This is a genomic window from Marinomonas maritima (genome assembly GCF_024435075.2).
Lineage (GTDB): Bacteria > Pseudomonadota > Gammaproteobacteria > Pseudomonadales > Marinomonadaceae > Marinomonas > Marinomonas maritima.
This window is the reverse complement of sequence record NZ_JAMZEG020000001.1, coordinates 806,109-863,779: the sequence shown is the minus strand read 5'-3', so window position 1 is coordinate 863,779 and position 57,671 is coordinate 806,109. Positions and strand designations below refer to the sequence as shown.

54 protein-coding genes and 3 rRNA genes (2 of these 57 cut by a window edge) are annotated in these 57,671 nt (G+C 43.0%); 14 read left to right on the top strand and 43 right to left on the bottom strand.

From position 1 onward, the window contains the following. The 18 genes from der to iscR all read right to left on the bottom strand — a co-directional run. Positions 1 to 902, bottom strand: the 5' portion of a protein-coding gene (der, locus tag M3I01_RS04200; protein WP_112137411.1) for a ribosome biogenesis GTPase Der. Its footprint begins 436 nt before the window's first position; 902 of the gene's 1,338 nt are visible here — the first part of the coding sequence; its start codon is at positions 900 to 902; its stop codon lies off the left edge, out of view. Between the two features lie 92 nt (positions 903 to 994). After that, positions 995 to 2,128 (bottom strand): outer membrane protein assembly factor BamB, encoded by a 1,134-nt coding sequence (gene bamB / locus M3I01_RS04195; protein ID WP_255894330.1) that lies wholly within the window; start codon positions 2,126 to 2,128, stop codon positions 995 to 997. A gap of 2 nt (positions 2,129 to 2,130) precedes the next feature. Further along, positions 2,131 to 2,772, bottom strand: coding sequence for a YfgM family protein (locus M3I01_RS04190; RefSeq protein ID WP_255894329.1), 642 nt, complete (start codon positions 2,770 to 2,772; stop codon positions 2,131 to 2,133). A 63-nt stretch (positions 2,773 to 2,835) separates the two neighbouring features. Further along, positions 2,836 to 4,110, bottom strand: coding sequence for a histidine--tRNA ligase (gene hisS / locus M3I01_RS04185; protein WP_255894328.1), 1,275 nt, complete (start codon positions 4,108 to 4,110; stop codon positions 2,836 to 2,838). Between the two features lie 9 nt (positions 4,111 to 4,119). Next, on the bottom strand, positions 4,120 to 5,232 hold the full coding sequence (ispG, locus tag M3I01_RS04180; RefSeq protein ID WP_255894327.1) for a flavodoxin-dependent (E)-4-hydroxy-3-methylbut-2-enyl-diphosphate synthase: 1,113 nt from the start codon (positions 5,230 to 5,232) through the stop codon (positions 4,120 to 4,122). An 8-nt stretch (positions 5,233 to 5,240) separates the two neighbouring features. Continuing rightward, complete coding sequence (locus M3I01_RS04175; protein ID WP_255894326.1) at positions 5,241 to 6,245, bottom strand: RodZ domain-containing protein; 1,005 nt, start codon at positions 6,243 to 6,245, stop codon at positions 5,241 to 5,243. A 1-nt stretch (position 6,246) separates the two neighbouring features. Beyond that, on the bottom strand, positions 6,247 to 6,972 hold the full coding sequence (locus tag M3I01_RS04170; RefSeq protein ID WP_255894325.1) for a tetratricopeptide repeat protein: 726 nt from the start codon (positions 6,970 to 6,972) through the stop codon (positions 6,247 to 6,249). A gap of 42 nt (positions 6,973 to 7,014) precedes the next feature. Next, positions 7,015 to 8,130: a 23S rRNA (adenine(2503)-C(2))-methyltransferase RlmN gene (rlmN, locus tag M3I01_RS04165; RefSeq protein WP_112137399.1), complete on the bottom strand. Its 1,116-nt coding sequence runs from the start codon at positions 8,128 to 8,130 to the stop codon at positions 7,015 to 7,017. Between the two features lie 145 nt (positions 8,131 to 8,275). Beyond that, on the bottom strand, positions 8,276 to 8,683 hold the full coding sequence (gene ndk / locus M3I01_RS04160) for a nucleoside-diphosphate kinase (RefSeq protein WP_112137398.1): 408 nt from the start codon (positions 8,681 to 8,683) through the stop codon (positions 8,276 to 8,278). Between the two features lie 152 nt (positions 8,684 to 8,835). Continuing rightward, complete coding sequence (locus M3I01_RS04155; protein ID WP_255894324.1) at positions 8,836 to 9,990, bottom strand: IscS subfamily cysteine desulfurase; 1,155 nt, start codon at positions 9,988 to 9,990, stop codon at positions 8,836 to 8,838. A gap of 30 nt (positions 9,991 to 10,020) precedes the next feature. Beyond that, on the bottom strand, positions 10,021 to 10,446 hold the full coding sequence (locus M3I01_RS04150; protein WP_255894323.1) for a SufE family protein: 426 nt from the start codon (positions 10,444 to 10,446) through the stop codon (positions 10,021 to 10,023). A gap of 160 nt (positions 10,447 to 10,606) precedes the next feature. Continuing rightward, the gene (gene sufT / locus M3I01_RS04145; RefSeq protein WP_255894322.1) at positions 10,607 to 11,137 is read right to left on the bottom strand and encodes a putative Fe-S cluster assembly protein SufT; all 531 of its coding nucleotides are present in this window, start codon (positions 11,135 to 11,137) and stop codon (positions 10,607 to 10,609) included. Between the two features lie 4 nt (positions 11,138 to 11,141). Continuing rightward, a complete protein-coding gene (locus M3I01_RS04140) occupies positions 11,142 to 11,492 on the bottom strand; it encodes a HesB/IscA family protein (protein WP_112137391.1) in 351 nt (116 codons plus the stop codon). A gap of 9 nt (positions 11,493 to 11,501) precedes the next feature. Further along, a complete protein-coding gene (locus M3I01_RS04135) occupies positions 11,502 to 12,719 on the bottom strand; it encodes an aminotransferase class V-fold PLP-dependent enzyme (RefSeq protein ID WP_255894320.1) in 1,218 nt (405 codons plus the stop codon). 11 nt (positions 12,720 to 12,730) lie between these two features. After that, positions 12,731 to 13,990, bottom strand: a complete 1,260-nt coding sequence (gene sufD, locus M3I01_RS04130) for a Fe-S cluster assembly protein SufD (protein ID WP_255894319.1) — start codon at positions 13,988 to 13,990, stop codon at positions 12,731 to 12,733. 3 nt (positions 13,991 to 13,993) lie between these two features. After that, positions 13,994 to 14,779 (bottom strand): Fe-S cluster assembly ATPase SufC, encoded by a 786-nt coding sequence (gene sufC, locus M3I01_RS04125; RefSeq protein ID WP_255894317.1) that lies wholly within the window; start codon positions 14,777 to 14,779, stop codon positions 13,994 to 13,996. Positions 14,780 to 14,792: 13 nt separating this feature from the next. After that, a complete protein-coding gene (gene sufB / locus M3I01_RS04120; protein WP_255894316.1) occupies positions 14,793 to 16,229 on the bottom strand; it encodes a Fe-S cluster assembly protein SufB in 1,437 nt (478 codons plus the stop codon). A gap of 73 nt (positions 16,230 to 16,302) precedes the next feature. Further along, positions 16,303 to 16,791 (bottom strand): Fe-S cluster assembly transcriptional regulator IscR, encoded by a 489-nt coding sequence (gene iscR / locus M3I01_RS04115; protein ID WP_255894315.1) that lies wholly within the window; start codon positions 16,789 to 16,791, stop codon positions 16,303 to 16,305. A gap of 308 nt (positions 16,792 to 17,099) precedes the next feature. Here iscR and M3I01_RS04110 point away from each other — a divergent pair, with 308 nt between their 5' ends. Next, complete coding sequence (locus M3I01_RS04110) at positions 17,100 to 17,618, top strand: hypothetical protein (RefSeq protein ID WP_255894314.1); 519 nt, start codon at positions 17,100 to 17,102, stop codon at positions 17,616 to 17,618. Between the two features lie 54 nt (positions 17,619 to 17,672). After that, positions 17,673 to 19,049 carry a DUF2254 domain-containing protein gene (locus M3I01_RS04105; RefSeq protein ID WP_317133897.1) on the top strand — a complete coding sequence of 459 codons (1,377 nt, stop codon included), beginning with the start codon at positions 17,673 to 17,675 and terminating at the stop codon, positions 19,047 to 19,049. A gap of 78 nt (positions 19,050 to 19,127) precedes the next feature. On the opposite strand, the gene M3I01_RS04100 is transcribed toward M3I01_RS04105, so the two are convergent. Further along, positions 19,128 to 21,149, bottom strand: coding sequence for an oxidoreductase (locus tag M3I01_RS04100; protein WP_255894313.1), 2,022 nt, complete (start codon positions 21,147 to 21,149; stop codon positions 19,128 to 19,130). Positions 21,150 to 21,266: 117 nt separating this feature from the next. On the opposite strand from M3I01_RS04100, the gene M3I01_RS04095 reads away from it, so the two are divergent. Continuing rightward, a complete protein-coding gene (locus tag M3I01_RS04095; protein WP_255894311.1) occupies positions 21,267 to 21,878 on the top strand; it encodes a TetR/AcrR family transcriptional regulator in 612 nt (203 codons plus the stop codon). Here M3I01_RS04095 and M3I01_RS04090 read toward each other — a convergent pair. Further along, a complete protein-coding gene (locus M3I01_RS04090; RefSeq protein ID WP_255894310.1) occupies positions 21,864 to 22,772 on the bottom strand; it encodes a DMT family transporter in 909 nt (302 codons plus the stop codon). The genes M3I01_RS04095 and M3I01_RS04090 overlap by 15 nt on opposite strands. 106 nt (positions 22,773 to 22,878) lie before the next feature. On the opposite strand from M3I01_RS04090, the gene M3I01_RS04085 reads away from it, so the two are divergent. Next, entirely contained in the window at positions 22,879 to 23,820 is a 942-nt protein-coding gene (locus M3I01_RS04085; protein ID WP_255894309.1) for a LysR family transcriptional regulator, read from the top strand. A gap of 239 nt (positions 23,821 to 24,059) precedes the next feature. On the opposite strand, the gene rrf is transcribed toward M3I01_RS04085, so the two are convergent. The 9 genes from rrf to M3I01_RS04040 all read right to left on the bottom strand — a co-directional run bounded on the left by rrf (position 24,060) and on the right by M3I01_RS04040 (position 35,685). Continuing rightward, positions 24,060 to 24,174 (bottom strand): 5S ribosomal RNA (gene rrf, locus M3I01_RS04080). Between the two features lie 217 nt (positions 24,175 to 24,391). After that, positions 24,392 to 27,289: ribosomal RNA gene (locus M3I01_RS04075) — 23S ribosomal RNA — on the bottom strand. 360 nt (positions 27,290 to 27,649) lie between these two features. Continuing rightward, positions 27,650 to 29,188: ribosomal RNA gene (locus M3I01_RS04070) — 16S ribosomal RNA — on the bottom strand. Together the 16S, 23S and 5S rRNA genes form the textbook arrangement of a ribosomal RNA operon. A 315-nt stretch (positions 29,189 to 29,503) precedes the next feature. Further along, positions 29,504 to 30,115, bottom strand: a complete 612-nt coding sequence (locus tag M3I01_RS04065; protein ID WP_255894308.1) for a protein-methionine-sulfoxide reductase heme-binding subunit MsrQ — start codon at positions 30,113 to 30,115, stop codon at positions 29,504 to 29,506. A 1-nt stretch (position 30,116) separates the two neighbouring features. Then, positions 30,117 to 31,109, bottom strand: coding sequence for a protein-methionine-sulfoxide reductase catalytic subunit MsrP (gene msrP / locus M3I01_RS04060; protein ID WP_255894307.1), 993 nt, complete (start codon positions 31,107 to 31,109; stop codon positions 30,117 to 30,119). A gap of 100 nt (positions 31,110 to 31,209) precedes the next feature. After that, positions 31,210 to 31,971: a CDP-diacylglycerol--serine O-phosphatidyltransferase gene (gene pssA / locus M3I01_RS04055; protein WP_255894306.1), complete on the bottom strand. Its 762-nt coding sequence runs from the start codon at positions 31,969 to 31,971 to the stop codon at positions 31,210 to 31,212. Positions 31,972 to 32,001: 30 nt separating this feature from the next. Next, a complete protein-coding gene (gene hemL / locus M3I01_RS04050) occupies positions 32,002 to 33,285 on the bottom strand; it encodes a glutamate-1-semialdehyde 2,1-aminomutase (RefSeq protein WP_255894305.1) in 1,284 nt (427 codons plus the stop codon). A gap of 142 nt (positions 33,286 to 33,427) precedes the next feature. Then, positions 33,428 to 35,092 (bottom strand): chloride channel protein, encoded by a 1,665-nt coding sequence (locus M3I01_RS04045; RefSeq protein ID WP_255894304.1) that lies wholly within the window; start codon positions 35,090 to 35,092, stop codon positions 33,428 to 33,430. 164 nt (positions 35,093 to 35,256) lie between these two features. Beyond that, a complete protein-coding gene (locus M3I01_RS04040) occupies positions 35,257 to 35,685 on the bottom strand; it encodes an Lrp/AsnC family transcriptional regulator (protein ID WP_112137358.1) in 429 nt (142 codons plus the stop codon). Positions 35,686 to 35,832: 147 nt separating this feature from the next. On the opposite strand from M3I01_RS04040, the gene yjeH reads away from it, so the two are divergent. Both yjeH and luxS read left to right on the top strand, forming a co-directional pair. Then, the gene (yjeH, locus tag M3I01_RS04035; protein ID WP_255894303.1) at positions 35,833 to 37,110 is read left to right on the top strand and encodes an L-methionine/branched-chain amino acid transporter; all 1,278 of its coding nucleotides are present in this window, start codon (positions 35,833 to 35,835) and stop codon (positions 37,108 to 37,110) included. A 73-nt stretch (positions 37,111 to 37,183) separates the two neighbouring features. After that, a complete protein-coding gene (gene luxS / locus M3I01_RS04030) occupies positions 37,184 to 37,696 on the top strand; it encodes an S-ribosylhomocysteine lyase (protein ID WP_255894302.1) in 513 nt (170 codons plus the stop codon). Between the two features lie 77 nt (positions 37,697 to 37,773). On the opposite strand, the gene M3I01_RS04025 is transcribed toward luxS, so the two are convergent. Further along, complete coding sequence (locus tag M3I01_RS04025) at positions 37,774 to 38,409, bottom strand: LysE family translocator (RefSeq protein WP_255894301.1); 636 nt, start codon at positions 38,407 to 38,409, stop codon at positions 37,774 to 37,776. A 296-nt stretch (positions 38,410 to 38,705) separates the two neighbouring features. On the opposite strand from M3I01_RS04025, the gene M3I01_RS04020 reads away from it, so the two are divergent. Beyond that, complete coding sequence (locus tag M3I01_RS04020; protein WP_255894300.1) at positions 38,706 to 39,578, top strand: DMT family transporter; 873 nt, start codon at positions 38,706 to 38,708, stop codon at positions 39,576 to 39,578. Positions 39,579 to 39,585: 7 nt separating this feature from the next. Here the strand turns inward: M3I01_RS04020 and M3I01_RS04015 are convergent, their stop codons facing one another. The 3 genes from M3I01_RS04015 to M3I01_RS04005 all read right to left on the bottom strand — a co-directional run bounded on the left by M3I01_RS04015 (position 39,586) and on the right by M3I01_RS04005 (position 42,332). Next, the gene (locus M3I01_RS04015; RefSeq protein ID WP_255894299.1) at positions 39,586 to 40,047 is read right to left on the bottom strand and encodes an Lrp/AsnC family transcriptional regulator; all 462 of its coding nucleotides are present in this window, start codon (positions 40,045 to 40,047) and stop codon (positions 39,586 to 39,588) included. Between the two features lie 78 nt (positions 40,048 to 40,125). After that, positions 40,126 to 40,617, bottom strand: coding sequence for an acetolactate synthase small subunit (ilvN, locus tag M3I01_RS04010; protein WP_112137347.1), 492 nt, complete (start codon positions 40,615 to 40,617; stop codon positions 40,126 to 40,128). A 2-nt stretch (positions 40,618 to 40,619) separates the two neighbouring features. Then, a complete protein-coding gene (locus M3I01_RS04005; protein ID WP_255894298.1) occupies positions 40,620 to 42,332 on the bottom strand; it encodes an acetolactate synthase 3 large subunit in 1,713 nt (570 codons plus the stop codon). A gap of 443 nt (positions 42,333 to 42,775) precedes the next feature. Here M3I01_RS04005 and M3I01_RS04000 point away from each other — a divergent pair, with 443 nt between their 5' ends. Beyond that, the gene (locus tag M3I01_RS04000) at positions 42,776 to 43,036 is read left to right on the top strand and encodes a hypothetical protein (protein ID WP_255894297.1); all 261 of its coding nucleotides are present in this window, start codon (positions 42,776 to 42,778) and stop codon (positions 43,034 to 43,036) included. 63 nt (positions 43,037 to 43,099) lie between these two features. Further along, positions 43,100 to 44,173, top strand: coding sequence for a tRNA epoxyqueuosine(34) reductase QueG (gene queG / locus M3I01_RS03995; protein WP_275564925.1), 1,074 nt, complete (start codon positions 43,100 to 43,102; stop codon positions 44,171 to 44,173). Positions 44,174 to 44,192: 19 nt separating this feature from the next. On the opposite strand, the gene M3I01_RS03990 is transcribed toward queG, so the two are convergent. Beyond that, positions 44,193 to 45,050 (bottom strand): acyl-CoA thioesterase, encoded by an 858-nt coding sequence (locus tag M3I01_RS03990; RefSeq protein WP_255894296.1) that lies wholly within the window; start codon positions 45,048 to 45,050, stop codon positions 44,193 to 44,195. Between the two features lie 176 nt (positions 45,051 to 45,226). On the opposite strand from M3I01_RS03990, the gene moaA reads away from it, so the two are divergent. The 4 genes from moaA to M3I01_RS03970 all read left to right on the top strand — a co-directional run bounded on the left by moaA (position 45,227) and on the right by M3I01_RS03970 (position 48,487). Further along, complete coding sequence (gene moaA, locus M3I01_RS03985) at positions 45,227 to 46,222, top strand: GTP 3',8-cyclase MoaA (protein WP_255894295.1); 996 nt, start codon at positions 45,227 to 45,229, stop codon at positions 46,220 to 46,222. Between the two features lie 11 nt (positions 46,223 to 46,233). Beyond that, the gene (gene moaB, locus M3I01_RS03980; protein ID WP_255894294.1) at positions 46,234 to 46,773 is read left to right on the top strand and encodes a molybdenum cofactor biosynthesis protein B; all 540 of its coding nucleotides are present in this window, start codon (positions 46,234 to 46,236) and stop codon (positions 46,771 to 46,773) included. Between the two features lie 5 nt (positions 46,774 to 46,778). After that, complete coding sequence (locus M3I01_RS03975; RefSeq protein ID WP_255894292.1) at positions 46,779 to 47,972, top strand: molybdopterin molybdotransferase MoeA; 1,194 nt, start codon at positions 46,779 to 46,781, stop codon at positions 47,970 to 47,972. An 89-nt stretch (positions 47,973 to 48,061) separates the two neighbouring features. After that, positions 48,062 to 48,487: a hypothetical protein gene (locus M3I01_RS03970; RefSeq protein ID WP_255894291.1), complete on the top strand. Its 426-nt coding sequence runs from the start codon at positions 48,062 to 48,064 to the stop codon at positions 48,485 to 48,487. A 19-nt stretch (positions 48,488 to 48,506) separates the two neighbouring features. Here the strand turns inward: M3I01_RS03970 and M3I01_RS03965 are convergent, their stop codons facing one another. After that, on the bottom strand, positions 48,507 to 49,427 hold the full coding sequence (locus M3I01_RS03965) for a LysR family transcriptional regulator (RefSeq protein WP_255894290.1): 921 nt from the start codon (positions 49,425 to 49,427) through the stop codon (positions 48,507 to 48,509). A 141-nt stretch (positions 49,428 to 49,568) separates the two neighbouring features. Next, a complete protein-coding gene (gene serB / locus M3I01_RS03960) occupies positions 49,569 to 50,480 on the bottom strand; it encodes a phosphoserine phosphatase SerB (protein ID WP_255894289.1) in 912 nt (303 codons plus the stop codon). Positions 50,481 to 50,625: 145 nt separating this feature from the next. Here serB and M3I01_RS03955 point away from each other — a divergent pair, with 145 nt between their 5' ends. Next, positions 50,626 to 52,071 (top strand): AhpA/YtjB family protein, encoded by a 1,446-nt coding sequence (locus M3I01_RS03955; RefSeq protein ID WP_255894288.1) that lies wholly within the window; start codon positions 50,626 to 50,628, stop codon positions 52,069 to 52,071. A gap of 78 nt (positions 52,072 to 52,149) precedes the next feature. Here M3I01_RS03955 and rpoS read toward each other — a convergent pair whose 3' ends face one another. The 7 genes in view from rpoS to ispF are tightly spaced (at most 27 nt apart) and all read right to left on the bottom strand, a layout consistent with a single transcriptional unit that may run on beyond the window. Continuing rightward, the gene (gene rpoS, locus M3I01_RS03950; RefSeq protein WP_255894287.1) at positions 52,150 to 53,139 is read right to left on the bottom strand and encodes an RNA polymerase sigma factor RpoS; all 990 of its coding nucleotides are present in this window, start codon (positions 53,137 to 53,139) and stop codon (positions 52,150 to 52,152) included. A gap of 27 nt (positions 53,140 to 53,166) precedes the next feature. Further along, the gene (locus M3I01_RS03945; protein WP_255894285.1) at positions 53,167 to 54,024 is read right to left on the bottom strand and encodes a peptidoglycan DD-metalloendopeptidase family protein; all 858 of its coding nucleotides are present in this window, start codon (positions 54,022 to 54,024) and stop codon (positions 53,167 to 53,169) included. A gap of 6 nt (positions 54,025 to 54,030) precedes the next feature. Continuing rightward, a complete protein-coding gene (locus M3I01_RS03940; protein WP_255894284.1) occupies positions 54,031 to 54,960 on the bottom strand; it encodes a DUF368 domain-containing protein in 930 nt (309 codons plus the stop codon). Then, the gene (locus M3I01_RS03935; protein WP_255894283.1) at positions 54,953 to 55,618 is read right to left on the bottom strand and encodes a protein-L-isoaspartate(D-aspartate) O-methyltransferase; all 666 of its coding nucleotides are present in this window, start codon (positions 55,616 to 55,618) and stop codon (positions 54,953 to 54,955) included. The genes M3I01_RS03940 and M3I01_RS03935 overlap by 8 nt, the downstream gene beginning before the upstream one ends. After that, positions 55,615 to 56,361, bottom strand: coding sequence for a 5'/3'-nucleotidase SurE (surE, locus tag M3I01_RS03930; protein WP_255894282.1), 747 nt, complete (start codon positions 56,359 to 56,361; stop codon positions 55,615 to 55,617). Before surE ends, M3I01_RS03935 begins: the two co-directional genes overlap by 4 nt. After that, positions 56,339 to 57,433: a tRNA pseudouridine(13) synthase TruD gene (truD, locus tag M3I01_RS03925; RefSeq protein ID WP_255894281.1), complete on the bottom strand. Its 1,095-nt coding sequence runs from the start codon at positions 57,431 to 57,433 to the stop codon at positions 56,339 to 56,341. Before truD ends, surE begins: the two co-directional genes overlap by 23 nt. After that, on the bottom strand, positions 57,430 to 57,671 hold the end of the coding sequence (gene ispF / locus M3I01_RS03920; protein ID WP_255894279.1) for a 2-C-methyl-D-erythritol 2,4-cyclodiphosphate synthase. The gene runs 265 nt beyond the window's last position; 242 of the gene's 507 nt are visible here — the last part of the coding sequence; its start codon lies off the right edge, out of view; the stop codon is at positions 57,430 to 57,432. Before ispF ends, truD begins: the two co-directional genes overlap by 4 nt.

Here is a 57,671-nt window from a genome sequence, read left to right as displayed (position 1 = left end):
TCCCATTTGTTAATGGCAAGCACCACACCACGACCAGCATCCAATACATAGCCAATCATATGAAGATCTTGCTCTACCAAATCTTCATGGGAATCGATAACCACAATCACAACATTAGCGTCTTGGATAGCCTGTAAAGTCTTAACAATCGAAAATTTTTCAACCGCCTCTTTGACATGCTTACGGCGACGTACGCCCGCTGTATCAATTAAAGTGTATTCTTTATCATGACGTGTATAAGGAATATAAACACTGTCACGGGTTGTACCTGGTAAATCAAACACAACTACACGGTCTTCACCTAACATGCGGTTAACCAGTGTTGATTTACCAACATTTGGGCGCCCCACCACACCGATACGAATACCACGAGACTCTAGGTTAATTTGGTTTTTGGCTTCCTCAACTCTTTCTGCAAATGGCAACATCACCTTATCAATTAAGATGTGCACACCTTTGCCATGAGAGGCTGCTATCGGATGTAAATCACCAAAGCCTAACGAATAAAAATCAGCCAAGGCTATGTCTTCGTTAATACCATCAGTTTTATTGACAACAAGAGAGACTACTTTATTCGAACGACGTAAATGGTTGGCGATCATTTCATCTGCAGGGTTTAAACCATGACGACCATCGACAAGAAACAAGACAGCGTCAGCTTCTTCTATCGCCAACAAAGACTGGCGCGCCATTTTTTCGTCAATACCTTGCTCATCGCCACTGATACCACCAGTATCAATTACAATAAATTCGTGCTCACCAAGCTTACCATCACCGTATTTACGGTCACGAGTTAAGCCTGGATAATCAGCAACTAAAGCATCACGAGATCTCGTCAATTGATTGAAGAGCGTTGATTTGCCAACATTGGGTCTACCTACCAATGCAATAACTGGAATCATTTTTTTACCTATAAAAATACAAAGCGGCCACCACTCCTATTAAAGGAATGGCAGCCTCTTAAAAAATCGCTAAAAAGAAATCAAAATTGATATCAATAGCTCAATGCCGTCACATTAGAGTTCGGCGTAAGAATAAATAATCGTTTGTCGTTCGCTACCATGCGACTACCCGGTGGAAGATCATTATCGGCTACTATATGAACAGCCACTTCGCCGGTTATGAGATCAAGTAAATGAACATAACCACCACGATCCATCACAGAGACATAATCTCGGAAAAATTCAGGTGTAATCAAATCTCGGTCTATAAGATCCGTATTTTCCCATACTTCAGTACCATTTTTAGCATTCAGAGCAATCACCTTACTCTTCATGTCAACAGCAACCAACAGCTCTCCCCTTACAGCGACACCAACTGAACTAGGGATACTGCGCTGCCACAATGGACGGCCGCTTTCAATTGAAAGTGCGGCAAGCGTACCATTATAAGCAACAGCATAAACAACGCCGTTTTTTGCTACTAAGCGACCATCAATGTCACTTAATCGCTCTATCTCATAACGCCCCTCTGGCTTCCCCACTTCATAAGACCAAAGTAAATCACCACCCTGCAGAGAAAACGCCTTCAACTTACCATTAGAAAAGCCAGCAATGACTTTACCATCAACAATAATGGGTGCGCTTGTACCACGTACTGTCAACGATGGCAAGTCTTCCTTTGTTCGCCACAAAGTATCGCCTGTTTCTGCATCAAGGACGCTTAACCAACCATCAGCAGTTTGAACCGCTAATTTACCTGCGGCATAAGAAGCTTCAGACAACACCTCTGAGCTCAATACTTTTTCCCACAATACAGATTGACTTACTAATGAAACCGCAACGAACTGGGCATCGTATGTTCCAAAATACAAAACATCACCATGACGTGTAACGCCTGCGCTTGGTTTATAGTCGGTAGAAAAAGAACCTTTCTTCTTTCCATTTTTTTGCCCAAGCTCGTAAACCGTCCCCTTCTTCGTTACAAAAAATAAAGAACCATCTTCTGCGACAAGATTAAAGCGCTCGCTAGACTCACCAAAATTACTATCTACACCTGCTCGCCATGCCGTTTTGAGTTTGACCTTACTTTCTACAGATGGAAGACCTGGTAAAGCCGGACGTGAATTTGAGCAACCCTGAATAATTAAAGTGGCAAACAATACAATGAAAAAAAGTGACTTGCTCATAGTTAGCCTTTCACCAAATCCTTAAGTTTAATATCAAGCAAAGGGTGGTTTACACCAGCACCTAATGCTTCACTCGCTTTCTGGTAAGCGACACGCGCTTCATCGCGTTTACCTTGGGCTATCAAAATGTCGCCCATTAATTCTTGTTGCTGTGTAGCAAACTCTTCTTCAGACACCTTTTCTACACGAGCCAGAGCCCCTGTATAATCTTCTTTTTGAAGCATTAAGCGAGCCACCCGTAGATTCGCAATTGCAACAAAAGAGACATCTTGTGTTTTAGTAATGGCAATATCTAAAGCATTAATTGCTTCATCATATTTGCCATTCTCAGCGTCTACGCGAGCCAAAAATAACTGTCCAAACATGGCATAACCAGTATCACCATAATCATCAGTAAGTTGCTGAGCGATAAATTTGACTGTTTTTTGATTATTTTCATCACTCAAATCTGCGGCGGCCTGAACTAAGTTTTGATAAAGCGCAGAGGCTTCGCTGGTGTAGTTTGCTTGGCCATTTTTCCAAGCTTGCCATCCAAAATAACCACCAGCAGCAACCGCTACAGCAATGATCAACATCACACCATTTTTCTTCCACCAAGCCTTAAACGCTTCGATTTGCTCTTCTTCAGTTTTTAATTCAGCCACTTATTAGTTCCTCGTTCAAAATGGCGCTTAATCGTATAAAAAGCGACATTGTGTTAAATCAAATTATAATCTGTTATCAATGTATGTTGGGACGTCAACAAGTGAACAAGCATGCTGCTCACCTGTTGACATGTCCTTGATCAGACACACACCTTGATCAATTTCATCTTGCCCTAAAATAATCGTGAAACGAGCCTCTGATTTATCCGCTTTTTTCATTTGATTCTTAAAGCTACCACCGCCACAGTGACGTAATACGACTCGACTTGAATCTATTTCACGGATACTTTCCGCTAAAACAAAAGACGCTATTTCGGCATCATCGCCCATGCTAGTAACAAACACATCGATCGAAAATTTGGCGGAATCTGGAATTAATTCCAAAGTGTCAAGAAGAAGAACTAAGCGTTCTATTCCCATCGCGAAACCCACCGCTGGCGTTGACTTACCACCTAACTGCTCAACCAATCCATCATAACGCCCACCAGCACAAATTGTGGCTTGCGAACCGAGGTGACTGGTTACCCATTCAAAAACGGTTTTACCGTAATAATCCAAACCACGGACTAAACGATGATTGATAATATACGGTACATTATTAGCTTTTAAAATCGCCTGTAAGCGATCAAAATGTGCTTGTGACTCGACACCAATAAAGTCCTCAAGGTTCGGAGCACCTTGAAGAACAGACTGAGTCGCTTCATCTTTAGAGTCTAGTATTCGTAATGGATTAGAAACCAACCGACGCTGACTGTCTTCGTCTAGCTGATCTTTAAACTCTGTCAAATATTCAACTAAAGCGACTTTAAACGCTTCACGCTCAGACGCCAAACCAATGGTATTTAACTGCAGCTCAACATGCTCCAGAAGACCTAACTTTTGCCACAATCGAGCCGATAAAATAATTAATTCTGCATCAATGTCCGCAGAACTCATGCCAAATGATTCCACACCAATTTGATGAAATTGACGATAACGCCCTTTTTGAGGGCGTTCATAACGAAACATTGGTCCGGTGTACCACAAACGCTGAACCTGATTAAATAGCAAACCAGCTTGGTCAGCCGCACGAACACAACTTGCGGTCCCCTCTGGTCGTAAAGTTAAAGATTCACCATTACGGTCATCAAAGGTATACATCTCTTTTTCTACGATATCGGTTGTTTCACCAACACCACGCTTGAACAAATCTGTATTTTCAACGATAGGGAAACGAATTTGTTGATAACTATAAGACTTAACAACATCGGCAACCGTTTTTTCTAAATACAGCCAAACAGAAGACTGATCAGGCAGGATATCATTCATTCCCCTGATTGCTTGAATTTTTCGAGCCACAATAGATCCTTAAATTTTCACAATGATATTGGCTAATTCCCGTTCTTTTAAGAGCGCCTTATCACGAATCATTTTTTCTAAATCATCAACGAGCGTATCATTCTTTGTTTTACTGTTTGGCTTACCATCTTGATAAATCAGATTATTAGGAGAACCTCCAGCAAGACCTATATCCGCTTCTTTTGCTTCACCAGGACCATTCACAACACAACCGATAACCGCGACGTCCATTGGCGTAGTGATATCATCAAGGCGCTCTTCTAGTTCATTCATGGTTTTAATAACATCAAAATTCTGGCGAGAGCAGCTTGGACAGGCGATAAAGTTAATACCACGACTGCGCAATTTCAAACTGCGCAACATGTCCCAACCCACCTTAACTTCTTGCACAGGATCTGCCGCTAAAGAAACACGCAACGTATCACCAATACCATCCATCAATAGCAAACCAAGACCAATAGACGACTTCACCGTTCCAGAGCGTAAACCACCGGCTTCTGTAATCCCTAAATGCAATGGGTTATCTATCTGGCTAGCTATTTTACGGTACGCTTCCACCGTCATAAAAATATCGGATGCTTTCAAACTTAACTTATACTCATGAAAGTCCAGCTCATCAAAATATTGAATTTGACGAAATGCAGATTCAACCAAAGCATCTGGTGTTGGCTCACCGTACTTTTTTTGCAAATCCTTTTCTAAAGAGCCGGCATTTATACCGATGCGAATAGGAATGTTTTTATCTCGAGCACAGTCTACAACGGCGCGAATACGATCTTTATTACCAATATTACCTGGATTAATTCGTAAACAATCAACCCCATATTCGGCTACTTTTAGGGCAATCTTATAATCGAAATGGATGTCAGCAACGAGAGGGATCGAAACGGCTTCGCGTATTTTCTTGAAAGCTTCAGCAGCGTCCATAGAGGGAATAGAGACACGAACAATATCCGCACCCGCATTAGCAATAGCGCGAATCTGCGCCACTGTCGCATCGACATCACACGTTTCGGTGTTAGTCATACTCTGAATACTGATTGGCGCACCACCGCCAACCGGTACATTTCCTACCATAATCTGGCGAGAAAGACGGCGTTTAATAGGTGATTCAAAATGCATAAGAGTCTCTACTTGAGCTCAAATCGAGCCAAATCTTTACGTGTAAAAGAAGAAAAATCGAAGACTTCACCTTTGTATTTTAAAGATGACACGCCCTTGGCGTAACCCAATACAACTCTATATGGTGCATTGCCTGTTAACGCCAATTTGCTACCGGCAGACTTCACCCCTGAAAACAAAATTTTTCCTGTGGCATCACGTACTTCAGTCCAACAGTCTTCGTCAAAAACTATTTCAACATCATTAGAGTAAGAAGGTGCTTTAGGAGGCACGATGGCCTGTATCGGAACCGCAGCGGCTGCCCTTACGACTTCAGCAGGGCTAACGCCGGCCTCTTCTAGAATGGCCATGGTCTCTGCTGAAAGCCCTGTTACAACACCGTCATTCGAAGACGTTTTCGCATCCTTAACAGTGCTCCCTTCAACAAAATCATTCCTTTCAAGAGTTGTTCCTGTACTGGCATTTGAACTGGACACATTAGAAATAGGAACAGGCTCACTTGACTCATTCAAAACCGGTTCAATTTTCTCAGTTTCTGGAACCACAACCGTTTCGGTTACTTTATCGTTTGTGTCATCAGCAGCCACAGTTTGGCTAGATTGAGAGGGCCACCAAAAAACCAAGAAAACCAAAACAGCAACAATAACGACGGAAATAAAAATAACAAACGGATCACCTAAGTGAGTTTGCTTATTTACCTTATCAACAGGTTTGATCGTAGACTCTGCACCCTCCCGCTCACCGTCAAATGCATGTAACATTTCGGAATGATCTATACCCAAAAGGCGGCAGTAACTTTTTAGGAAGCCCCGAGCAAATGTCACGGAGCGGAAAAACTGAAAGTTATTGGCTTCAAGCGCACGTACTTGATCAATTGGAATTTTTAGTGCTGTGGCAACATGTCTTTCATCAAACTCTAGCTCTAGTCTTTTTGCTTTTAATCGTTTACCAATATTAATTGTATCTGTACTTGTTTTGCTTACAGAAACATCCGTTTGAATTTCAGTGGTCATGTCAATACCTTGAGCCATTCAGGCATGTAAAATTACTCGCAGATGAATACAGTGTAGGGTCAGTCTCGCGTGCAATTAAATGCCACGACAGACAATTGTATTCATCAAAATGCACCGATCCTCGGGCAATTTGTTTATCAGCCTGGATATTATTAAAAATTAAGCGAGCTTTGTTGTTACTACCGTGTATTAAAACAAGATTGAGCTCCGTCATCAAACCAATCAGAGGCAAATCAGCAATTTCTTTTGCCTGTTTTAGGTAGATTGCAGCCAAATTTACGTGATTCTGACGTATTGCACATCTAGAAAGATTAATTTGCACAGATTGACGCTTTGAGAAGCCTTTTTCATCCGCTTTTTGAAATGCGTCACACGCCTCTTTCCAGTGTTTTTTAAGCCCTAATAGAACGCCGTAATTATTCCAAATAAAATCATCATCCGGGTATTTCTGTAATGCTTCCACATACACCAAAAGCGCTTTGCTATATTGCTCAACACTTAGCCAATACAAACCTAATAGTCGCCAATAATCTCGCTCTTGATACGATACATCAATCTTATCTAGTTGCTTTTTTGCCAGTACCCACTGACCAAGTAAAAGATGCGCCTGAACAAGCGACAACCTTTTCGATTCAGAAATGGGAGGAGAGGAAGGCGCAACAACCTGATAAGCACAAGAAGTACTAAGCAAACATAACAACACAAAAGGCAATAACCACAATCGCATACTGACATCCTTGTCATACACAGAAGAATTTAATCAAACAAACTAACTTTTCACTTCTCGCAATTCAATATACTTTTGACTGCGGCGAGTCTTATCTTGGAAGTCACCCACTAGTTGACCACATGCCGCATCGATATCGTCACCACGAGTGGTTCGTACTGTGACCGTATAACCAGCATCTGCTAAAATTTTCTGAAAGCGACGAGTACGGTTATTAGATGGCTTTTCGTAACCAGAGTTCGGGAAAGGGTTAAAAGGAATCAAGTTAATCTTACACTCCAAATCTTTCAGCAGTTCAGCCAATTCATGCGCTTGTTCTTCATTATCATTCACACCAGACATCATAGTGTATTCAATGGTAATGTGACGTTTATCAGGCAAGTTAGCCAAGTAATGCTGACACGCTTCAAGCAATTCAGCAATTGGGTACTTCTTATTGATAGGAACCAATTCATTTCGAAGTGCATCATTCGGCGCATGTAATGAAACGGCTAACGACACATCTGTGCGCTTCACTAATTCATATATTTTCGGCACAACGCCCGAAGTACTTAGTGTTACACGGCGCTTAGACAGACCATATGCATGATCGTGCATCATTAGAATCATCGCATCTACAACTGGTTCGAAGTTCATCAGCGGCTCACCCATTCCCATCATGACAACATTCGTAACACGACGAGGTCCATTTGGGTCCATTGGTCCAAAGGATTTAATCGCAATCCACACTTGACCGATGATTTCTGCTGGCGTTAAATTTCGGTTAAACCCCTGCTTTCCGGTTGAACAAAAACTGCAATCTAAAGAACAACCTACTTGTGACGAGACACATAAGGTCGCACGATTACCATCGGGAATTAAAACCGTTTCAACGCAGTCATTCTTCCCACCTTCCGTACGTATAATCCATTTGCGCGTGCCGTCTTGAGAAATTTCTTGAGACACAACTTCAGGCCCACGAATTTCACAAATCCCCTCTAACTTCGCTCGCAATGCCTTACTGACATCAGTCATTTCGTCGAAGCTTTCAGCGCCTTTTTGGTGAATCCATTTGATCACCTGAGTGGCACGAAATTTTTTCTCGCCGATTGATTCAAAGAACTCAATCAGTTTTTCAGGTGATAAACCTAATAGGTTTACTTTTTTGATGTCAGTCATAATTCAATGTCGCTTGCTGTGTATAGCATTAAGTGTAAACGAAAAAAGCCTCTGAAAAGAAAAGTCTTTTCAGAAGCCTCTGTAAAAAAGCGGGCTAGTGCCCGCTTTCACAAATCAGTTCGGACATAAAGGTCCTAGCTGTCAATTACTTACCAAAGAAGTAAGCAATTTCACGAGTTGCAGATTCAACAGAATCAGAACCGTGAACAGCATTAGCATCGATAGATGTTGCGTAATCAGCACGTAGAGTACCAGCAGTCGCTTCTTTAGGGTTTGTAGCACCCATAAGTTCACGGTGACGAAGAACAGCGCCTTCACCTTCAAGAACAGAAACAACAACAGGGCCAGACGTCATGAAAGCAACCAAATCTTTGTAGAAAGGACGCTCTTTGTGCTCAGCGTAAAAACCGCCAGCCAATACGTCATCTAGTTGAACCATTTTCGCTTCAACGATTTTAAAACCAGCACGTTCAAAACGAGTGTAGATTTCGCCGATTACGTTTTTAGCAACAGCATCAGGTTTGATGATAGATAGAGTGCGTTCTAACGCCATGGTATAACTCCAAATTTAATTTAAAGGGGCGATGCTTTGCATGGCCCGGGACATAAAAGTTCAGCGCGTGGATTATACGCATCAATTCATTAAAATTGTATGCTCAAGCGAACATTATTTATAGCAATGGAAATAAAAGCGTATTTTATCGCTTATCCTAACGATCTTAGGCGAGTTACTGCGTTTTTTATCGTCTCGGCTACAAAATCGATATCTTCCTCGGTAGTAAAACGTCCTACAGAAAGTCGTAAAGAACTGTGTGCCAAATTTTCCGCCAAACCAATGGCCCGTAAAACATAAGATGGCTCCAAGCTTGCCGAAGTACAAGCTGAACCAGAAGACACCGCAATATCACTAAGAGACATCAATAGCACTTCGCCATCGACATCTGCAAAACCGACATTAATCACGCCAGCGACGCGCTGATCTGAATCACCGTTCAAGTGCACACCAGACAAATCACTTAAAGACGACCACAAACGCTCACGCAATGACTGAATTCTCTTACAATCCACCGACATCAAAGCACCAGCCAAACGAAAGGCCTCACCCATTCCAACTATTTGATGTGTCGCTAACGTACCAGAACGCATACCACGTTCATGACCACCACCATGGATTTGAGCCTCTAGCTTAATTTTAGGAGAGCGGCGCACATACAAAGCACCAATACCTTTAGGGCCATAGGTTTTATGGGCTGTAAGTGACATTAAGTCTACATTCATTGCATTAACATCAATAGCAACCTTACCCGTCGTTTGCGCAGCATCAACATGTAAAAATACACCACGAGATCGAGTCAACTTACCAATCGTAGCGATATCTGTTAATACGCCCAACTCATTATTTCCATGCATCAAGGACACTAAGATCGTGTCTTCACGAAGCGCTTCATCCACCTGATTCGGAGAAATAACACCATGACCATCAGGCTGAAGATACGTTACTTCAAAGCCTTCTTTCTCAAGCTGCTTACAAGGGTCTAGCACTGCCTTATGCTCAATCATAGAGGTAATAATATGGCGACCTTTTTGACGATAAGCATGAGCCACTCCCTTAAGTGCCAGATTATTAGCTTCTGTCGCACCAGAGGTCCAAACGATCTCGCGAGAATCGGCGTTAATTAACGTCGCCACCTGCAATCTAGCGTCTTCCACCGCTTCCTCAGCACGCCAACCAAAAAGGTGGGAACGAGACGCCGGATTACCAAAATTACCATCCTGCGTCAGGCACGCCATCATTTTTGCAGCCACTATTGGGTCTACCGGCGTGGTGGCAGAATTATCTAGATAAACGGGGGTATTCATTTAACGCTCTCCAATAAAAACACTCTAAAATCAAGCTGCTGCTTGTGCGATACCTTTGATACGGTTCACAATAGAACGCAAGCCGTTACCACGAGTTGGGCTTAGATGTCGCTCAAGATCTAACGATTCAAAAAAAGCAGATATATCAAAAGCTAGTATTTCTTCAGGTGTTTTATGATTCAAAGCTGACAATACTAACCCAAGCAAGCCGCGCACTATGATGGCATCACTGTCTACGGCGAAGATTAACACCTCACCTCTGGTTGCATCTTGCTCGCTACCAGGCTGAATCCAAACACTGCTCTGGCAGCCTTTCACCAAACGTTCAGGTGTACGCCATACATCATCAAAAGAAGGCAATGACTTACCCAGATCAATAATATATTTGTACTTGTCTTCCCAATCATCAAAAAATGACAGATCTTCAACAATCTCTTCTGTATCAGGTAAGGACATGACTCCCCTCTTTTTCATTAAACGAGTAAAAATAAAAAATGGCGCTGAATCAACAAAAGCGCCGATTAAAAAAACAAAAACGGCACTTAACAAATTGCTAAGGCCGCTTCCTATTGTATTCGACTTCACTTAACCACAGAAGACTTAGTCACCGCAGATATTAGAAGAAAAGGCCCGCTTCTAACTGCGCCTCTTCACTCATCATTTCTCGTGACCAAGGTGGATCAAACACCAAATCAACTTTAACTAACTCAACATTAGGAACTTTTGCGACTCGATATTTCACATCGCCTACCAATACAGGCCCCATACCACAACCCGGTGCGGTTAACGTCATGTCAATCAAAACAGATTTCGTTTCTTGATCCAGCGATACCTTATAAACCAAACCTAAAGACACCAAACTAATTGGAATTTCAGGGTCATAGATCGTATCCAACGCCTGCCAAACTTGATCTTCACTAATCTGACCAGAACCAAGGTCTTCAAATTTAAGAACTTCTGGCTGCTGCCCGATCGCCTCTGCATCCGTTCCATCAATTCGAAGCATGTTACCTTGCCAAGTGACAGTGTAATTGCCTCCCAAACTCTGATTGATCGTTATAAATTGCCCTTCTGGAATACTCACCGGCTCACCGCTTGGTACTCGTCGTGCCGGACAGGCACGCTGTGTCACTACCATTTTTTGCATGAAGTTAACTCACACTAAAGCTTTCGCCACAGCCACACTCGGCTACGACGTTAGGGTTATTAAACTTCACGACTTCGTTAACACCTTCGCGTACCAAGTCAATTTCTGTTCCCTTGAGCATAGTGACAGACTGTGAATCTACCGCAAACGTTATCTCACCAAATGACAAGACGGTGTCTTCCTCCAAAGCGACATCAACAATATCAAGCACATAAGAAAAACCCGTACAGCCGCTTTCTTTAGTACTTAACCGAATCAATTTCCCGGGCTGCTTTACCAATTTGGAGGTAAAATATTTCTGCGCAGAAGCGGTTAAAGACACGCTTGAGACAGGATCAAATGTTGTTGCCGTCATAGATATCTCCTAAGCCAACATCGAGCGCACTTTTTTCAGCGCGACAAACAATGCATCAACTTCTTCTAATGTATTATAAACAGAGAATGACGCACGAGCCGTTCCCGGCACATTAAAACGCGCCATTAAAGGCTGAGCACAATGATCACCAGTACGAACTGCGATACCCTGACGATCCAGTAAAAAACCGATATCCGCAGGATGTCCGTGGTCCATCACAAAGCTCAATACACCAATTTTTTCTTTGGCATTCCCAATTATTGTGAGGCCTTCAAAAGCTTCAGCTAGCTGCGTCGCTCGGTCTAACAAGGCTTTCTCATGGGCCTCAAGGCCATCATGATCTAATGCCATCAACCAACGAATAGCCTCACCCATTGCAATGACATCGCCTACATTGGGTGTCCCAGCTTCAAAACGATAAGGCAGTACATTCCATGTAGCCTCTTGTAGCGTCACTGTTGAAATCATCTCTCCGCCGGTACGCCAAACAGGCCAAGTCGCCAGTAGAGACTCTCTCCCCCAAAGTACGCCAACCCCCATCGGAGCGTAAATTTTATGCCCTGAAAAAACATAAAAATCACAACCAATATCTTGTACATCAACCTTACGGTGAGCCGCTCCTTGTGCACCATCAACCAAAACCCAAGCACCAAACACTTTGGCCTTCGCGGTCATTTCTTTAATGGGGTTAACCGTACCGAGAGCATTAGACACATGAGTAAAGGCCACAAATTTAGTACGTTCGTTCAGCAGCGCGTCATAAGCCGCTTGATCTAACTCACCATCTTCTGTCACAGGAACGATTTTCAAGATAGCGCCGGCTACTTTGCAAGCCTGCTGCCACGTCACCAAATTAGCATGATGCTCCATACCAGTAGCAATCACTTCATCGCCTGTCGACAATAACTGACTCAAGCCGTTGGCAACTATGTTGATTCCTTCAGTGGTACCTGTTGTCCAAATGACTTCTTCACGTTTCGGCGCATTAATAAAGTCTTTTACGAGATCGCGAGCCGCTTCAAAACGACCCGTCGCTTCATCCGCAAGGCGATGGGCACCACGATGCACATTCGAATTACATGTCGAATAATAATCAACCAGCGCATCGATCACACATTGCGGTTTTTGAGTCGTTGCCGCATTGTCGAGGTAAATCAATGGATTCCCATCAATCCGACGCTTTAAAATCGGAAATTGCTCACGGATAGCCGCTACATCAAAACTCATTAGACTCTCGCTTACTTCACTTCCATTTGCGAAAATCGCTCACGAATAATAGGACGAACCCATTCCGCTAGCGCTGCATTTGGCATTAAATCAATCAACTCGTTAATAAAACCAAAGTTGAGCATCACCTGAGCTTTTGAACGACTCACACCACGAGTTTGCAAGTAATACATCGCTTGCTTGTCTATCTGAGCAACCGTCGCACCATGAGCACAACGCACATCATCGGCGTAAATTTCAAGCTCAGGTTTGGTATTAATTTCCGCTGTATTCGACATCAATAGATTGCGATTATTCAATTCTGCTAAGGTTTTCTGAGCATCTCGATGTATATGAATACGACCATTAAAAACAGCGCGTGAACGATCTGCCGCAATGCAACGCACATTCTCTTCTGTCGTACCATTCGGCATCGCATGTTCAACCGTTGCATGCAGGTCAAACAACTCTTTACCATCAAGCAAATACATTGCATTGAGTTTGGCATCCGCAAACTCACCTGCATGAATAATATCCGTATCCAAACGGGACAAATCACTACCAAAACCCACGATGGTACTGTGCATTTTTGCACGATCATGCAGATTAAAATGGCTTCCACCAATTGAGACATTGGTTCCTGTTTGAAGCGCGAAACGATAATGCTCTAGTCGTGCATTTGACTCGACATGATATTCCACAAAGGCGGTACTTAACGTTTCGCCTTGCGCCTGAATATCTTCAATGACAGCCAAACGAGAACCCGCACCCAATGTCACTTGTACACGAGTATGAGATTCAGCACCTTGACTCAACAAAGAACTGATTCGCAAAGGCTCAGCGACATCAACACCGTCAGCAACCGTTACAACAACAACATCTTGCGCCAATGCGTCGTTGATCAAACCAAATAAATGACGTTCAGGTTTAACAGTAGAAAAAGTCGTCAACGCGTGCGCTTGTTGAGCTTTTTCTAGGTTACGACCTAACGTAATAGACAAGCCTTTTGGTAGCGCTTTCGCTAATTGTGACTCGTCCAACTTACCATTAACAAAAACCAGCTCGATGGCAGCAAAATCAGCAATAGCAACAGGAGACAAATTAACAACAGTATCGATCACTTTAGCTTGTGTACGCTCAACCGCTCGCAACGGTGTATAACGCCACGCTTCAGTTTTGCGTGTTGGCCACTTCGTCGTCGATAGCAGCTCAAGAGCATGCGCACGCTTAGGTGCAAGCCAGTCATTGATACCTTGCGCTCGAGTAATGGCGCTTTCTAACCATTCACTCATGCATTACCCCTCAAGCTCGTCTTTAGCTGGCTCTTTTTGCAACCAAGCATATCCTTGGGATTCTAACTCATGAGCCAAAGTCGCATCGCCACTTTTGACTATTTTGCCGTCCGACAAGACATGAACAAAATCAGGCTTGATATAATCCAAAAGACGCTGATAATGAGTAACAACAATAAAACTACGATCCGCTGAGCGCTGGCTATTAACGCCCTCTGCAACGACTTGCAAAGCATCAATATCCAAACCTGAATCGGTTTCATCAAGAATACAAAGCTTTGGTTGAAGCAAAAGCATTTGCATCAACTCATTACGCTTTTTTTCACCACCAGAGAAACCTTCGTTAACGCCACGTTTTAGAAAAGCAACAGGCAAATCAACTTGCTTACAAGCCGCTTTGGCTTCTTTCAAGAAATTAGCGGAGGTAATAGCGTCTTCACCACGTGCTTCACGTTGCGCATCAACAGAGGCTTTCAAAAACTCTAAGTTACTCACACCCGGAATTTCAACAGGGTATTGGAACGCCAGAAACAAACCCGCACGCGCGCGCTCTTCTGTTTCCATTTCAAACAGATCTTTACCATCTAGCGTTACGCTGCCACTGTCTACCGTGTAACCATCACGACCAGACAAAACATAGCCTAAAGTACTTTTGCCCGCGCCATTTGGCCCCATAATGGCATGCACTTCGCCAGGTTTAATATCCAAACTTAGCCCTTTAAGGATCTGCTTTTCTTCTACGCTGGCGTACAAATCTTTTATCGTCAATAAACTTTCAGTGTTCGACATCTTCAATAATTCCTTAACCTACAGAGCCTTCAAGGCTAATTTCTAGTAACTTGCCCGCTTCAACGGCAAATTCCATTGGCAATTCTTTAAACACTTCCTTACAGAAGCCATTCACAATCATGGATACGGCTTTTTCAGGATCAAGACCTCGCTGACGACACAAAAACATTTGCTCATCACTAACTTTAGATGTGGTCGCTTCATGCTCAATAATCGCGGATGGATTACGACTTTCTACATAAGGAAAAGTATGCGCGCCACACTGATCGCCAATTAACAACGAGTCACACTGAGTAAAGTTACGTGCACCATCAGCCCCTGGATTCATTCGAACAAGACCACGGTAACTATTGTTACTCTTGCCAGCGGAAATACCTTTCGTAATGATGGTCGACTTGGTGTTTTTACCAATGTGAATCATTTTGGTGCCGGTATCAGCTTGCTGACGACCACGAGTAAGGGCAACAGAGTAAAACTCACCTACGCTGTTATCTCCTTTCAAAATACAACTAGGGTATTTCCAAGTAACAGCGGAGCCTGTTTCTACTTGAGTCCAAGATATTTTGGCGCTGGTATGACAAATTCCACGTTTGGTAACGAAGTTGTAAATACCGCCTTTGCCGTTTTCATCACCTGGATACCAGTTCTGAACGGTGGAGTATTTAATCTCCGCATTGTCCATAGCAACCAATTCAACCACGGCAGCATGCAATTGATTTTCATCTCGCTGTGGTGCAGTACAACCTTCAAGGTAACTTACATGGCTACCTTCATCCGCAATGATCAAGGTGCGTTCAAACTGACCTGTATTCTGCTCATTTATGCGGAAATAGGTAGACAGCTCCATTGGGCAACGCGTGCCTTTTGGAATATAAACAAAGGAGCCATCCGTAAACACAGCACAGTTCAATGCAGCGTAATAGTTGTCTTTCTTCGGAACAACGCTGCCTATGTATTTTTTTATAAGGTCTGGATACTTTTGAATTGCTTCAGAAATCGGACAAAAAATAACACCCGCCTCTTCTAACTTACCTCGAAAAGTAGTTACCACAGAAACTGAATCGAATACCGCATCCACAGCGATACCAGCCAGCATTTGTTGCTCTATCAGGGGGATACCAAGCTTTTCATAAGTACGGAGCAACTCAGGATCAACCTCGTCCAAAGACTTAGGTTTATCTTTCATGCTTTTTGGTGCTGAATAATAGGAAATCGACTGAAAGTCAATTTTTGGATAATCGACTAATGCCCAATCTGGTTCTTCCATTTCAAGCCATTCGCGAAATGCACTTAGACGCCACTCAAGCATCCATTCAGGTTCGCCTTTCATTTCAGAAATACGCTTAATGACACCCTCATCCAAACCAGGCTCAAACGTCTCTGACTCTATATCAGAAACAAAACCGGCTTCGTATTCCCTTGCCAGCGCCTTATCTATCTGTTCAGTCATATAAAAACTCACTCATCATAAGAGCCAACACACTGAGCATCAGTGCGTCACGCTCTACTAATTTATTCTTTACTTAATCAACTATCGCCGCAATTATCTTACTGCTCTCAAAACCATTTTTTCGGCCTTCAAGATCTTGGCGCTCTGCAACTTGCCGTACTTCATTACGATGAACCAGTTGCTCTAAGCTGATTTGGCTTAAAAAATTGTGTATTTGATCACTTAAATCACACCATAAATGGTGAGTAAGGCAAGTGTTACCGCTTTGACAATCACTACGCCCTTTACACCCAGTCGCATCAACCGACTCATTTACAGCATCCACTATCTGCGCGACAAAAATATCATCATTTGAACGACTCAGACGATATCCACCACCCGGACCTCTTACACTAGTTACCAATGCCTTCTTACGAAGCTTAGAGAACAACTGTTCAAGGTACGATAAGGATATTCCTTGTCGATTCGAAATATCCGATAAAGACACTGGCCCTTGATCCGAATGCAATGCCAGATCAAGCATGGCGGTTACCGCATAACGACCTTTTGTTGTCAGGCGCATAAGTTACCCAAATTAGATTATTCTTTGAGTGTAAATAATACACAAAACCTACTGTTTTGATCAAGTATTTACCTGACTATTTCAGTAGGTTATTACCTCACCATAATATTCAGCGCATATTTTACGTGCACTATGGGAAAAACAAAACTGCATTCTGCAGTTTCAAAAAGCATCATGGGAATAATACTTACAATGAAAGCCATCCAATAATGCTAATAGCACGTAAAAATAAAACAAAAAACTTGTCCTTTCATGACAAATACGCACACTAATAGATAGTTAAATGAGCCGAAAAAAGAGGATTGATAATGCCACCCAAAGGTAATAATGAAAAAATTCTTAGCGAAGAAGTGCCTGAGAAAAAACCGAAAGGAGTTTTGATTCCAATTTTATTGTGTTTCCTTTTGAGCGTGGTCGCTTCATCAGGTATTTCCTACTTTCTTCTACAGTCTAGTAAAGGAGGCTCAGCAACAACACTTAAGGCAAATGAGCAGAACGATTTAATTGCCAACTTACAAGAATCCCTTTCGCAACAAAAAATAAAAATACAAGCCATTGAAGATCAGAATAATGTTCTGAAGCTGTACCTCAGGCACAGCAGCGGTACAGCGCTAAAAAACATCTTAATCAACCAAGAGCAGAATATTCAAGCGTATTTAAAAGTCATGAAATCTGCTATAGACGATCTATCAAAGCTTATTCCTAGAACAACAGACTGGAGCAACGAGTACCAATATCAACTGGATCTGGCACAAAAAGGCAGTATAGAAAGAGAAGACTTACTAAAACTGTTAAAAACAGGCGAACCGAACGAGAAAAATCAGTAGATACCAACGATTTCAGCCGAGCCAAAAAAACTGAAATACATAAGGACGTAACTTTTGCTATTGTCGATATTAAAAAACACACAACTATTAAAAAATTATGACGCAATAAAAACCAGTTTCTGGTTCACGCCTTGTTTAATCTTATTTCTGACTATAACAAGCTGTCTGATCTTGCTGTTTATTGATCTGTATGCAGGGTTAGACACTGTTCATTGGTTGGCTTTTTTATACCATGCTGATGCAAACATCACTCGTAGTTTACTGACCACTATAGCTAGCAGCGTTATGACCGTTGTCAGCATCACCTTCTCAATTACCATTGTTGCCCTCACCACGGCATCATCTCAATTTGGACCTAGATTAATTCGTAACTTCATGGAAGACAAAAGCACCCAAATGGTACTTGGTGTCTTCATTTCTCTCTTTATTTACTGCCTCATTTTGGTCCGTATGACAGACGACTTTGCAGAGGGCCATTTTTTACCTGGCCTAACTTTCGCGGGGGCTATCGCCATGACCCTATGCGGCATTCTTTTACTTATCTACTTCATCCACCATGTTTCGCAAAATCTGCAATCAGACAACATAATTGACAATGTTTATTCAGAACTGCAATACAGTATCAATCAGATTTTTAAACAACAAAAAGAGGAAGAATACGCAACTTCTAGCGACAATAACGCCATGAAAAAAACAGATATTGAGAGAAAACTCGTTAGCACCATGAATAAACGAGAAGCCATTCCACTAAAAAGCCCAGCATGCGGCTACATTCAAACCATTAACTATGCCCACTTAACAAAAGTGATGAAAAAACTAGATGGCTACCTTGAAGTGTCCGTTAATCCGGGGGATTTTGTAGTAAACCGTATGATCACTATGAGCTGCCACACCAAACCCCTTTCTAAAGAGGATGAAGAGAGCCTACATAACGGCTTTACTTTGGGCCCCAAACGCACACCAATCGAAGACCCAGAGTTCGCGGCTCATCAGCTTATTGAGATCGCATTAAGGGCTCTTTCTCCCGGCATTAACGACCCTTACTCTGCCATTGCATGTGTTGATAAACTGACAGCCATGATCTGTAATTTGACGCAAGAGCACTTCCCACAAGGAATAACATGCGATAAAGATGGCACTGAACGCGTTAGCTACAAAGCCACCTCTTTCCAAAACCTCGCCAACATCGCCTATGATCAAATACGCCAATACTCACAAACGTGTCTGGCTGTACAATTACGCTTACTAGAGGGTCTGATTCGAGTGGCTGAACAAGCCAGTCTCCCGACACACTGGTCGTTTGTACGTCACCAGAAACAAATGATTGAACACAGCCTAAAGCAACAAAACTTAATTGATTTAGACAAAAAAGAAGTGACGAATCGTTTGCAGGCTCTCGATGAACATCTTAAAAAAACGGTTAGTACCTAACATAAAAACCAATTAGAGTAATGGAGCTTTTCACCTCACCCCATTACTCTAAAAGAGCACTGATACTTTAAAGAAAACTTACAAAGAGCATGCCAGCTCTGTCCCTTTTTTGATAGCTCGCTTCGCATCCAGCTCCGAAGCAACGTCAGCTCCACCGATAAAGTATACGGGTTGGTCAAGCTCCTCTTCTAATAATCGGTTAGGTTCTTGTCCGGCACAAACAACCACAGTATCGACGTCTAGACACTGATAATCACCATCAACTAAGACATGAAGCCCTTCATCATCAATACGCTGATAATCACAACCAGACAAAAATACAACACCTTTTTTGAGTAACTCAGTACGATGAATCCATCCTGTCGTTTTTCCTAAACCTGCACCTACTTTGCTTTTCTTACGCTGCAAAAGAAAAACCTCTCGCTCCGATTTTTCAAAAACAGATTTCATTCCTTCCACGCCACCTCGAGCAGAAAGTGTCATATCCACACCCCACTGAGACATAAACCCTTCAATGTTTTGCGCCTTATGCGATACCGAATCGATTAAGTATTCACAAATATCGAAGCCTATTCCTCCAGCACCGATGACAGCAACGCGCTTGCCAACAGGATGACCCTTCATGACATCTAAGTAGCTCATTACCTTTTTATGTGCGACGCCATCAATAGCGGGGGTTCTAGGTAAAATACCTGTCGCCAATACAACCTCATCGAACTGGCCTTTTTTCAATAAGTCGCCATCCACTCGAGTGTTTAATTGTAAATCGACTCCAGTCAGTTCTATTTGGCGCTTGTAGTAGCGTAATGTTTCATAAAATTCGCCTTTCCCTGGAATACGCTTAGCAATATTAAATTGCCCACCAATTTCACTCGCCCCATCATACAAGGTAACCTTATGTCCGCGCTTAGCCGCTGTTGTCGAAAATGCTAATCCAGCAGGTCCAGCGCCAACGACCACAATATGTTTAGGGCTCTCTGTTGGGAAAATAACCAACTCAGTTTCATGACACGCCCTAGGATTAACAAGACAGGACGTCAATTTGTTTGCAAATACATGATCCAAGCAAGCTTGGTTGCACGCTATACAGGTGTTAATTTCATCCGCACGATTTTGCTCTGCTTTTATAACAAACTCAGGATCCGCGAGAAAAGGCCTCGCCATTGATACGATATCAGCATCGCCACGAGCCAAAACTTGCTCTGCAACTTCCGGTGTATTAATACGGTTTGAAGTAACCAAAGGAACTGTTAATGACTTGCGTAATGCCGCCGTTACCCATGTAAATGCCGCGCGAGGCACCTTAGTTGCAATCGTCGGCACCCGTGCCTCATGCCAACCAATACCAGTACTGATAATGGTTGCTCCGGCCTGCTCAATGGCTAACCCCAACGTCACCACTTCTTCTATACTACTGCCGCCTTCGACCAAATCCAGCATAGAGAGTCGATAAATAATAATAAAATCGTTGCCAACAGCTGCTCGAATCCGCCCAACAATATCGATAGGCAATCTGATTCGCCCCTCGTACGCACCACCCCATTCGTCTTCACGATGATTCGTTCTAGAGGCAATAAACTGATTGAGAAAATAACCCTCGGACCCCATCACTTCAACACCGTCATAACCCGCTTTTTTTGCCAGAACTGCCGCATTGATGAAATCTAGGATTTGTTTTTCAATACCTTCAGCCGTTAATGCTTCAGGTTCAAACGGGTTAATAGGAGCTTTTATAGCGGATGGGGCAACCAATTTCGGGTTATAAGCGTAACGTCCTGTATGCAATATTTGCATACAGATTTTTCCGCCGGCTTCGTGAACCGCATCAGTAATAACTCGGTGCTTTAGCGCATCTTGTTCCGATGCCATCGTCGCTGCACCAGCATATACCGCACCTTCAGAATTAGGTGAAATACCACCCGTGACAATGAGCCCGACCCCGCCTCGCGCCCGTTCAGCATAAAAGGCAGCCATACGCTCAACTCCGCCTTTTATTTCTTCTAAACCTAAATGCATAGACCCCATCAGTACGCGATTTTTTAACTGAGTAAACCCCAGATCCAATGGTTCAAATAAATTTGGGTACGTAGAATGACTCATAATAACGACTCGCTTTGTTTATTATTGTTTGTTTTGCCGCTGACCGCGTGCAATTTTGACACTGTCAAGATAGTTTTTAATATAGACATTGTCAAGATGAAAGGCTCTAATTGACCTATGTCTATATTAAAAAAACACTATCACCATGGCGATCTAACAAAATCGCTACTTGAATCTGCTTCTTTGATTATCAAAGAACAAGGAGCAGAAAGTCTCAGTATGCGCAAACTAGCCGATACTGTTGGTGTCTCAAGAACGGCGCCATACCACCATTTCAAAGATAAAAATGCCTTACTTTGCGCATTAGCAGAACAAGGATTTTACGAACAAGAAAAAATACTTAACTCTTTAATCAAACAAAATCATACTGCAGAAGAATGCTTCAAGAAGTACGTACATGCCTATTTAGAATACGCCCTACTTCACAGCGAAACATATGACCTTATGTATGGTAGAGCGATATGGAAAGCAGGTAACCCAAGCCCTTCATTAAAAGCAGCGTCTAAACAAACATTTAAGATATGGATAGATTGGGTAGAAGAGCTACAGCAGCACAAAGTACTACCGAGCAACAATACGCCATTAAGAATAGGGCAAACGACGTGGGCAAGCTTACATGGATTAGCCAGACTATTTATAGACGGGATCTATCTCGATCAGGCAGACTTATCAGAAATGATAGAGCAAATGATTAAGAATCTTCGTCAAGAAAGCTCAACCAGCACCTAGATTTGATCGAGTATTAGACAACATTTGCTCTCTTCGTAAGCGCTTAACATCTCGATGACTTAAATAAAGCAATGGAGTGATGACCAACAACGAACCTATAAACAATCCTATATCAGGCGTTTCACCAAATACCCACCACCCAATTAAAAAAGCAAAAATCAACCCCGAATATTCAGCACTCGTCACCTTACTTGATGCCACATAACGATACCCAACCAAACATGACACGCTGTACAAAATAGAACAAACAGAAGAAAGCGCTGCGTAAACCAGTAACTCAATCTGAAAAGCTTCACCTTCCCATAAAGCCAACCCTCCAGCTAAAGGTAATGCAAAAAACTGAGTCACTAACAACCCATAAAGCATATCTTGTTGCTGTGGCAGCTTTTTTATCAATAAACTGTTTGCAGCCAGCACAACTGCAAAAAGAATAGCACTTACCATTCCGAACGTAATTTCTGTCGGTCTTAAAATTATCAAAATACCCATGAACCCCAATACAGTCGCTAGTACAACATCCATGGTTAAGCGCTCTTTATAGAAAAAAGCCCCAAACAACATGATAAAAATAGGTGCGGTATAAAACACAGCATTCGCTGTCGCCAAAGATAATTCAGCCAAAGAAAGAACAAGCAGAACGGCAGCCAAAACCCACATATTGCCACGAATAAAGTGAAGCTTTAACCCTAAAAAAACAGCCGATTTAGATCGATGATAAAGTCTAAGAGCGACAATAGGTAAAAGTATGAAGCACATAAAAGCAGCACGAAGAAAAGTAAACTGAAAAATAGCCACTTCAGAACCAGCTAACTTGATAAATACATCACACAGAGTTGCGAAAAAACTCCCTAATACTAAAATTAAAATAGCACTACTAACAGTACGACCGGACACTTCAACCCCCTTAGAATTAACCCGCTTTAGACCAGCATAATAAATCCCAAGCATTAGATAAAATGATATATTTAGACATAGTATTAGTTATTTGGATAATGTAAGTATGCTTCCTCCTCTGAAATCACTGCCCGTATTTGAAACAGTCGCCCGATTGAATAGCTTTTCGCGCGCAGCAGAAGAGCTCAACGTAAGCCAAAGCGCGGTATCTCATCAAATACGAATCCTCGAAAATCACCTCGGGGAAAGCCTCTTTCATCGTCTAGGTAGAAATTTAGAGTTAACAAAAGAGGGGAAGCAATACCTAGACACTATAAGCAACTCTCTACTACAAATTTCAGAAGCCACAACACAAATCAAAGGAAAACAAAAAACACATATTCGGTTGGCCGTATACAGCTCATTTGCTGTTTATTGGCTAATCCCAAGGCTGCCTGAATTAAAACGCCTACACCCAAACTTAGAACTCAGCATTGAAATGAGTCACGGCACCCCAGACCTTTCCGATCGTACCGCAGATTTTTTCATCACAATAGAAAAAGAAAAAAGGGGCTTTCTATTTGAATCTTTTTATGAAGAAGAGCTATTTCCCGTATGCAGTTACAGCTACCTTGAAACGATCAAAAGCAGATTGAACGTAATATCTAGTAAAGAACTCATAGAAAAACTCAACACAATACCCAACCCCATAGCACAATTTTCACTCATCACCTCACACAGTATCTATGACCGTCATTTTGAAGACTGGAAACGCTGGTTTTCAAATCTACAACAATCTCTACCAAACGCAGTACAATTCCATCGTTTTAGCCATCTTATGCTTGCCTATGAAGCCGCAAAGCATTCACTTGGCATCGCACTTGTAAATGACTATATGATGAATGAAAAAAATGACGAAACAGAGCTAATAAAACTACCCTGTAGTGCATTCAAAACAGGCGATAACTTCTCTTTAGCTTATAAAGAAAGTCGAAAAAATGAAGAGGCTATTCAGTATTTGAGAAAGTGGTTAAATGAAGAAGCAAAGACACTATATCGAGATAATTAACAAAGTATTTTATTCTAAGGTTTGTTGCTACGCTTCTATCAAACCATCTTACGTTTAAACACTAGCTACCAAAACAAGGCTTTCCATTGTTACCCACTAAAGTAGATTTTCCACTATCAGGCATCTTTATGTTCCAGCACCAAGATAGACGACGCCTTCCCTGATCACTTTTCTTAACCATTTATTTCAGCCAAAAAAAAGCCCTGACAGCGTTAGCTATCAGGGCTCTCTTAATTTAAGCTTGACGACGACCTACTCTCACATGGGATCTCCCACACTACCATCGGCGATGGCGCTTTTCACTTCTGAGTTCGGGATGGGATCAGGTGGTTCAACGCCTCTATGATCGTCAAGCAATTCTGCTGCGTTCGTTCCGGTGGTGTCTTTAGATGATAATGTCTATCCTCTGTTTCTTCCCACCAAAACACGCGAAGACATGCTTGGATCTTTAACAATTCTTTTTTGAAATAACAATAATCAAGGTTAAACCGATGTTCATCATTGCTGATGTGTATCGTAATCTGTGTCTGTGTTTTTAAAGTATTATTCTTTAAAACCACTTTGGTGTTATATGGTCAAGCCTCACGAGCAATTAGTATTGGTTAGCTCAATGCCTCACAGCACTTACACACCCAACCTATCAACGTCCTAGTCTCGAACGGCTCTTTAGGGGACTTATGTCCCAGTGAGATCTTATCTTGAGGGAGGCTTCCCGCTTAGATGCTTTCAGCGGTTATCCCGTCCGAACGTAGCTACCCGGCAATGCCACTGGCGTGACAACCGGAACACCAGAGGTTCGTCCACTCCGGTCCTCTCGTACTAGGAGCAGCTCCTCTCAAATCTCAAACGTCCACGGCAGATAGGGACCGAACTGTCTCACGACGTTCTAAACCCAGCTCGCGTACCACTTTAAATGGCGAACAGCCATACCCTTGGGACCGGCTTCAGCCCCAGGATGTGATGAGCCGACATCGAGGTGCCAAACACCGCCGTCGATGTGAACTCTTGGGCGGTATCAGCCTGTTATCCCCGGAGTACCTTTTATCCGTTGAGCGATGGCCCTTCCATACAGAACCACCGGATCACTAAGACCTACTTTCGTACCTGCTCGACGTGTCTGTCTCGCAGTTAAGCGTGCTTTTGCCTTTACACTCTACGCATGATTTCCGACCATGCTGAGCACACCTTCGTGCTCCTCCGTTACTCTTTGGGAGGAGACCGCCCCAGTCAAACTACCCACCACACAGTGTCCTCGATCCAGATAATGGACCTGAGTTAGAACCTCAAACATACCAGGGTGGTATTTCAAGATTGGCTCCAATAGAACTAGCGTCCTATCTTCAAAGCCTCCCACCTATCCTACACAAATAGGTTCAAAGTTCACTGTGAAGCTATAGTAAAGGTTCACGGGGTCTTTCCGTCTAGCCGCGGATACACAGCATCTTCACTGCGATTTCAATTTCACTGAGTCTCGGGTGGAGACAGTGTGGCCATCGTTACGCCATTCGTGCAGGTCGGAACTTACCCGACAAGGAATTTCGCTACCTTAGGACCGTTATAGTTACGGCCGCCGTTTACTTGGGCTTCGATCAAGAGCTTCGCTTGCGCTAACCCCATCAATTAACCTTCAAGCACCGGGCAGGCGTCACACCCTATACGTCCACTTTCGTGTTTGCAGAGTGCTGTGTTTTTAATAAACAGTCGCAGCCACCTGGTATCTTCGACCGACTAGTGCTTACGGAGCAAGTCCTTCACACCGGCCGGCGTACCTTCTCCCGAAGTTACGGTACCATTTTGCCTAGTTCCTTCACCCGAGTTCTCTCAAGCGCCTTGGTATTCTCTACCTGACCACCTGTGTCGGTTTGGGGTACGGTCAATGTATATCTGAAGCTTAGAAGTTTTTCCTGGAAGCATGGCATCAACCACTTCGCCCAAAAGAGGGCTCGTCATCAGTTCTCGATCTTCCCACTAAAGGGAGGTGCCCGGATTTGCCTAAGCACCTAACCTACCGCCTTAAACACAGACAACCATCGCTGTGCTGGCCTAGCCTTCTCCGTCTCTCCATCGCAATATACATCGGTACAGGAATATTAACCTGTTTTCCATCGACTACGCATTTCTGCCTCGCCTTAGGGGCCGACTCACCCTGCCCTGATTAACATGGGACAGGAAACCTTGGTCTTCCGGCGGGGGAGTTTTTCACTCCCCTTATCGTTACTCATGTCAACATTCGCACTTCTGATACCTCCAGCCTGCCTTACAGCTTGACCTTCAACGGCTTACAGAACGCTCCTCTACCATGCCTAATAAATTAAGCATCCGTAGCTTCGGTGTACAGTTTGAGCCCCGTTATATCTTCCGCGCAGGCCGACTCGACTAGTGAGCTATTACGCTTTCTTTAAAGGATGGCTGCTTCTAAGCCAACCTCCTAGCTGTCTAAGCCTTCCCACATCGTTTCCCACTTAACTGTAACTTTGGGACCTTAGCTGACGGTCTGGGTTGTTTCCCTTTCCACGACGGACGTTAGCACCCGCCGTGTGTCTCCCGTAATTGCACTCATTGGTATTCGGAGTTTGCATGGGGTTGGTAAGTCGGGATGACCCCCTAGCCCAAACAGTGCTCTACCCCCAATGGTGAGATACGAGGCGCTACCTAAATAGCTTTCGAGGAGAACCAGCTATCTCCGAGCTTGATTAGCCTTTCACTCCTATCCACAAGTCATCCCCAGCCTTTTCAACGGATGTGGGTTCGGTCCTCCAGTTGATGTTACTCAACCTTCAACCTGCTCATGGATAGATCGCCCGGTTTCGGGTCTATTCCCAGCAACTAAACGCCCTATTAAGACTCGGTTTCCCTACGGCTCCACTACATGCTTAACCTTGCTACTGAAAATAAGTCGTTGACCCATTATACAAAAGGTACGCAGTCACGGAACTAAGTCCGCTCCCACTGCTTGTACGTACACGGTTTCAGGATCTATTTCACTCCCCTCACAGGGGTTCTTTTCGCCTTTCCCTCACGGTACTGGTTCACTATCGGTCAGTCAGGAGTATTTAGCCTTGGAGGATGGTCCCCCCATATTCAGACAGGATATCACGTGTCCCGTCCTACTCGTTTTCACTATAATGGCATTTTCGTATACGGGGCTATCACCCTCTACGGCGGCTCTTTCCAGAGCCTTCTACTAACACCAAAATAACTTAAGGGCTAATCCCCTTTCGCTCGCCGCTACTTAGGGAATCTCGGTTGATTTCTTTTCCTAAGGGTACTTAGATGTTTCAGTTCCCCTCGTTCGCCTCGTATGGCTATGTATTCACCATACGATACCCGCAAGCGGGTGGGTTTCCCCATTCGGACATGTTCGGATCAAAGTCTGTTTATCGACTCCCCGAACCTTTTCGCAGATTACCACGTCCTTCATCGCCTCTGACTGCCAAGGCATCCACCGTGCACGCTTGGTCACTTGACCATATAACCCAAAGTAGTTTCATGCCGAAGCACTTACTAACGTTAGATCACAACCAAAGAGCTTTTGTATCTCTTTGGATTTACGATAATAGAAGTCACTAGGTTAAAGTGAACTTCCACCGGTTTAACACTTGATTTATCGTTATTTCAAAATTCGAATTGTTAAAGAGCAAGTTTAGTGCAAAGCACTAAGTCAGAGACTAAAAATCATCAAGCACTTGAAGTGTTGATGCTTAGTATCTTGCTTAGGACTCTATCCTAATCTCTTAAAGTAGATATCGTACCAACCAATGAATCATTCAACTCATTAGGAGTACTATCAGATAATTTGTGTGAACGCTCACCAGAGGTTTCTATCGTTTAAGGAGGTGATCCAGCCCCAGGTTCCCCTAGGGCTACCTTGTTACGACTTCACCCCAGTCATTGACCACTCCGTGGTAACCGCCATCCCCGAAGGGTTAAGCTAGCTACTTCTGGAGCAATCAACTCCCATGGTGTGACGGGCGGTGTGTACAAGGCCCGAACGTATTCACCGTGACATTCTGATTCACGATTACTAGCGATTCCGACTTCATGGAGTCGAGTTGCAGACTCCAATCCGGACTACGACGTACTTTGTGGGATTCGCTCACTATCGCTAGCTTGCAGCCCTCTGTATACGCCATTGTAGCACGTGTGTAGCCCTACTCGTAAGGGCCATGATGACTTGACGTCGTCCCCACCTTCCTCCGGTTTGTCACCGGCAGTCTCCTTAAAGTTCCCACCATTACGTGCTGGCAAATAAGGACAAGGGTTGCGCTCGTTACGGGACTTAACCCAACATTTCACAACACGAGCTGACGACAGCCATGCAGCACCTGTCTCACAGTTCCCGAAGGCACCATCTGATCTCTCAAATGTTCTGTGGATGTCAAGAGTAGGTAAGGTTCTTCGCGTTGCTTCGAATTAAACCACATGCTCCACCGCTTGTGCGGGCCCCCGTCAATTCATTTGAGTTTTAACCTTGCGGCCGTACTCCCCAGGCGGTCTACTTATTGCGTTAGCTGCGCCACTAAGTCATTACAACCCAACGGCTAGTAGACATCGTTTACGGCGTGGACTACCAGGGTATCTAATCCTGTTTGCTCCCCACGCTTTCGCACCTCAGTGTCAGTATTAGTCCAGGGTGTCGCCTTCGCCACTGATGTTCCTTCCTATATCTACGCATTTCACCGCTACACAGGAAATTCCACACCCCTCTACCATACTCTAGCTAGCCAGTATCGGGTGCCATTCCAAGGTTGAGCCCTGGGATTTCACATCCGACTTAACAAACCACCTACGCGCGCTTTACGCCCAGTAATTCCGATTAACGCTTGCACCCTCTGTATTACCGCGGCTGCTGGCACAGAGTTAGCCGGTGCTTCTTCTGGGGCTAACGTCAAAGCAATGAAGTATTAATCCACTACTCTTCCTCACCCCTGAAAGTGCTTTACAACCCTAAGGCCTTCTTCACACACGCGGCATGGCTGGATCAGGCTTGCGCCCATTGTCCAATATTCCCCACTGCTGCCTCCCGTAGGAGTCTGGGCCGTGTCTCAGTCCCAGTGTGACTGGTCATCCTCTCAGACCAGTTAGAGATCGTCGCCTTGGTAGGCCTTTACCCTACCAACTAGCTAATCTCACGCAGGCTCATCTAATAGCGGAAGGCTCCGAAGAGTCCCCTCCTTTCCCCCTCAGGGCGTATGCGGTATTAGCATGCGTTTCCACATGTTGTCCCCCTCTACTAGGCAGATTCCTACGCGTTACTCACCCGTCCGCCGCTCGTCAGCAGGAGCAAGCTCCCCTGTTACCGCTCGACTTGCATGTGTTAAGCCTGCCGCCAGCGTTCAATCTGAGCCATGATCAAACTCTTCAGTTAAAAGTTTGCTCACTCAAATCTTATTACACTAACTATAACTTAATCGATTCGTCATCCCGAAGAACAACAAATCAACATAAAGCGATTGCCGTGTAGACTCTCGTAAGACTTCAATTTTTTTGATCAACTACATCTCGGTAAAACCGGTCTGCGATGATCTTCTGAAGCCTCTAGCGAGCGCCCACACAAATTATCTGATTATCTATTTTAAAGAGCGATCTGATCTTCGGTTCAACGTTCTTACTAAGTAAGTTACAAACTGTTGTTTGCGTCGTTGTCCGTGTCAGTGGAGGCGTATAATACAGCTTGAATCTTTTAGCGCAAGCCTTTTTTAAAAGTTTTTTTATAATAAGACAATTGGGTTATTCGAATAGCCAAGAGAGGCACAATAAATACAGAAATCCACATCGCTACAGTAATGTCACTTTTAACCTGCAACCACAAGTGAAGAACAATACAGACAGCGGCCAAATACACCAACCGATGAACTACTTTCCAGTTTTTCCCCATGCGCTTCATCATTTTTTTCGTACTGGTTATTGCAAGCGCACTCAAAATCATTACAGCCAATACACCAGCATAGATATAGGGCTTTTCAACTAAATCAGAGATAATCCAAGACACACTCAAACCAGCAAACAAAACCAAATAGACAATAAGATGCAGTATTGAATACAAAAATGCACCTAAGCCAACAAAGCGTCGATAACGCGATATCATTCGAAATTGAGTGAATTTAGCTATTGGAGTAAGGAGTAAAACAGCAATAACAAAAACACTAGCCCATATACCACTCAAATTCATCAGGGCCTTGCCTGGATCTGGAAAATAACGCCCCAAGAAAAGAGAAAAAACCATCCAAACCAAAGGTGTTAAAAATAAAAAAGCAACGTAAGGCTTCTCTCTTCTATCCCAAAACACAGCCATCTCAATAAAACCTTTTTAAATTCATCCCAGTGTATAGAGAAGCAACCTCTTCTTCGTAACCATTAAACATCTTAGTTTCAACCACATTAGGAAAGAGAACCCCCCCAGGTAAACGCCGCTCTTGCTTTTGAGACCAGCGAGGATGATCCACATTAGGATTCACATTAGCGTAAAAGCCATATTCACTGGGAGCCAATAAACTCCACGTTGTTTCAGGCATCGTCTCAACAAAGCGAATTTTCACAATAGACTTAATGCTTTTAAATCCGTATTTCCATGGCAAAACAAGCCTTACAGGTGCCCCATTCTGATTAGGCAATATACTTCCATACATCCCAACAGCAAGCATCGCTAACGGATTCATCGCCTCATCGATACGCAAACCTTCACGATAAGGCCAATCCAATCCATTACCTCTCTGACCTGGCATTTGTTTAGGGTCATGTAAAGTTTCAAAATAGACATACTTTGCCTTAGATGTTGGTTCAAAGCGTTTCAAAACAGTCGCTAAAGAAACACCAACCCAAGGAATAACCATAGACCAGGCTTCCACGCAGCGAAGGCGATAGATACGCTCCTCCAGTAACGACTCTTTAATAATATCATCCAGATCAAAAACGCCTGTCTTTCCAGCTTCACCTTCTACAGAAATAGTCCAAGGCCTTGTTTGGAGTTGAGAAGATTTTTCTTTGGGATCATTTTTACCATAGCCAAATTCGTAGAAATTATTGTACGACGTCGCAACATCATATGGCGAAATTTTGTCACTTCGACCATAAGCTGTTTCTACTATATTTTGAAATGAAGGTTTGAGCGAGGGCGGAGGAGACAGAGGGTTCCCTTCCTGTAAAGCAGCAGCGACACGGCCTATGCCGCCAACACCTAAAGCAACACCACTGGTTACTTTCATAAATTGTCGACGATTTAAATAAACAAACTCATCTGTTACTTGGGATTCCGAGCAGTCTGAAGTTTTTTTGTTACGAATAAGCATGTGCGTGTCCCCTCTTAATATTATATATATTGACAGGAGCTCACGCAGCTAGTTCAAAATAGCTCTGCATAAGATCATTAAATCATTTTTTTTACACAGACTAACGCAATCGCTTAAAAATAATCCCAAGCGGACCCCATAAACCATAAAGACAAAAAACACTCATCAGAACTAATGCAGGCTCAAGTGCAACAAACACTAGAACAAGCACCGCTATCAAGAACACCACAAAAGGAACGCGCCCTTTCACATTAAGATCTTTAAAACTGCGGTACTTTACATTACTGACCATCAACAAACCTACAATGGGAACTAATAATGCCATAAGAGTCGCTAAACTCTCTCCGGAAACCCCCTTGTCATTAGCAGCCCAAATAACCCCTGCCACAATAGCGGCAGCTGCTGGACTAGGTAAACCTGTGAAATAGCGTTTTTCCTCTACCGCCAACATCGTATTAAAGCGAGCAAGTCGAAGCGCGGCACCAACAGCATAAACAAAAGCGGCAATCCAGCCCGCTTTACCAAGTGGTGCTAAGGACCAAGTAAAAACAACTAGAGCTGGAGCGATGCCAAAAGACACCATATCAGCAAGGGAATCGTACTCAGCACCAAACGCGCTTTGAGTTCTTGTCATGCGAGCCACACGACCATCCAAACCATCAAGAACCATAGAGATAAAAATAGCGACAGCAGCATGGGTAAAATCACCATTCATAGCCGCTATAATAGAATAAAAACCAGAAAACAATGCGGCAGTCGTGAATAAATTCGGCAATAAATACACCCCTTTATGGGGTTGCTTTTTATCATCACCAACATCGACATCTTCGACCGATGTTTTTTTCACATCATCTATAGACATATCAAAAACCTTTATATATTCGCGAATTGTTTATACAAGCTTAGCAAAAGAACGCTTAGCCGCTTCTATCGTAAAATCAATATCTTCTTCTGTGTGTGCTTGGGATATAAATCCAGCTTCAAAAGCAGCCGGAGCAAAATACACCCCCTCTTCAAGCATATAATGAAAAAATGCTTTGAAATGCTCTAAATTACAACGCTGTACGTCTGCAAAACTCTGTACAGATTCAGCTTCGGTGAAGAAAAAACCAAACATTCCTCCAACACTCACCGCACAAAAAGGTACACCTACATCGTCTGCTGCTTTTTTCAATCCTGCAACAAGTCGAGCCGCTTTAGCGCCTAATGTCTGATGAAAACCTACTTCACTAATTTTATTTAAAACCGCCAAACCAGCGACCATAGCAACAGGGTTACCAGACAAAGTACCCGCCTGATAGACCGGCCCTAATGGTGAGATACACTCCATAATCGCTCGTTTTCCACCAAAAGCACCAACGGGCATTCCGGCACCTATAACTTTACCCAACGTTGTTAAATCTGGAACGATATCAAAATATTCCTGAGCACCTCCTAAAGCGACACGAAATCCCGTCATCACTTCATCAAAAATCAAGACGGCACCAGACTCATCACATACTTGACGCAAGGTTTGTAAAAAACCATCTATTGGCAAAATACAATTCATATTGCCAGCAACAGGTTCCACTATAATGCAGGCAATTTGATCACCTATCTCAGAAAAGCAGCGTTTCACTTCTTCGATATCATTATATTGCAAAGTGATCGTATGCTTAGCCAAGTCCGCTGGAACACCAGGGGAGCTAGGCATACCCAGTGTCAAAGCACCTGAGCCCGCTTTAACTAATAATGAGTCTGAATGCCCGTGATAACACCCTTCAAACTTGACGATTTTATCACGCCCTGTATAACCTCGAGCCAAGCGAATTGCACTCATAGTGGCTTCGGTACCTGAGTTCACCATGCGCACCATATCCATAGAGGGTACAAGCTCACAGACTTTTTCAGCCATAGTGATCTCGACTTCTGTCGGTGCCCCAAAACTTAAACCGTAATCAAGCTGCTTTCTAACCGCATCCAATACATCAGGGTGAGAATGGCCTAGAATCATTGGCCCCCAAGAACCTACATAATCTACATAACGCTCTTTATCTTCATCATAAACATAAGCACCTTCGCCCCGCTGAAAAAAGATAGGCGTACCACCCACACCATTGAATGCTCGTACTGGAGAGTTAACGCCTCCAGGAATACGATGCTGAGCTCGTGCGTATAAATCTTCTGACCGACTCATATTTTTTAAAATCCTATCACTAATAATTTAATTCACTCTAAAGCAAAACAAGCAGTTTACCCACTGTACGGTTAAAGCTCATTTGCTAGACTCTATAACTGAATACCAATAACTAAATCTGCATTAAAAAGTACAACACGAACTAGTCACTTTTTAATAAAAACTGATTCAGACGATGTCGAGAAACACGACGGAAAGAGGAGTCTGATAATGCCACCAACACCTCTACTGAATCGGTCTTTTGAAACCAATGCCACATAGACTCTAATGATGACGGCTCATCAATCAATGGCACAACATTCGAATCCAAAGCCAGCGACAAATCCATCACCGCAATATCATCTATAAGAACAAGCCATAATTGAGGCCCCAAATCTAGAGTCTGCAAAGCGTCTAATACAGAGATTCGATGCACCAAATGCCACTCATCATCACTCTCAAATGCGATATAGTCTACCATACTTGACGCTAAATTTTTTACCTGCTCAAGAGGAACACGTACAGGCAACAATACAATATCTTCCGAAACGGGCTTGACAGTATGGTGTCGAAGGTAGCGCTGAAAAGGGCTAATAGTCGAAGACATTCCTATATAGCTCAATCGTTCAACAAACACCGACTCTTGATGAAAAAACACCCTCATTAACAAACAAGCTAATACGACAACAAACAAAGCAGGGATGATAGCCTCAGATGAGTGAGTCATCTCAATAATAGCAACCAAGGCCGTTAACGGTGCCTGAAAACAAGCTGCCATCATTGCTGCCATTCCAAGCAATGCAAACAAAGCGACATCAGCAAAATCATTATCAAATATCAAAGCGACCTGAACACCGGCCAACCCACCAATAATGAAAGTAGGCCCTATCATCCCACCAGGAATGCCTAGCCCAATAGTAAATGCCGTTAGTGCCGTTTTAACCACTATCAATAAAAAAAGAGAATATAGAATTACATCGCCAGATAACAAATGCGTAAGCGAGCTATAGCCACTCCCTAACGCTTCCGGTAAATAAACCGCAGCCAAAGACGTTGCGATGGCGACTGACATAAATCGCACCCAAATAGACAACCCACTTAAGCGCCATAATGCTTTTTGCATGTGCAGAAATAATGCTGACAACAAAACAATTAGAACCACCAAGGCAAAACAAGCAAAAAATAAATCCTTCGAGAGAACCACCAATGATAAATCGCCGATACTAAAAATATCCAAAGGCCCAATTAGATAGTGACTCACCAACGTCGCAACCACCGAAGACAATAATACTGGCAATACGTAACGCTGTCGGTATTCTAAAAAAATCACCTCAAAAGCAAACAAAACACCCGCAAGTGGCGTTTGAAATATTGCAGAAATAGCGCCAGCAACGCCACAGGCCAGAAGGGTTTCCACACCATATTGAGGCAATTTTGCTTTTTCTGCTAAATAACTTCCTAAAGTGGCGCCAAGATGAACGGCTGGGCCCTCTTTACCAATAGAGAGCCCACCAATCAAACCAATTGCTGCAGTAAAAAATTGAACGACTCCATTCCATAAGGGTAAATTACCGTTATGATAATTAAGCCTTTCTACAACATAAGGAACACCAACCTTATGAAGCCGAGAAGGCAATAAAGTAAACACCAATGCCAACACAATACAGGCAAGCAAAGAAAGCCCAACACGCCATTCCACAGGTAAGGACTCGAACGTATCAAAGTCTGTCCCAATAATATATCGCGCAGGTAAATAGATCGCAGCATAAAAAAATGCCATCAAGAGCCCACTTAACAAACCACACAAAGCGCCCAATAGCGCCAGCATAAGCAAATCATCGTATGACCTTGCTTTACTAGACCATTTTTCCTTTAGATTTAACTTTTTCAGATCACGGCTCCACTCAAATAATGCAAGAAAAAAACCAAACCATTCAATCCGTTATATTAAAAGTTCGCAATCGCCTCAATATAGGTATAGATAATAGACATCTACCATCGATCAAGACGATTTGCTAAGCACATGTGTGTCACTATTTTGTTCAAATTTGGCCAACTGTCCATTTCACTGCGGATGACATTTAGTCGAGTCATTGAATTTGCCTGAACCAAAAGCAGTAAATCTAAATCTCCGCTAATAGAATGCGCCAGCTTTACTTCAGGTATCGCATCAATCAATGGCTGCACAAGATCACACGATAATGGACGAAACGTTAACGCCAAGTACGCAGTTACACCGTCTTCTTTTGAAATTGAAGTATGGGCATGATATCCGGTAATAGTACGATTATCTTCCATACGTCGAATTCGTTCAGTCACTGCTGAACGAGACAAATTAACTTGTCGACTGATATCCGAAACAGAAAGTCGAGCATCATCCACAAGCAAGGCTAATATTTTTTGATCATAGTGATCTGCCACTCAATGCTCCTTTTTTATTATGCTTTATCCAAATTGACGGTCACTCAGACAAAGTGCGCCTTAATGGGGTCAACTTGTATGGCGTATTGTTTATCGCATTATTTTATCCTTAGCTATACAAAATAACAGCTGGATAAAGGCAAACAAATGACCCATTACAAAAAAACGCTCGGACCTCTACAGGGCATGGCGATGACAGTGACCACTTTTATTGGCACCGGATTAATGATCTTACCCGCTATGTCTGTATCTCAGGCAGGATCATTTGCCTTTTACGCTTGGTTAATCACCGCCGTCATGATTATTCCCATTGCGTTTATTTTTGCATTACTCGGCTCCAAATACCCCTCTGCTGGTGGCGCCTCTCATTATATTGGTCGCGCATTCGGCTCACGCTATGAAAAAGCTGTAGGCTGGTTGTTTCTAAGTATTCTATTCGTCGGTCCAGCGGTCGCTATTAAAGTGGCGGCGGCGTATTTAACCATCATATTCAAAACATCAGACGAATGGATTCTTATCTTTAGTCTTTTAACATTAGTCGGCATGCTCATCTTTGCCATAATAGGCATGCAAACGTCCGCTCGTTTTCAAACAGGTATTGTCATTGTGATGATTGGCACCATCATTTGGCTCTGTTTTATTGGAGACATTCAAGACAGCCGCCAAGTCATTGAAGCCCCTTCAAACGCCTTTGAATGGCAACAAACCTTATACGCCACGGGCGTCATATTCTGGTGTTTTTTAGGCATCGAAGTCATGGCACACATGGGCGCAGAGTTTAAAAACCCAACACGTGACTTTCCAATTGCATTACTAGGTGGAATCGCCATTGTTATATTCGCCTACTTAAGCTTGGTACTGCTAATTGCCTGGCACCACACTTACGGCGACGAAGTTACTAACAGCCAATCTCTCGCCTTACTGGTGAATAAATTAATGGGCGAAACCAGCAGTCGACTCTTCGCGGCTGGGGCTTATGCCATCGCTTTCGCCAACGTTGCTATTTATATTTTAGGCTTTTCTCGCATGGTGCAATCTATGGCACAACAAGGCGCATTACCAAAAACCTTTATCAATCTGAATAAAAATGGCGCACCAGCAAAAGCAGTATTACTAGTTGGTTCAATTACGCTACTCTCCATTGTTTTTTCCGAATTATCCGGCTGGAAAATGGCGTGGTTTATTGAAATGACAAATGGCAGCTTTTTGATCATATACACATTAACCTGCATCGCGGCGCTAAAGCTGGTGAATCGAACCATTCGTCCTGTCGCGATTATTGCCTTAATCAGTTGCAGCTTCATGGTGTTTTTTATTGGGCAAAGTATGCTGTTCGCCTTAATCGTTTTCTGCTTAGCATTGAGCTATGAATACATGAAAGCACCAAAAAGCCCCATCAAAGACTCAAAACTTCCTGTACAATAGTCGCCATTGTTATTGACCTTATACAGAGCAACGCACTTCACGTTGCACACAACGCTCAAGTAGGAGAGTTTTTATGCCATTACTAGACAGTTTTCGTGTTGACCACACTCGTATGGACGCGCCAGCCGTCCGCATAGCAAAGTCCATGTCCACACCAAGCGGTGATGACATCACAGTTTTTGATTTACGTTTTTGCGTACCAAATGAAGAAATTCTTTCAGAGCGAGGCATTCATACTCTTGAGCATTTGTTTGCTGGTTTTATGCGAAACCACCTAAACGGTGATGGCGTAGAGATCATTGACATTTCTCCAATGGGCTGCCGCACAGGTTTTTACATGAGCTTAATCGGCACGCCTTCCGAAGATAAAGTAGCAACGTCTTGGAAGTCTGCCATGGAAGATGTTCTTGAAGTAAAAGCAAAAAGCGATATTCCAGAGCTAAACGAATATCAGTGCGGTACTTACGAAATGCACTCTTTAGAAGAAGCTCAAGCCATTGCGAAAATGATTCTAGACCGTGATGTAAAAGTAAACAGCAATGAAGAGCTGTACTTGAGCGAAGAATTCTTAAAAAAACACAGCTAAATTTTTTTGCTCAGTGCAAAGTAAAAAGGTGACCATGTGTCACCTTTTTTACTTTAAACTCAAAAAATACACGTATTTTAAGAACGTGTCGCCGTCGCTAAAAAAGCACTCGCTAATACAAACACACTACCCATACCACGATTAAGGTTTTTCATGCCTTTCGGACTACGAATCAAACGTCGAATCTGTTTACCGCTCATGGCATACATATAAGCCGCAATAAATTCTGTGCAGCAAAAGGTTAATCCCATCCAGAAAAACTGCATAGGAACAGGCTGACTAAGATCGAGCAACTGAGGAAAAATAGCGGTAAACAATAAAACAGCTTTAGGATTGCCAATTGCTACCAAAAACTCTTGACGCATTCTAGCAAGGTGTCCGCGTTTCGCCTTGGTTCCCACTTCATTTTCATGCTCTTCAAGCACCATGGCCGCACTGCGCCATGTTTTAATCCCTACATAAAACAAGTAAACAACACCAAGCCATTTGATGACACTGAACCAAAATATGGAAGAAACGATAATGGCCCCCAAACCTAGCGCAGAAACGATCATCAAAATACTAAATGCGAGATTCCGACCAACCACAGCAATGACTGCTTTCGTTGCACCGACCTGAATACCATTATGCATAGAGGTAAAATTATTTGGGCCGGGCCCTAAAGAAAGCAACATTAATAACGGGGCAATTGCCAACCAAACACTGAATGTCATAACAAAGGATACTCTTACATAAGGCTAAAATGGTCTGTTTTGACCATGAAATTGGGCGCAACTGTACAATCTAATAATTCGCCTGTCAGTCTATTTGTCACCCTTTTTGGCTCTAAAAAAGTGAATCTATTAAGACGCTTAAAAATCAATGAGTTAAACCTTTGTGTTACCAAAGCAAAACCTTAAGTTTGCTTTGGTAACCAAAGCTAAGCGTAGAAACAACCTTTTATTCCGACTGTAGAATCTTATGTTAGCTCCGTAAAATAATCCTTCCAAAAAATCATCAGAGATTCGTTATGTCTATTGCACACTTGTTATTATGGGTCACGGCCGCTATTTGGGGATTTGCCTTTGTCGCTCAAAGCGTTGGTATGGAGAGCCTCGGGCCACACAGTTTTAATGCTATGCGCTTCTTGCTAGCGACACTGTCACTCTTGCCGTTATTATTTATTTTTAAACCCAAAAAATCACAGAATAATCGAAAGCTCTGGCTGGGCGGTCTCGCCGCTGGAGGGTGTCTATTCTTAGGTTTTACGTGCCAACAAATAGGCTTGCAGTACACGACGGCAGGTAATGCTGGTTTTATCACCAGCATGTACATTGTATTTGTACCAATTTTGGGGCTTTTACTAGGACATAAAACGGAGAAGCACACTTGGGTTGGTGTTGGGTTGGCCTTAATTGGATTATATAGCCTGACAGTAGGGCCCAATTTATCCATCAACAAAGGCGATGCTATCGAGCTATTAGGTACACTATTTTGGACTTGCCATGTTTTGCTTATTGCCTACCTGTCTCGCTCAGTGTCCGCTTTACCACTTTCTATCGTGCAATTTTCCATCGCCACTGCACTCGCCTCTATTATGGCATTTGCATTAGAAACGCCCACATTAGAAAACATTAAGATGGCTTGGTGGCCACTAGTTTACGCAGGCGTCGCTTCCTCTGGCATTGCATTCACATTACAAACATTAGGACAAAAAAATGTTTCACCAAGCATTAGCGCACTCATTTTATCGTCTGAAGCAGTATTTGCAGTTATTGGCGGCTGGATATTCATGCAGGAAATTCTTTCAACTCAGGCTCTTATCGGTTGCGGTTTCATCATGACTGGTATGATCATTAGTCAGTGGCCGCGTAAAACAAAAACTGCCGCTGTGTTAGTGTAAGCACAGCTTAATCAAGCTCCGCTTCAGCCCCTTTTTCTATATTTTCAGGCATCTCACGTGATACTGGAGTTGAAAGTACCATCATGGTATTAGTGTCACTTAAATCAATTAAACGCTCTAATAGCGCGTCCAATAAAGACATGGAACGTACCGCGACTCTAAGAACAAAAGCATAAGGACCCGTTACATTATGGCACGAAATCACTTCGTCCAAACTAAGCACTAATGCTTTAAATTCACGCTCTTTAGCCCGGTACACTTGGCATTCGATTAGTGCGGTTATTGGAATGCCAATTTTTTCCAGATTGATTTTGGCACCATAGCCTGTAATAACACCAGACTCTTCTAGCTTTCTGACTCGCTCAGCAATCGCTGGGGCAGAGAGGTGCACTAGCTTGCCAAGCTCGGCATAGGTTAAACGGCCGTTATTTTCCAATAGCTTAATCAATTTCCAGTTCGTTTTATCCATTTAGAAACCTTTTATTCTTTGCACATAAAAAAGCCGCGAACAATCGCGGCTTTTTAAGTTTAGCTACATACAACTCGATTACAAAGACAGTGTCTTCTCACCACGAGCGATGCCAGAGACACCCGTTCGAACGACTTCAAGTAAATGAGCACCGCCCAACGCTTGTATAAACCCATCTAATTTATCTGATTCGCCAACGATTTGAATCGTGTAGATAGACGGTGTCATATCAACGATGTTACCGCGAAAAATATCAACCGTGCGTTTTACTTCTGCACGTTGCGCTCCCGTTGCACGAACTTTCACTAACATCAATTCACGTTCAATGTGCTGACCTTCGGTTAAGTCCACCAGCTTGATCACGTCAATAAGCTTATTCAGTTGCTTAGTGATTTGCTCTACTACTTGGTCAGAACCGTAGGTTGTCAATGTCAAACGAGATAATGTTGAATCATCCGTTGCGGCTACGTTCAAAGATTCGATGTTAAAGTTACGCTGAGAAAACAAACCAACAACTCGCGACAAAGCACCTGGCTCGTTTTCCATCAATACAGAAATAATATGTCGCATAATTAGGTTCGCTCCGTCTTGCTCAAGAACATATCGCGCATCGCACCACGAGGCACTTGCATTGGATATACATGTTCTTCTGGGTCCACGTAACAATTGATGAAGACCAACCGGTCTGTCATGGCAAACGCTTCTTCCATTTTACTATCTAGTTCATCTTTGGTTTTGATTTCAACGTATTTATGACGATAAGCGTCCATCAATATTTTGAAGTCTGGCAAAGAATCCATGAATGAATTCGAGTAACGCCCTTCATAATTCATGTCTTGCCATTGGCGAACCATGCCTAAGTAACCATTATTCAAACACAAAATTTTAACCGGCAAACCGTACTGCAAGCAGGTAGAAAGCTCTTGAATATTCATCTGAATACTGCCTTCGCCTGTGACACAAACAACGGTTTCTTTAGGGAAACTCATCTTCACACCCATGGCCGCTGGAAGACCAAAACCCATTGTACCAAGACCACCAGAGTTCACCCAACGATTTGGCTTATCAAACTTATAATACTGCGCAGCAAACATTTGGTGCTGACCGACATCAGACGCGACAAATGCATCACCTTTCGTCACACGCCAGCACGCTTCAATCGCAGCTTGAGGTTTGATCTTATCGCTGCTCGTATCATAACGACCACCGTGCACCAAACGCCATTCATTGATTTGCTTCCACCAGCTAACAAGCGCCTCAGTATTAGAAGTTCCACCTTCAGCCAAGGACAGCATTTCTTCTAAAACCTGACGGACAGGACCAACAATAGGCACATCCGAGCGAATCGTTTTAGAAATAGCAGCTGGATCAATATCAATGTGAATGATTTTAGCGCCAGGACAAAACTTGTCAGGATCATTGGTCACGCGGTCATCAAAACGAGCACCAACAGCAAGAATCACATCACTGTGATGCATGGTCATATTCGCTTCGTATGCGCCGTGCATTCCCAGCATACCAACAAACTGTTTGTCTGTGCCTGGGTATCCACCCAAGCCCATCAAAGTGTTGGTCACAGGAACATTCAAGGATTTGGCTAGATTCACAAGCAAATCAGACGCACCGCCCATAATGACGCCACCACCTGCGTAGATGATTGGACGCTTGGCCGCCAATAATAGCTCAACGGCTTTTTTGATCTGGCCACTGTGACCTTTTGTTGGTGGCGTATAAGAACGAATAGAGACAGACTCAGGGTATTTATATTCGTATTTATCACCTGGCATGGTCATGTCTTTTGGCACATCAATCACAACTGGGCCAGGACGACCAGTACTAGCAATGTGATATGCCTTTTTCAGGATCATAGGAATTTCAGAAGGGTGTTTAACCGTAAAGCTGTGCTTAACAATTGGACGTGACACACCAATCATATCGGTTTCTTGAAACGCATCTTCACCAATCAGGTAACTCATAACCTGGCCACAAATAATGACCATGGGAATGGAGTCCATATAAGCTGTCGCAATGCCTGTTACCGTATTCGTCGCACCTGGACCAGAGGTAACGAGAACCGTGCCCGCCTTACCTGTTGCACGCGCATAGCCATCTGCCATGTGCGTTGCCGCTTGTTCATGCCTAACCAGAATATGCTTTACATCAGACTGACGATGCAAGGCATCGTATATATGAAGTGCGGCACCACCTGGGTAACCATAGATATATTCAACTCCCTCATCTTTGAGGAAGCGGGCGATCATTTCACCACCGGATAATAACTCCACCTTGTTACCCTCTATAAGTATTCATCTGTCTTTAAAAATTTCAAACTACGGCTATTGTAACCGCATAAGACAGGTAGATTAAAGTTGATAGAACGAAGTTTGCAAAACTAACTGAGGCAACTTTTAAAAATAAGGAACATTTACCTAAAAGTAAGAAACACTCAAACGCAATAAATCGCAGTTTTTACACTGCCCGCGTTTTTTCGCGAGGAGAAGTATAGGACAACAATATTGCGTCATTCTACACTTGTGCTTATCAGAACGAATCTGATTGAGATGAGCTAGTGGCCCATAAAAAGGAGTCATCGACAGGGTGGCGTCGAATTATATAGATTTTCATTTTGTCTTTGCGCCTCAGATTTGTCAACACAAAGCGTATAAAAACTTGCTCTAAACTACGCTTCATGGTGTCATAGCGGCATAAATTGATTAGGAGTTTTATCATGGCTAATGAGCTTAACCAACAACGAGTTATTGATGAATTTTCACGCTGTTTTCGTAAGATGCTTATGGATCCAGAACTCGCTGGAGAATTAGTCCGTATCGCTAAAGAAAATATCAACCAGCCAAATGCTTACCAACGTATTGCAGAAGAAGTCTCAAGCCAAACAACGATTAAAATCCAAGAAGAACACACGGAAGCCGATCGTAAGTTTATAAAGCTATTGATGGATGTGGTTAAAGGCGACTCTCAGCTTTACTAATTTCTTGTTCTTCACGCTAGGCTGCTCTTTATAAAGCCTAGCGTCTAATGTTTCGGTACTCACTTGCTTCCTTCGTTTTTATCCAGTTCAGACGGCTTAAACCTACTTGCTGATGACATCAAATCATGGGCAATTGAATTGGGTTTTGCTGAAGCTCGTATCGTCGAGCCTGATCTTGCTCAATACAAAGACGAATTTAACGAATGGCTCAATAATAAATACCATGCTGGCATGGATTATCTTGCCAATCATGGCGACATGCGTTTTTACCCAGAGCAACTACACCCCGGAACGCGCCGTGTTATTTCCCTTCGCATGCATTACCTTCCCCAATCGGTCGAAACAGTCGAAAGACTGAAAACCAAAGACAAAGCTTACATTGCTCGCTATGCCTTAGGACGTGATTACCATAAGTTAATTCGCAAACGCCTTACTCAATTAGCCAAGAGAATAGAGCAACAAGTCGGCGATCATGGCTATAGAGCTTTTGTCGATAGCGCACCAATTTTAGAGAGACAAATTGCCGAACAAGCTGGGATGGGGTGGATTGGCAAAAACACACTACTGCTAACACCAAAGGCCGGCAGCTGGTTTTTACTCGGTGAAATATTTACTAACTTGCCACTTCCTGTCGATAAACCAAGCGAGACCAGACATTGCGGCAGCTGTACAGCCTGTCTAACTCAATGTCCAACCGATGCTTTTGTGGAGCCTTGGGTGCTTGATGCTGGAAAGTGCATTTCTTATCTAACCATTGAGCACAAAGGTCCTATTCCAGAAGAGCTGCGCAGTAAAATGGGCAACCGGATTTTTGGCTGTGACGATTGCCAGCTAGTTTGCCCTTGGACAAAGTTCGCCAAATACACCGAAGAAGAGGACTTCCAACCGAGGCACAATTTAGATTCAGCGGATCTGGTTGAGTTATTTGAGTGGGATGAAGAAACCTTCTTAAAAAATACCGAAGGCTCCCCTATTCGTCGAACTGGCTTTGAGAACTGGCGCAGAAACATTGCTGTCGCGCTTGGTAATGCCCCAACAAATCCAGCCACTGTCCAAACACTCGAAAATGCACTCTCCCATTCTTCTGAGTTAGTAAAAGAACACATTGTCTGGGCATTAAAACAACACGGCCTTTGACAAGATTTCGCAGCAAAGCTTAACGCGAGTAGCGTAATAAACCTTCCTGAGCGGTTGACGCAACCAACTCACCTTGTTGATTAAAAATTTGCCCGCGTACAAAGCCTCTAGCCGAACTGGCTGACGGGGAGTCTGCCACATAAAGCAACCATTCATCTAACCTGAAAGGACGATGAAACCAAATCGCATGATCCAGACTGGCAATGGTTAAATACGGGTTACCAATAGACAATCCATGAGGCATCAAGGCGGTTTCAATAAAGCCATAATCCGTTGTATAAGCCAACATAGACTGATGAACTAGTGCATCATCAGGCAGAGCAGACACGCTACGAATCCACATATGGCGTTTCGCAATCCCTGGACGAGGACGAAATGGATTTTGATTTTCTACAATTCGATATTCAATCGGGCGATCCGCCGTAAATAAATCCCTTACTTTTTCGGGTATTTCGCTTGAGTGAGCTCTGAAAAGCGATAATTCAGATTTGAACGATTCAGGCCCCGGTACATTCGGCATCGCGTCTTGGTGATCGAAGCCTGATTCTTCGATATGAAAAGACACCGTCATCGCTAAAATACTTTTTCCAAATTGTGAAGCAATCACTCGCCTCACACTAAAACTGCCACCATCGCGAACCACTTCAACATCATATTCAATGGGATGCGTAGAATCACCAGGGCGTAAGAAGTAGCAATGGAGCGAATGCGGAAAACGCCCTTCTACCGTTTGCGTTGCTGCACTCAACCCTTGGCCAATAACTTGACCGCCAAATAATTTCGGGAAGCCTATGTCTTGGCTACGCCCAATAAACTGAGTAGCGGATACTCGCTCTAACTTCAGTAGACCAATTAAATGATTAACGACTTGACTCACCGTTGCTCTCCTGCAAATTATAAATATTCGTATTATGCCGCTTTTCACGTGACGTTTTTAACAGGAAATCGACAAAATTTGAAAATAACACCCAAAAACCGTCTAATTTTTTTTACCACTTTGCTAAATAGCCGTTTTTTTGCTTTGATGGACAGCTATCTTGTGGGGTATTTTTCTTGGCTACATCCGCTTTAATCGATCCATTTGGTCGAAAAATAGATTACTTACGTATTTCTGTTACTGACAGATGCGACTTTCGCTGCACCTATTGTATGGATGAAGACGTCTCTTTTTTGTCTAGAGAACATATTTTGTCTCTTGAAGAAATTGTTCACGTCGCAAAAACCTTTATTTCAATGGGTACCAAACGCATTCGAATTACTGGCGGCGAACCTTTAGTACGCAAAAATATATTATGGGCGATAGAGCAAATCGCCAACACGGACGGTTTAGAAGAATTAACCATTACGACGAATGGCTCTCAACTTTATAAAATGGCGCAAGATTTACTCAACGCCGGCGTGTCTCGTATCAACATCAGTCTCGATACATTAAAAGCTGATCGCTTTTACGCGCTGACGCGTAGAGATAAATTTCAACAAGTTATCAATGGCATAGAAGCCGTCAGCGAGTTACCGTTCAAAAGGCTAAAAATCAACAGCGTTATGCTCAAAAATCATAATGATGATGAATTATTCGACCTTGCGCGCTTTGCGTTAGATCGTAAAATGGACATCAGTTTTATTGAAGAAATGCCGTTGGGCATTATTAGCGACCATGATCGCGCCGCAACGTATTTATCCAGTGATGACGTTATCGAAACGCTCAGTAAATACTACGAGCTTACTCCTAGTTCAATGACGACTAGCGGACCAACAAGCTACTATCAGGTAGCAGGTTACGATCACAAAATTGGTGTTATTTCACCTCACAGTCATAACTTTTGTGATACCTGTAATCGAGTCAGACTTACCGCTGAGGGTCGATTATTACTTTGTTTAGGCAATGAACACTCAAAAGACTTAAAAGGTGTGATTCGAAATACATCGGCCGATTCAATAACATTAGAAAGCGCTATTATCGACGCGTTAGCACTTAAACCACTTCAACATCATTTCAACCTCGATGAAGCCCCACAAATTTTACGTTTTATGAGCGCAACAGGAGGCTAACAAGGAATCCCATGGCTAAAACACCTTCCCCATTTCGACCACTAAAAATCAGTGTATTAACGGTTTCGGATACACGATCACTCGCTGAAGATACCTCTGGCGACGCTCTCGTTGAATTATTAAGCAAAGCTGGTCATACGCTCAGCGGTCGAGAAATCGTAAAAGACGACGTTTACCAAATGCGCGCGGTAGTTTCGAATTGGATCGCCGATAAAGAAACTCATGTTGTACTGATCACTGGCGGCACGGGTTTTTACAGCCGAGACAGTACACCAGAAGCAATGACACCACTTTTCGATAAAACCATCGAAGGGTTTGGTGAATTATTTCGACAAATATCATACGACGAAATTGGCACTTCCACTATCCAGTCCCGCGCCATTGCAGGACTAGCAAATCAAACGTTGATCTTTTGTTTACCTGGCTCAACGGGTGCATGCAAAACCGCATGGAATGGTATTTTAGAAGAGCAACTTAACGCTTCATACAGACCCTGCAACTTTGTCAGTATGCTAATTGGGCCACTTGCACCAACTCAGCTCGAGGCTTAAGTACTATGTCGACCATGCTTACGTTTGAAGACGCATTGCAAGAAATAAAGCAAAGCGCTACATTGCGCGTTGCACCCCAAACGATCGCTTTGTCTAATGCAGCAGGAAGAGTTCTTGCAAAAGACATTGTCGCAGATATTTTTGTCCCACCCCATGATAATAGTGCAATGGATGGTTATGCCCTAGCATGTGATGATTGGCAAGCCGACAAGTATTTTACGGTAAGCCAGCGAATTACCGCTGGACAACCCGCCCAACGTTTGATACCAGGTACATGCGCACGCATTTTTACCGGCGCAAATATTCCGAGCGGTGCTAACACTGTCATTATGCAAGAAGAGGCACAACAGATTGGTAATACGCTTGTCTTCGCTCAGCAACCCTTAAAAGGAGACAACATTCGTCCGAAGGGTCAAGACATGCAAGCAGGCCAGACAGTAATAAAAGCAGGTGAGAAGATCTCACCAATACATATTGGTTTGCTCTCTAGTCTTGGCATCACAAACATTACTGTCTATAAGCCATTACTCGTAGGTATACTCACCACCGGAGACGAACTCATTCCAGCAGGCAAAAGCTTACAACCTGGGCAAATTTACAATTCCAATGGGCCGATGCTTAACGCTCTGGTTACGCAAGCGGGCCACCAGGTTGAACAATGCCTTCACGCCGCGGACTCACCAGAAGAGACCGAAGCCGCACTAAAAAAATTACTACAATCTTGTGATGTTATTCTTTCGTCTGGTGGGGTTTCTGTCGGTGAAGAAGATCATGTAAAAGGCGTTCTGGAAAAGTTGGGCAAAGTACACCTTTGGAAAATCGCCATTAAACCTGGTAAACCACTTGTTCATGCGACGCTTGAAGGTATTCCATTCTTAGGCTTACCAGGCAACCCCAGCTCAACCTTAGTCACTTACCATTGGTTCGCTCGGTTATTATTGTCAATTTGTTCTGGCCAGAAAGCAGAACTGCCTCCCTCTTACTTGGTAGATGCGGGGTTTAATCGCGCCAAGGTAATTCAACGAGATGAGTTTATACGCGTTTTTATCGGCCAAGACGGCTTGGCTTACGCTCATCCACAACAAAGCTCTGGCGCGTTACTAGCCGCTTGTGAAAGCCAAGGTTACTTGCATGTTAAAGCGAATACTCAGATTGAATACGGCTGTTCTTATTCTTTTTATCCTTTCTCTGGTTTCTAGCGTCGCCCTTTTCAAATACCTCACCTAGACTACAAGTAGCGTGCTAAACAATCCGTACGCTACTCTCCTATCACTAGAAGGCGATAATAATGAGAAACGTTGAGTGGGAAACTTCCCTTTATGAACATCAGCACGCAATGATAAAGCGCCTTGATGCCTTTAGAAAAAGACCCGCTTCAGTCGCGTACTCTAAAGACGAAATAATGGTGATCGAGCATTCATTTCAATTGCTTGTCACTTCTATGCTAGACCTTGCTCGATATGTTTTGAAGCATCATTACAAAACAGACATTTCTTCACGAAAAGAAGTCCTTCATGCGCTTATTTTGAATAAGGATGTGACCTATGAGCAAGCAGAACAAATTAAGTTTTTGGTCGTATTGCGAGACAAGATACTCCACGACTATTTAGAGAAAAGCTTTGTAAATTTAGAAGAAGCAATGACACTTAGACGATATAGCCTAGTGGAAGTATTAACCAAAGAATGGATAACACGCTTATCAAGTCCTACTTGATAAGCATTAACAATACATATCAGGCTGAAACGTCGACAAAAGCTTTTCTCAATAGCCCTCGAAACCAGACATGAGCTGCGTCATGTTGGAAGCGTTCATGCCAAATCATCGAATAATCAAACTCTCGAGTAATAAATGGCAGTTCATGCAACACTATTTCAGATGCCGTTTCTACCATATCCTCTGCAAAAAGCCTCGGTACGGTCAATAATAAATCGCTGTTCATAACCACTCTAGCCGCTGGGACAAAATTCGGTAAATGAACAGATACCTGCCGTTTATATCCCATTTTATCCAGCTCACGATCGACTGCAAAATACTCTCGTCGACCTAATACAACTTGCACATGATTGGCCTTCAAATAGCTATCCAATGTTAAAGCATCTTGAATATCTGGGTGATTTTTACGAGCCAAACACACCATAGAATCGCTTTTCAAACGCATTGCACGAATCGCCGCAGGCGGCTCTTTCGATAGCACGGCAACCGCAACATCGATACTGGTTTGATCCAACTCTGTCACCATATCTTCATTCCAGGATTTAACGTCTAAAATAGCACCTGGCGCTTCTTGACGAAATTGATCAAGGATTTTAGGTAAAACAGTCAAAGTACCAAAATCAGTGGTCGACAGAATAAAACGACGCTTACTGGTTTGTGGGGTAAATTCACTGGGTTGAATCAGACTTTCAAGCCCTTTTAGCGTATCTGCTAAAAGCGACGCTAGGTTCTGAGTCTTAGCGGTAGCGGAAAGACCATGAGAGGTGCGGATAAACAATGGGTCGTCGAACACATCCCGTAACCGCGATAATGACCGGCTGACAGCAGGCTGGGAAACACTGAGTCGCGTCGCGGCTTTTGTCACATTAAGTTCTTCGATTAAAACCTGAAAGACATACAATAAATTCAAATCGATATCAGACAATCTTATTTCTGACAAAATAACACCTCACCCAAGCTTGTTATAGTTATAACGCAGAATCATAACAAGCTTTTAGAGATGACAATAGCAGTCTCTATCTTGAGCGTAAAAAATCACCGCCAAACAGTAACAACAACGCATTTCCTTTCATTGTCATTACTAAACAGACAGCGCACGAATCTGCACGGACGTCATGCCTAACAAATACAAAATGCCTTCTAAGCCAAGGTTATTCATTGGGCATGGAGCCTGCTTTCGAACCAAAGGTTTCGCATGCAAAGCCACACCTAAAGCAGCATGATTCAACATCAACAAATCATTGGCACCATCTCCACACGCTATGGATTGCTTCCAATCAACACCTTGTTCTTCAACGATCTTCGTCAATAAAAGTTTCTTGCGCTCACCATCAACAATCGCACCTAAATGCTTACCGGTTAACTCACCATCTTGGATTTCTAAAACATTAGCATGCACTTCCGTCATACCATATTCCACTTGGACTCGATCCGCAAAATAGGTAAAGCCGCCAGATAAAATAGCCGTGTGCCACCCATAATGATGTAAAGCGGACATCAAGGTTGCAATACCATCCATGTGCTGAATTCTGCTATACACACCGTCCATGACGTCACTACTCAAACCTTTTAAAAGCGCCAACCGCTGTACGAAACTTTCTACAAAATCAATTTCTCCGCGCATTGCACTCGCCGTCACCGCAGAGATCTGCTCTCCAATACCAGCCTCTACGGCTAATTCATCCATAACTTCCGCTTTAATCAGTGTTGAATCCATATCAAAAACCGCCACACCAACTGTGTGGATGTCTAACATCGTCGACTGATATATATGGTCTACTCCCGTGCTATCAGACAAAGCTAAAAGTTCAGCTCGAATTGATGCACTGTTCACAGCCTCATTTTCTAGTACCACTTGCACAACAGAAACCAAATCTTGATTATCCGTCAATCGACGGGGTGCGCCCTTTAGTCCGCGCTTGTCTAACCAGACACTAAATTGATCAAGGTATTCAGGGCTCAAAGACCCCATAAGAGTAATACTGGCAGACATAAACACTCCAAATTCAATAAGGCGCCTACTATAGCAAATCATTTTCTTTTCGCTAAGCACCTGTTCTACTTTAAAGAATTCAGAAAACGGCCGTTATGATGTGTATACTTTAGTCATTGTTTTACGAGTTACCCAAAGGAAGTGAATGGACACCCAACCTAAAACTAAGCCTCTCATCGCTTTTATACGCAAAAAACTGAGTGCCTCAGTTGTCACCGTTGCCACCTTTATTGCACTTATGGTTCTCACCGTATGCATTTTTTGGTACACCATGACCCACGCATTGGAAAATTATTTATCTCAACAAACCGAAGTACTAGGCAGTAGCTTAGCGACTCAAGCTGCCTTTAATGCAACCCAATCCATACTCACCAATGACTTACTAAGTTTAAATGTATTGCTCAATCGTTTGGTTGTCGATGACAATATTTTAAGTGCTCGAGTTTACAATAAAAAAGACGAACTACTTGCTGAAGCAGACAGTGATAACTCTGGACGGCAATCAGAAGGTGATTTTCGACCAAACGATAAACGCCGAGTTTATAGTTCGAGTATAAAGTTTAGAGATGAAATCGTCGGTCATGTATTAATCACCCTAGACAAGACTCCCGCTCAGGCCACATTACAGCACCTTAACAATCTATTAATTGGCGTCGCTATTTTCATCAGTACCATTTCACTATTGTTCATCATTTTAATAACAAGGTGGCTTTTTACACCAATCAATGAAGCCTCTTCTGCGCTTATTACTTATAGCAAAGGCTTACATAAAAATTCGCTAGTGATGCCGATTTATAAAGAAGCAAGAGAACTCCATAACGCCGTTGAAGCAATACAAGCCTTAAAACTACCTAAAGAAATCGTAGAGAAATCAACAAAACCGGTAGCAGACATGGACATTATTGCCGCCGTGAAAAAAGCTCAGTTTGAGATAAATTTCGATGCCATATTCGAAGAATCCAAACAGCGTAGTTGCCTTCTATATTTTGATATTCTGAACATAGAAAAATGGCATGAAGACATGACACCTCTACAAGTGGCAAATTTACTGACACCAATTTATCGAGCCATTTTTCAAGCCAGTGAAATCTATTTAGGTCATGTGCATCAGTACAAAAACGATTCGGCTGTCATACTTTTCAGTGCCCACGATTGTGAAGATAAGCTTTACCTTAACGCCGTGAGCACCGCTCAACTTTTCTTAGGCTTAGTGGATAAGTTATTGGAAAATGAACTCTATAAAGATACATCAAAACTTAACTTTCACTTAGGGCTTCATCAAGGTAATGCTCAGATTACTAATATGGTAAAAGAAAACCATTTCGAACCAGATAAAGTCGACATGCTTTTAAATAATGTTCATCAATTAAAACAATCAGAAAGTATTAATAAACTGGTCATTAGTGATGATATTTTCACCTTATCCCATATACAAAACCGCGTTTTTACAGGCCTTCCAGAAATAATTGAAGATAATGGAAAGGAGGTCTTAGCCTATGAAGTAAAAGGGATGTCTGACAAATACAAACAAGAAATTCAGCAACATATTGTTGAAATTACTGAGCCAAATCTACAAAAAGACATGCTATAAAATTCATAAAAAAATAAAGTACAGGTAAAAAAAAACCCGCCATAGAGCGGGTCTTTTTATTTGGAAGTAACTATCTAATCAATTATCAAAACGAATGACGTCATCTAACGACAAGCCTTCCTTGTCCATAATCAGGCGCAGTTTACGAAGTGCCTCAACTTGAATTTGACGAACACGCTCTCGCGTTAAACCAATTTCGGCACCCACGTGCTCAAGCGTACTGGCCTCATGACCACGTAACCCAAATCTACGCGTAATGACTTCACACTGCTTTTCACTCAATTCATCCAACCAAAGCTCAATACTGTGTAATACATCCCCGTCTTGGCGGTCCGCTTCTGGCCCTTGATGAAGCGTATCTGCCAGAATTTCTACCAAGCTTTTGTCGTTATTCTCCCCACCAAAGGTCGCATCAATGGAACTTACCTTCTCGTTTAGGCCAAGCATCTTTTGTACGTCTTCAACGGGGCAATCAAGCATTTCTGCAATTTCTTCTGAACTCGGTTCGTGATCCAGTTTTTGTGTCAACTCTCGAGCGGCTCGTAAATACACATTAAGCTCTTTGACGACATGAATCGGCAAACGAATGGTTCGAGTCTGATTCATGATGGCACGTTCAATCGTTTGTCGTATCCACCATGTAGCGTACGTTGAAAAACGAAAACCTCGTTCAGGGTCAAACTTTTCTACCGCTCGAATCAATCCAAGGTTTCCCTCTTCAATAAGATCCAGCAACGATAAGCCTCGATTTAAGTAACGACGAGAGATCTTCACAACCAAACGCAGGTTGCTTACTATCATGCGCTTACGCGCCTTCTCATCACCTTTAAGAGCAAGGCGAGAAAAATACACCTCTTCTTCTGCTGTAAGCAGTGGAGAGAAACCAATCTCACTCAAATAAAGCTGAGTGACATCGAGATTACGACTCGTATCCTCCTCAGCATAGCGAGCATTTACCGCCGATTCAAACGCTTGCTCAGCAAGCTCTTCATCCGCATAATCATCAAGATCAAAATCTGTCGTATTCGAAACTTTAGCTGCTTCTTTATCCATATTTGCCAACTTCATGTCCCCTCCTTAAAACGCTAACTTCGTTTAATTTATTTTGGGTAAAACATCTAGCGGATCGATTGGCTGACCATCACGACGAACCTCAAAGTGAAGTAACGGTCTATCATTTCCCTTACCACCAATGACAGCAAGGGAATCGCCAGCTCGAACATTTTGTTTTTCTTTAACTAAGATTCTTTCGTTGTACGCATAAGCACTAAGATATACATCATTATGCTTCACTATAACAAGGTTTCCGTATCCAATAAGACCACTGCCCGCATAAACAACGGTTCCATCTGCAGCTGCTTTTACCAATGCTCCTTGCTTAGCTTTTATATCTATACCTTTACTACTAACGCCAGCATTTGAAAACCCCCTTGAAACTTTACCATCAACAGGCCAAGCCCAATCACCAGATATTATGTCGCTTTTTGGTAACTTAGTGGGTCTTTTTGTAGAAACGACGGCAGTAGGTACTGAAGAGGTATTTTTCACATTCTCAACAATAGGCGGTGCCGTTTTTTTCGAATTATCAGCAATCGCTGAAGTCAATTTTTTCGCACCACTGAGGCGGATTTTTTGTTTGGGGTAGATGGTATAAGGTGCATCGATACGATTAGATTGAGCCAACTCTCTATAATCCAATCCATATCGAAAAGCGATAGAAAACAAGGTTTCACCACTTTGAACACGATGAACACCTGACGATGGAACGGAAGAAACGCTAGCATTATTTGATGCATAAGTTCGATTATTTTTTGCAGAATAATGAAGCACTTCATAAGAGCATCCAGTCAATAAAAGACACAAAAAAAAGAGCAGACTTGTTAACCAAGTTAGCGATAAAGAATCGTGATTTCTAAAGACACTACTAAAGATAATTTTTTCCTCGGGATTCAATTCAAGTTAATTATTACTATTTGTCGAGTTTCGTAAAAATATGTAAGAAATAAGAACCACACTCAAAAAACCAGTAAAAATAAACACCGATGGAAATAAAAAATCCGTCAGCCAATAAAAATCTGGTAAGTCCCAAGGTAGAATAAGATGCTCTTCTAGTGGTAGTTTTTTATCACCAATCACACTCCAAGTATCGGTAATTTTCCATGGCCACACCTTTACTAAAGCCCCTAACATAGTCCCTGTAAGGAATGACAACGTCATTGATCGAGCATGGCCTAGTAAATAATGTAAAACTTTAGAGAAACTTAATAGACCAATCAAAGCGCCGGCTGAAAAAATTAGGATAACAGTAATATCAAAACTTTTAATCGCTGATAAAATAAACCCGTACATGCCCATTATAAGCAATAAAAAACTGCCTGAGATACCTGGTAATATCATCGCACAAATAGCAATCATGCCAGAGAAAAAAACCATCACCAATGATGTATTAAATTGGGTCGGAACAAGTAATGATAGGCTTGCCCCGAGTACCACTCCCACCATAAGGCTTCCAAAATGACGCCATGAAAAACCCACAATTTGATGAATCAAAAAATAAGCGGATGCCAAAATAAGACCAAAAAAGAAGCTCCACAAATAAATGGGATAAACCGCCAAAAGATGTGTAATCACTCCGGCGATCAAAAAGATACTCGTGATAATACCAGCGCCTAATGACAGCAAAAAAGCCCCATCAAAATGGCGCCACAAGGCTTTTACATCACCTTTTACCAACATACCTAAACTGTCTTTATTCACCCCACTTAACGCACTAATCAAACGGTCATAAACGCCTAAAATAAAAGCAATCGTTCCACCAGAAACACCGGGGACAACATCTGCTGCTCCCATTAATACGCCACTCAAATACACTTTCAGCCATTTAGGCATGTTCAATTCCTTCCAATAAAGGCACAAAAGACGCAGCTTCTGTCCCTAAACATTTCCAACGATCGCCCTCTTTCCGCCAGCAGCCTATCTGCGGACTAGGGTGATCAATTGGCATAATTAAAATACCTTGCTCTTTAAGGCAATGGGTTAATGCTAACGGAATTTTACTCGCCATGGCGGTAATAATAACCGCATCCATTTCCACTTTATTAGGCCAACCAGCCTGTCCGTCACCAAATAAGCACTCAACATTATTGACGCCCATCGAGAACAAACGATGCTTAGCCTGTAAATGCAGAGATTGTTGCCGCTCAACCGTGTGAACTTTATTAAAAAAGTGCGCCAAGATTCGAGTTTGATAACCTGATCCAGTGCCAATTTCCAACACACGCCCCAGCCGAGAATACGCCAAAAGCCACTCAGTCATCCTTGCTACGGTAAGCGGCTGACTGATGGTCTGATTTCGACCAATAGGGAGCGGCGTAGCGGAATACGCTAAATGCGAAAATGCCGGCTCAACAAACTCGTGACGAGGAAGGGCAGCCATCAAGGCCAACAGCTCTTCGTGAGTAATACCTTGCTCTCTAAGCTGATGAATCATTTTTGAGGCTTTTGGTTCAGTGTGTGTGACTAACCAATTAAGATCATGTTGGCTCATAAAGTTACAGTGTCAGTCCATTTTTCAAGCGGTAATTTTGCTTCGTAGCAGGTCATATCCGTATGAATGGGAGTAATAGAGACATAGCCATTTTCCACGGCACAAAAATCAGTCCCTTCTGATGCATCGTGTGGCTCAGACAATGCCCCAATCCAAAAACTGGGTAACCCTCGTGGATGCTTAGCAGAGACCGGCGCTTGCGCCTTATGACGATAACCAAGACGCGTAACCTGAATGCCTTTTAATTCACTATAAGGAACGTCTGGTACATTGATATTCAATAAAATACCAGCAGGCAAGGCAAGTGTATGAGAGTCCTTCATCAGCCGTACTACGACCTCTGCAGCCGTCTCAAAATACTTATGGCCAACTAAGGACACCGCCAACGCAGGACGACCTAAGTGACGAGCTTCCATCGCCGCCGCGACAGTCCCCGAGTAAATCACATCGTCACCCAAGTTGGCTCCATGATTAATGCCCGAAATCACCAAGTCCACATCACCATCAATCATTCCTGACAACGCCAAATTAACACAATCCGTCGGTGTACCATCGACTCGATATCTATTTTTTTCAACCATAATAGGCTGTACTGGACGAGTCAAAGTCAAAGAGTTACTCGCACCACTACGATTACGATCCGGCGCTACGACTAAAATGTCATACTCTTGCTGTAAACGTTGAGCAAGTATTTGTATACCAACCGCGTCAATCCCATCATCATTGGCGATCAATACTCTCATGATGTTTCTCTGCTGACTTATCTGTAAAATCGATCATTTCGCGCAAAACGCTGGTCGCAAAACACCCTTTTGGTAACGAGAATTCCACGATCAACTGCGCACTCCCTTCATTATCTCTTAGCAATTCCCACGCCATATTCATCGGCACAAGACGCGCTAAGCGGCTGTCCCTTGAAAGATCAAACGCGATAAGTGCATTGACCAAATCCATACTTTGCGTTAGAGAACTTTTAATAGCCGCTTCACGTTGGGCCCCCGTGCCAGCCTCCCAACCCTCACTGATGAGTGGCAATACGGGGCTTATCTCACCACGCATCACATTAAGATGCATCAACGCACCAATTTCTTTGACTCGAAACTGTTCATGTTTATGCTGAAACTGAGCAATATCACCATCACATAGACGTGACCACATGCCACTTTCAACTTGATCGCTTAATGCTTCATTAAAACACCAAGAGCGAATAGCCGATAACCAAAAGGATTCTGTCTTCGGCAATTTACGGCGACTTTGCCGCCCTTTCAGAACAAACCCCTTGCCGTGGTGCAAATTATTACCGTTTATGCCGAAACGTTGCGGACCATAATAATTAGGCACGCCACCTTGTTTAATCAGGTTCAAACGTCCTTCAAGCTCATCTAAATCACCAACCACTTCACGTAAACGAATAACAAAGCGGTTCGACAAATGCGCTCCCGTGCGCAGTTTTTTAGAATGGCGCAGTTGCGCAATCACACGAACACTTTCAGGCTCTTTAAAAGCGTCCTGAAGCGTCGAAAAATCCGCCTCTTGATTCAAAACATGCAAACAAAACCATTGGCGAGTACAAGCATGTCGATCTTTGACACCGCTGTAAGTCACTTTATTGGGTGCAATACCTGTTATTTCGGCCAAGCGTTTCGCAAGGAAGTCTGTGTTCACGCCTTGTTTTTCGATGAAAACATAACAAAATTCGCCTTTGTCATCAGGCTCAAACCCTAACTGCTCTTCAACATAAAAGTCTTGTATATGGGTTTTCAAATCCCCAGTGACTGTTGGCTTAGACCAAGCATATCGCCATTCGGTATTCATACATTACCTTGATTAAAATGAGCCTGTTTAAAAATAAGCGCGACGGCCTCAACCGCAATACCTTCTTTACGACCCGTAAAACCCAGCTTTTCTGTTGTCGTTGCCTTCACATTGATAGCATCGATACTCACCGCTAAATCTGCCGCTATATTCGCACGCATGACATCAATATAAGGGCGCATTTTTGGTGCCTCCGCAATAATCGTAATATCGACATTGCCAACCGAAAAGCCAAGCG

What these genes read in the sequence shown, in the direction of transcription:
- bamB (WP_255894330.1), bottom strand. Translation starts at nt 2,128, where the DNA reads ATGAGCAAGTCACTTTTTTTCATTGTATTGTTTGCCACTTTAATTATT.
- ispG (WP_255894327.1), bottom strand. Translation starts at nt 5,232, where the DNA reads ATGCATTTTGAATCACCTATTAAACGCCGTCTTTCTCGCCAGATTATG.
- M3I01_RS04175 (WP_255894326.1), bottom strand. Translation starts at nt 6,245, where the DNA reads ATGACCACTGAAATTCAAACGGATGTTTCTGTAAGCAAAACAAGTACA.
- M3I01_RS04170 (WP_255894325.1), bottom strand. Translation starts at nt 6,972, where the DNA reads ATGCGATTGTGGTTATTGCCTTTTGTGTTGTTATGTTTGCTTAGTACT.
- rlmN (WP_112137399.1), bottom strand. Translation starts at nt 8,130, where the DNA reads ATGACTGACATCAAAAAAGTAAACCTATTAGGTTTATCACCTGAAAAA.
- ndk (WP_112137398.1), bottom strand. Translation starts at nt 8,683, where the DNA reads ATGGCGTTAGAACGCACTCTATCTATCATCAAACCTGATGCTGTTGCT.
- M3I01_RS04155 (WP_255894324.1), bottom strand. Translation starts at nt 9,990, where the DNA reads ATGAATACCCCCGTTTATCTAGATAATTCTGCCACCACGCCGGTAGAC.
- M3I01_RS04150 (WP_255894323.1), bottom strand. Translation starts at nt 10,446, where the DNA reads ATGTCCTTACCTGATACAGAAGAGATTGTTGAAGATCTGTCATTTTTT.
- sufT (WP_255894322.1), bottom strand. Translation starts at nt 11,137, where the DNA reads ATGCAAAAAATGGTAGTGACACAGCGTGCCTGTCCGGCACGACGAGTA.
- M3I01_RS04140 (WP_112137391.1), bottom strand. Translation starts at nt 11,492, where the DNA reads ATGACGGCAACAACATTTGATCCTGTCTCAAGCGTGTCTTTAACCGCT.
- M3I01_RS04135 (WP_255894320.1), bottom strand. Translation starts at nt 12,719, where the DNA reads ATGAGTTTTGATGTAGCGGCTATCCGTGAGCAATTTCCGATTTTAAAG.
- sufD (WP_255894319.1), bottom strand. Translation starts at nt 13,990, where the DNA reads ATGAGTGAATGGTTAGAAAGCGCCATTACTCGAGCGCAAGGTATCAAT.
- sufC (WP_255894317.1), bottom strand. Translation starts at nt 14,779, where the DNA reads ATGTCGAACACTGAAAGTTTATTGACGATAAAAGATTTGTACGCCAGC.
- sufB (WP_255894316.1), bottom strand. Translation starts at nt 16,229, where the DNA reads ATGACTGAACAGATAGATAAGGCGCTGGCAAGGGAATACGAAGCCGGT.
- iscR (WP_255894315.1), bottom strand. Translation starts at nt 16,791, where the DNA reads ATGCGCCTGACAACAAAAGGTCGTTATGCGGTAACCGCCATGCTTGAT.
- M3I01_RS04110 (WP_255894314.1), top strand. Translation starts at nt 17,100, where the DNA reads ATGCCACCCAAAGGTAATAATGAAAAAATTCTTAGCGAAGAAGTGCCT.
- M3I01_RS04100 (WP_255894313.1), bottom strand. Translation starts at nt 21,149, where the DNA reads ATGAGTCATTCTACGTACCCAAATTTATTTGAACCATTGGATCTGGGG.
- M3I01_RS04095 (WP_255894311.1), top strand. Translation starts at nt 21,267, where the DNA reads ATGTCTATATTAAAAAAACACTATCACCATGGCGATCTAACAAAATCG.
- M3I01_RS04085 (WP_255894309.1), top strand. Translation starts at nt 22,879, where the DNA reads ATGCTTCCTCCTCTGAAATCACTGCCCGTATTTGAAACAGTCGCCCGA.
- M3I01_RS04065 (WP_255894308.1), bottom strand. Translation starts at nt 30,115, where the DNA reads ATGGCTGTGTTTTGGGATAGAAGAGAGAAGCCTTACGTTGCTTTTTTA.
- msrP (WP_255894307.1), bottom strand. Translation starts at nt 31,109, where the DNA reads ATGCTTATTCGTAACAAAAAAACTTCAGACTGCTCGGAATCCCAAGTA.
- pssA (WP_255894306.1), bottom strand. Translation starts at nt 31,971, where the DNA reads ATGTCTATAGATGATGTGAAAAAAACATCGGTCGAAGATGTCGATGTT.
- hemL (WP_255894305.1), bottom strand. Translation starts at nt 33,285, where the DNA reads ATGAGTCGGTCAGAAGATTTATACGCACGAGCTCAGCATCGTATTCCT.
- M3I01_RS04045 (WP_255894304.1), bottom strand. Translation starts at nt 35,092, where the DNA reads ATGCTGGCGCTATTGGGCGCTTTGTGTGGTTTGTTAAGTGGGCTCTTG.
- yjeH (WP_255894303.1), top strand. Translation starts at nt 35,833, where the DNA reads ATGACCCATTACAAAAAAACGCTCGGACCTCTACAGGGCATGGCGATG.
- luxS (WP_255894302.1), top strand. Translation starts at nt 37,184, where the DNA reads ATGCCATTACTAGACAGTTTTCGTGTTGACCACACTCGTATGGACGCG.
- M3I01_RS04025 (WP_255894301.1), bottom strand. Translation starts at nt 38,409, where the DNA reads ATGACATTCAGTGTTTGGTTGGCAATTGCCCCGTTATTAATGTTGCTT.
- M3I01_RS04020 (WP_255894300.1), top strand. Translation starts at nt 38,706, where the DNA reads ATGTCTATTGCACACTTGTTATTATGGGTCACGGCCGCTATTTGGGGA.
- M3I01_RS04015 (WP_255894299.1), bottom strand. Translation starts at nt 40,047, where the DNA reads ATGGATAAAACGAACTGGAAATTGATTAAGCTATTGGAAAATAACGGC.
- ilvN (WP_112137347.1), bottom strand. Translation starts at nt 40,617, where the DNA reads ATGCGACATATTATTTCTGTATTGATGGAAAACGAGCCAGGTGCTTTG.
- M3I01_RS04000 (WP_255894297.1), top strand. Translation starts at nt 42,776, where the DNA reads ATGGCTAATGAGCTTAACCAACAACGAGTTATTGATGAATTTTCACGC.
- moaB (WP_255894294.1), top strand. Translation starts at nt 46,234, where the DNA reads ATGGCTAAAACACCTTCCCCATTTCGACCACTAAAAATCAGTGTATTA.
- M3I01_RS03975 (WP_255894292.1), top strand. Translation starts at nt 46,779, where the DNA reads ATGTCGACCATGCTTACGTTTGAAGACGCATTGCAAGAAATAAAGCAA.
- M3I01_RS03970 (WP_255894291.1), top strand. Translation starts at nt 48,062, where the DNA reads ATGAGAAACGTTGAGTGGGAAACTTCCCTTTATGAACATCAGCACGCA.
- serB (WP_255894289.1), bottom strand. Translation starts at nt 50,480, where the DNA reads ATGTCTGCCAGTATTACTCTTATGGGGTCTTTGAGCCCTGAATACCTT.
- M3I01_RS03955 (WP_255894288.1), top strand. Translation starts at nt 50,626, where the DNA reads ATGGACACCCAACCTAAAACTAAGCCTCTCATCGCTTTTATACGCAAA.
- rpoS (WP_255894287.1), bottom strand. Translation starts at nt 53,139, where the DNA reads ATGAAGTTGGCAAATATGGATAAAGAAGCAGCTAAAGTTTCGAATACG.
- M3I01_RS03940 (WP_255894284.1), bottom strand. Translation starts at nt 54,960, where the DNA reads ATGCCTAAATGGCTGAAAGTGTATTTGAGTGGCGTATTAATGGGAGCA.
- M3I01_RS03935 (WP_255894283.1), bottom strand. Translation starts at nt 55,618, where the DNA reads ATGAGCCAACATGATCTTAATTGGTTAGTCACACACACTGAACCAAAA.
- surE (WP_255894282.1), bottom strand. Translation starts at nt 56,361, where the DNA reads ATGAGAGTATTGATCGCCAATGATGATGGGATTGACGCGGTTGGTATA.
- truD (WP_255894281.1), bottom strand. Translation starts at nt 57,433, where the DNA reads ATGAATACCGAATGGCGATATGCTTGGTCTAAGCCAACAGTCACTGGG.